The organism is Nodosilinea nodulosa PCC 7104 (genome assembly GCF_000309385.1).
GTDB classification, from domain to species: domain Bacteria; phylum Cyanobacteriota; class Cyanobacteriia; order Phormidesmidales; family Phormidesmidaceae; genus Nodosilinea; species Nodosilinea nodulosa.
On sequence record NZ_JH976537.1, the window covers coordinates 5435071 to 5492155 of the forward strand.

General features: G+C 57.7%; 51 protein-coding genes (2 of these 51 running past the window's edge). 30 read left to right on the forward strand and 21 right to left on the reverse strand.

The genetic code is table 11. The annotated features are described in order from the left end of the window. From LEPTO7104_RS0125160 to LEPTO7104_RS0125195, 7 genes are all read left to right on the forward strand, one after another. A protein-coding gene (locus tag LEPTO7104_RS0125160; RefSeq protein ID WP_017301356.1) for a Crp/Fnr family transcriptional regulator crosses the window boundary here: on the forward strand, positions 1–448 show its 3' portion. 290 nt of this gene lie to the left of the window's left edge; 448 of the gene's 738 nt are visible here — the last part of the coding sequence; the start codon falls outside the window, past its left edge; its stop codon occupies positions 446–448. Positions 449–977: 529 nt separating this feature from the next. After that, the gene (locus tag LEPTO7104_RS0125170) at positions 978–1433 is read left to right on the forward strand and encodes a response regulator (RefSeq protein WP_017301357.1); all 456 of its coding nucleotides are present in this window, start codon (positions 978–980) and stop codon (positions 1431–1433) included. Positions 1434–1596: 163 nt separating this feature from the next. Continuing rightward, positions 1597–3195 (forward strand): sensor histidine kinase, encoded by a 1599-nt coding sequence (locus tag LEPTO7104_RS0125175; RefSeq protein ID WP_017301358.1) that lies wholly within the window; start codon positions 1597–1599, stop codon positions 3193–3195. A 101-nt stretch (positions 3196–3296) separates the two neighbouring features. Continuing rightward, on the forward strand, positions 3297–5288 hold the full coding sequence (locus LEPTO7104_RS0125180) for a response regulator (protein ID WP_017301359.1): 1992 nt from the start codon (positions 3297–3299) through the stop codon (positions 5286–5288). 353 nt (positions 5289–5641) lie between these two features. Then, positions 5642–5878, forward strand: coding sequence for a hypothetical protein (locus LEPTO7104_RS0125185; RefSeq protein WP_017301360.1), 237 nt, complete (start codon positions 5642–5644; stop codon positions 5876–5878). A gap of 164 nt (positions 5879–6042) precedes the next feature. After that, positions 6043–6939: a YihY/virulence factor BrkB family protein gene (locus tag LEPTO7104_RS0125190; RefSeq protein ID WP_017301361.1), complete on the forward strand. Its 897-nt coding sequence runs from the start codon at positions 6043–6045 to the stop codon at positions 6937–6939. A gap of 226 nt (positions 6940–7165) precedes the next feature. After that, the gene (locus tag LEPTO7104_RS0125195) at positions 7166–7351 is read left to right on the forward strand and encodes a DUF2188 domain-containing protein (RefSeq protein ID WP_017301362.1); all 186 of its coding nucleotides are present in this window, start codon (positions 7166–7168) and stop codon (positions 7349–7351) included. 114 nt (positions 7352–7465) lie between these two features. Here the strand turns inward: LEPTO7104_RS0125195 and LEPTO7104_RS0125200 are convergent, their stop codons facing one another. Continuing rightward, the gene (locus tag LEPTO7104_RS0125200) at positions 7466–8242 is read right to left on the reverse strand and encodes a phycobilisome rod-core linker polypeptide (RefSeq protein ID WP_017301363.1); all 777 of its coding nucleotides are present in this window, start codon (positions 8240–8242) and stop codon (positions 7466–7468) included. 85 nt (positions 8243–8327) lie between these two features. After that, a complete protein-coding gene (locus tag LEPTO7104_RS0125205) occupies positions 8328–9077 on the reverse strand; it encodes a bacteriorhodopsin (RefSeq protein WP_017301364.1) in 750 nt (249 codons plus the stop codon). A 426-nt stretch (positions 9078–9503) separates the two neighbouring features. Between LEPTO7104_RS0125205 and rppA the strand changes: the two genes are divergently transcribed. The 3 genes from rppA to LEPTO7104_RS37365 all read left to right on the forward strand — a co-directional run bounded on the left by rppA (position 9504) and on the right by LEPTO7104_RS37365 (position 12618). Beyond that, entirely contained in the window at positions 9504–10232 is a 729-nt protein-coding gene (gene rppA / locus LEPTO7104_RS0125210) for a two-component system response regulator RppA (protein WP_017301365.1), read from the forward strand. Between the two features lie 250 nt (positions 10233–10482). Next, a complete protein-coding gene (gene rppB, locus LEPTO7104_RS0125215; protein ID WP_017301366.1) occupies positions 10483–11868 on the forward strand; it encodes a two-component system sensor histidine kinase RppB in 1386 nt (461 codons plus the stop codon). Between the two features lie 255 nt (positions 11869–12123). Then, the gene (locus LEPTO7104_RS37365; protein WP_017301367.1) at positions 12124–12618 is read left to right on the forward strand and encodes a DUF2231 domain-containing protein; all 495 of its coding nucleotides are present in this window, start codon (positions 12124–12126) and stop codon (positions 12616–12618) included. 220 nt (positions 12619–12838) lie between these two features. On the opposite strand, the gene LEPTO7104_RS0125225 is transcribed toward LEPTO7104_RS37365, so the two are convergent. Further along, on the reverse strand, positions 12839–13162 hold the full coding sequence (locus LEPTO7104_RS0125225; protein WP_017301368.1) for a hypothetical protein: 324 nt from the start codon (positions 13160–13162) through the stop codon (positions 12839–12841). A 10-nt stretch (positions 13163–13172) separates the two neighbouring features. Beyond that, positions 13173–14747: a GMC oxidoreductase gene (locus LEPTO7104_RS0125230; RefSeq protein WP_017301369.1), complete on the reverse strand. Its 1575-nt coding sequence runs from the start codon at positions 14745–14747 to the stop codon at positions 13173–13175. Positions 14748–15328: 581 nt separating this feature from the next. On the opposite strand from LEPTO7104_RS0125230, the gene LEPTO7104_RS0125235 reads away from it, so the two are divergent. After that, positions 15329–15826 (forward strand): cupin domain-containing protein, encoded by a 498-nt coding sequence (locus tag LEPTO7104_RS0125235; RefSeq protein WP_017301370.1) that lies wholly within the window; start codon positions 15329–15331, stop codon positions 15824–15826. Here the strand turns inward: LEPTO7104_RS0125235 and LEPTO7104_RS0125240 are convergent. Then, positions 15823–16704, reverse strand: coding sequence for a DMT family transporter (locus tag LEPTO7104_RS0125240; protein WP_017301371.1), 882 nt, complete (start codon positions 16702–16704; stop codon positions 15823–15825). The two genes, LEPTO7104_RS0125235 and LEPTO7104_RS0125240, sit on opposite strands and share 4 nt — an antisense overlap. A gap of 205 nt (positions 16705–16909) precedes the next feature. Here LEPTO7104_RS0125240 and LEPTO7104_RS0125245 point away from each other — a divergent pair, with 205 nt between their 5' ends. Beyond that, positions 16910–17809, forward strand: a complete 900-nt coding sequence (locus tag LEPTO7104_RS0125245; protein WP_017301372.1) for a LysR family transcriptional regulator — start codon at positions 16910–16912, stop codon at positions 17807–17809. Positions 17810–18030: 221 nt separating this feature from the next. After that, positions 18031–18579, forward strand: a complete 549-nt coding sequence (locus tag LEPTO7104_RS0125250) for a DUF2996 domain-containing protein (RefSeq protein WP_017301373.1) — start codon at positions 18031–18033, stop codon at positions 18577–18579. 212 nt (positions 18580–18791) lie between these two features. Here LEPTO7104_RS0125250 and LEPTO7104_RS0125255 read toward each other — a convergent pair whose 3' ends face one another. Beyond that, entirely contained in the window at positions 18792–19685 is an 894-nt protein-coding gene (locus LEPTO7104_RS0125255) for an alpha/beta fold hydrolase (protein WP_017301374.1), read from the reverse strand. A gap of 312 nt (positions 19686–19997) precedes the next feature. On the opposite strand from LEPTO7104_RS0125255, the gene LEPTO7104_RS0125260 reads away from it, so the two are divergent. The 3 genes from LEPTO7104_RS0125260 (at position 19998) to LEPTO7104_RS0125270 (ending at position 22050) form a co-directional block, all read left to right on the forward strand. Then, positions 19998–20342 carry a DUF433 domain-containing protein gene (locus LEPTO7104_RS0125260; protein ID WP_040695650.1) on the forward strand — a complete coding sequence of 115 codons (345 nt, stop codon included), beginning with the start codon at positions 19998–20000 and terminating at the stop codon, positions 20340–20342. Then, positions 20339–20548 (forward strand): DUF5615 family PIN-like protein, encoded by a 210-nt coding sequence (locus tag LEPTO7104_RS43765; RefSeq protein ID WP_225887043.1) that lies wholly within the window; start codon positions 20339–20341, stop codon positions 20546–20548. The genes LEPTO7104_RS0125260 and LEPTO7104_RS43765 overlap by 4 nt, the downstream gene beginning before the upstream one ends. Before the next feature lie 245 nt (positions 20549–20793). Further along, positions 20794–22050, forward strand: a complete 1257-nt coding sequence (locus LEPTO7104_RS0125270) for a DUF790 family protein (RefSeq protein WP_051158537.1) — start codon at positions 20794–20796, stop codon at positions 22048–22050. 90 nt (positions 22051–22140) lie between these two features. On the opposite strand, the gene LEPTO7104_RS0125275 is transcribed toward LEPTO7104_RS0125270, so the two are convergent. From LEPTO7104_RS0125275 to LEPTO7104_RS0125290, 3 genes are all read right to left on the reverse strand, one after another. Continuing rightward, positions 22141–23217, reverse strand: a complete 1077-nt coding sequence (locus LEPTO7104_RS0125275) for an anthranilate phosphoribosyltransferase family protein (protein ID WP_017301378.1) — start codon at positions 23215–23217, stop codon at positions 22141–22143. 88 nt (positions 23218–23305) lie between these two features. Continuing rightward, complete coding sequence (locus LEPTO7104_RS0125280) at positions 23306–24238, reverse strand: LysR family transcriptional regulator (protein ID WP_017301379.1); 933 nt, start codon at positions 24236–24238, stop codon at positions 23306–23308. Positions 24239–24451: 213 nt separating this feature from the next. Further along, positions 24452–25621, reverse strand: coding sequence for a HEAT repeat domain-containing protein (locus LEPTO7104_RS0125290; protein WP_155523772.1), 1170 nt, complete (start codon positions 25619–25621; stop codon positions 24452–24454). Between the two features lie 339 nt (positions 25622–25960). Between LEPTO7104_RS0125290 and LEPTO7104_RS0125295 the strand changes: the two genes are divergently transcribed. The 3 genes from LEPTO7104_RS0125295 (at position 25961) to LEPTO7104_RS0125305 (ending at position 30529) form a co-directional block, all read left to right on the forward strand. After that, positions 25961–27559, forward strand: a complete 1599-nt coding sequence (locus tag LEPTO7104_RS0125295) for a ferredoxin--nitrite reductase (RefSeq protein ID WP_017301382.1) — start codon at positions 25961–25963, stop codon at positions 27557–27559. Positions 27560–27812: 253 nt separating this feature from the next. Then, positions 27813–30062 carry a molybdopterin oxidoreductase family protein gene (locus tag LEPTO7104_RS35285; RefSeq protein WP_017301383.1) on the forward strand — a complete coding sequence of 750 codons (2250 nt, stop codon included), beginning with the start codon at positions 27813–27815 and terminating at the stop codon, positions 30060–30062. 17 nt (positions 30063–30079) lie between these two features. Next, positions 30080–30529 (forward strand): phosphate-starvation-inducible PsiE family protein, encoded by a 450-nt coding sequence (locus LEPTO7104_RS0125305; protein WP_017301384.1) that lies wholly within the window; start codon positions 30080–30082, stop codon positions 30527–30529. A gap of 120 nt (positions 30530–30649) precedes the next feature. Here the strand turns inward: LEPTO7104_RS0125305 and LEPTO7104_RS0125310 are convergent, their stop codons facing one another. From LEPTO7104_RS0125310 to LEPTO7104_RS0125345, 8 genes are all read right to left on the reverse strand, one after another. Next, a complete protein-coding gene (locus tag LEPTO7104_RS0125310; protein WP_017301385.1) occupies positions 30650–31771 on the reverse strand; it encodes a glycosyltransferase family 4 protein in 1122 nt (373 codons plus the stop codon). Positions 31772–31920: 149 nt separating this feature from the next. Further along, the gene (locus tag LEPTO7104_RS0125315; RefSeq protein WP_017301386.1) at positions 31921–32886 is read right to left on the reverse strand and encodes a GDP-mannose 4,6-dehydratase; all 966 of its coding nucleotides are present in this window, start codon (positions 32884–32886) and stop codon (positions 31921–31923) included. A 365-nt stretch (positions 32887–33251) separates the two neighbouring features. Next, positions 33252–33977: a nucleotidyltransferase family protein gene (locus LEPTO7104_RS0125320; RefSeq protein WP_017301387.1), complete on the reverse strand. Its 726-nt coding sequence runs from the start codon at positions 33975–33977 to the stop codon at positions 33252–33254. Further along, positions 33970–34908 (reverse strand): NAD-dependent epimerase/dehydratase family protein, encoded by a 939-nt coding sequence (locus LEPTO7104_RS0125325; RefSeq protein ID WP_017301388.1) that lies wholly within the window; start codon positions 34906–34908, stop codon positions 33970–33972. Before LEPTO7104_RS0125325 ends, LEPTO7104_RS0125320 begins: the two co-directional genes overlap by 8 nt. Further along, positions 34905–35552 (reverse strand): D-sedoheptulose-7-phosphate isomerase, encoded by a 648-nt coding sequence (locus LEPTO7104_RS0125330; protein ID WP_017301389.1) that lies wholly within the window; start codon positions 35550–35552, stop codon positions 34905–34907. The genes LEPTO7104_RS0125325 and LEPTO7104_RS0125330 overlap by 4 nt, the downstream gene beginning before the upstream one ends. Continuing rightward, positions 35549–36115: a D-glycero-beta-D-manno-heptose 1,7-bisphosphate 7-phosphatase gene (gmhB, locus tag LEPTO7104_RS0125335; protein ID WP_017301390.1), complete on the reverse strand. Its 567-nt coding sequence runs from the start codon at positions 36113–36115 to the stop codon at positions 35549–35551. Before gmhB ends, LEPTO7104_RS0125330 begins: the two co-directional genes overlap by 4 nt. A 4-nt stretch (positions 36116–36119) precedes the next feature. Further along, on the reverse strand, positions 36120–36890 hold the full coding sequence (locus tag LEPTO7104_RS0125340; RefSeq protein WP_017301391.1) for an ABC transporter ATP-binding protein: 771 nt from the start codon (positions 36888–36890) through the stop codon (positions 36120–36122). Positions 36891–36910: 20 nt separating this feature from the next. Next, positions 36911–37720 carry an ABC transporter permease gene (locus LEPTO7104_RS0125345; RefSeq protein WP_017301392.1) on the reverse strand — a complete coding sequence of 270 codons (810 nt, stop codon included), beginning with the start codon at positions 37718–37720 and terminating at the stop codon, positions 36911–36913. A 531-nt stretch (positions 37721–38251) separates the two neighbouring features. Here LEPTO7104_RS0125345 and LEPTO7104_RS35290 point away from each other — a divergent pair. From LEPTO7104_RS35290 to LEPTO7104_RS0125395, 10 genes are all read left to right on the forward strand, one after another. Next, positions 38252–38728, forward strand: a complete 477-nt coding sequence (locus LEPTO7104_RS35290) for an NUDIX domain-containing protein (protein WP_017301393.1) — start codon at positions 38252–38254, stop codon at positions 38726–38728. A gap of 23 nt (positions 38729–38751) precedes the next feature. Continuing rightward, positions 38752–39813 (forward strand): GHMP family kinase ATP-binding protein, encoded by a 1062-nt coding sequence (locus LEPTO7104_RS0125355; RefSeq protein WP_026073076.1) that lies wholly within the window; start codon positions 38752–38754, stop codon positions 39811–39813. Between the two features lie 16 nt (positions 39814–39829). Beyond that, a complete protein-coding gene (locus LEPTO7104_RS0125360; protein WP_017301395.1) occupies positions 39830–40783 on the forward strand; it encodes a GDP-L-fucose synthase family protein in 954 nt (317 codons plus the stop codon). Continuing rightward, positions 40776–42812, forward strand: a complete 2037-nt coding sequence (locus LEPTO7104_RS39480) for an alpha-ketoacid dehydrogenase subunit alpha/beta (protein ID WP_017301396.1) — start codon at positions 40776–40778, stop codon at positions 42810–42812. Before LEPTO7104_RS0125360 ends, LEPTO7104_RS39480 begins: the two co-directional genes overlap by 8 nt. A 63-nt stretch (positions 42813–42875) precedes the next feature. After that, a complete protein-coding gene (locus LEPTO7104_RS0125370; RefSeq protein WP_017301397.1) occupies positions 42876–44075 on the forward strand; it encodes a DegT/DnrJ/EryC1/StrS family aminotransferase in 1200 nt (399 codons plus the stop codon). 51 nt (positions 44076–44126) lie between these two features. After that, complete coding sequence (locus LEPTO7104_RS0125375) at positions 44127–45638, forward strand: B12-binding domain-containing radical SAM protein (protein ID WP_017301398.1); 1512 nt, start codon at positions 44127–44129, stop codon at positions 45636–45638. A 270-nt stretch (positions 45639–45908) separates the two neighbouring features. Beyond that, positions 45909–47258 carry a putative sugar O-methyltransferase gene (locus LEPTO7104_RS0125380; protein ID WP_017301399.1) on the forward strand — a complete coding sequence of 450 codons (1350 nt, stop codon included), beginning with the start codon at positions 45909–45911 and terminating at the stop codon, positions 47256–47258. Between the two features lie 202 nt (positions 47259–47460). Next, positions 47461–48531, forward strand: coding sequence for a class I SAM-dependent methyltransferase (locus tag LEPTO7104_RS35300; RefSeq protein ID WP_017301400.1), 1071 nt, complete (start codon positions 47461–47463; stop codon positions 48529–48531). Positions 48532–48665: 134 nt separating this feature from the next. After that, complete coding sequence (locus tag LEPTO7104_RS0125390) at positions 48666–51254, forward strand: glycosyltransferase (protein ID WP_155523773.1); 2589 nt, start codon at positions 48666–48668, stop codon at positions 51252–51254. Positions 51255–51312: 58 nt separating this feature from the next. Continuing rightward, on the forward strand, positions 51313–52215 hold the full coding sequence (locus LEPTO7104_RS0125395) for a glycosyltransferase family 2 protein (protein ID WP_196358150.1): 903 nt from the start codon (positions 51313–51315) through the stop codon (positions 52213–52215). Here the strand turns inward: LEPTO7104_RS0125395 and rfbB are convergent. The 4 genes from rfbB to LEPTO7104_RS0125415 form a co-directional block, all read right to left on the reverse strand. Next, positions 52212–53270 carry a dTDP-glucose 4,6-dehydratase gene (rfbB, locus tag LEPTO7104_RS0125400; RefSeq protein ID WP_017301403.1) on the reverse strand — a complete coding sequence of 353 codons (1059 nt, stop codon included), beginning with the start codon at positions 53268–53270 and terminating at the stop codon, positions 52212–52214. The genes LEPTO7104_RS0125395 and rfbB overlap by 4 nt on opposite strands. Positions 53271–53279: 9 nt before the next feature. After that, positions 53280–54119: a metal ABC transporter permease gene (locus LEPTO7104_RS0125405; RefSeq protein ID WP_017301404.1), complete on the reverse strand. Its 840-nt coding sequence runs from the start codon at positions 54117–54119 to the stop codon at positions 53280–53282. Between the two features lie 164 nt (positions 54120–54283). Beyond that, positions 54284–55429: an AI-2E family transporter gene (locus tag LEPTO7104_RS35305; RefSeq protein WP_017301405.1), complete on the reverse strand. Its 1146-nt coding sequence runs from the start codon at positions 55427–55429 to the stop codon at positions 54284–54286. A gap of 78 nt (positions 55430–55507) precedes the next feature. Continuing rightward, positions 55508–56470, reverse strand: coding sequence for an aldo/keto reductase (locus LEPTO7104_RS0125415; RefSeq protein ID WP_017301406.1), 963 nt, complete (start codon positions 56468–56470; stop codon positions 55508–55510). 195 nt (positions 56471–56665) lie between these two features. On the opposite strand from LEPTO7104_RS0125415, the gene LEPTO7104_RS0125420 reads away from it, so the two are divergent. Continuing rightward, positions 56666–57085, forward strand: partial view of a DEAD/DEAH box helicase gene (locus LEPTO7104_RS0125420; protein ID WP_017301407.1) — the 5' end (the start) only. Its footprint extends 1155 nt past the window's final position; the window shows 420 of its 1575 coding nt (coding positions 1–420); its start codon is at positions 56666–56668; the stop codon falls past the right edge of the window.

The window sequence follows — 57085 nt, forward strand, 5'->3', positions numbered from 1 at the left end:
CGGGCAGTCTAGCTCCAGCCGGGCGATCGTGCAAATTGCCGGTAGCGCCATTGCCCTCGACACCCTGGTGCTGCAAGCGGAATTCAATCGCGGTGAGGCGCTGCAATCGCTGCTGCTGCGCTACACCCAGGCCCTGATTGCCCAAATTAGCCAAACCGCCGCCTGCAATCGGTTTCACCCCATTGAAGAACGCCTGGCCCGCTGGCTGTTGCAGTCTCAAGATGCCATTCAGGAGTCTACCCTGGAGCTAACCCAGGATTTTTTGTCCAGCATGTTGGGCACTCGCCGGGCCAGCATTTCTTTGGCAGCGGGTAAATTGCAGCAGGCAGGGCTAATTCACTACAACCGGGGATGCATTCAGGTCTTAGATCGCACCGCTTTAGAAGCTGTGGCCTGCGAATGCTATAGCGTTGTCCAAACCGAGTACGCGCGACTTTTGAAGGGTTGAGGTGCGGTGTTGTGGGCTGTGGGGGAGTGGGGGCAGGGGAGATGGGGGAGATGGGGGAGCCTTAGGGTGGGTGAAGGGCCAGAGAAACCCAACGAGACCATCACTGGTGTTGGGTTTCGCTTCGCTCAACGCCAACCTACATTGGGCCGACATCAGAACTTTTGGCAGTCAATCAGGGCGAAAGCTATACGGCTGGACGAAAATTAAGCCATCATGCCAAATCCCCTGGCTTGCTAGGCCCCCTGTCCCCTCGCGATCGCCAATAGTGAATAAAGTTATGCCGCAGCCCCCTGGTCGAGCTATGTTCGCTACCGTATTGAAAGACTTTATTGGCTATGGCAATTTTAAGGTAATTAAAATCAGCTTTAAAATAAATCAGCTTTAAACCAGTGTAAATTCGGATCGCTCACTATCTTTTATAACCAGGGTTTGTTCCCGGCTCTCAGGTTTTACACCCCGTGCCTACGACGGGTATAACCTGATTTTTTCAAAAGTAAAACCTTAGCTCACAGAGGCGTCCTGGTGCGTGATGAGTGTTAAAAATTACAGTATTTTGCTGGTTGAGGACGACTCTAACGATATTTTGCTGATCCAGCGGGCTTTTCGGCGGGTCAATTCCGGCATGCCCATTCACATCGTTCAGGACGGCGATGCGGCTATCGACTACCTGACGGGGGCTGGAGAATACGCAAACCGCGATCGCTATCCCCTGCCCGCCCTGATTTTGCTGGATCTCAAGCTGCCGCGCCGCTCCGGCACTGAGGTGCTGGAATGGGTCAGGCAGCAGGAAGCCATCAAGCGCATTCCCATCGTTATTTTGACCTCGTCGCGAGAGCGCCTGGATGTCGATCTCTCCTACGACCTGGGGGTCAATTCTTACCTGGTTAAGCCCGTCAGTTTTGACGTTTTGTCTGAAATGATGACGGCGCTATATACCTACTGGTTCAGGTTAAACGAGTACCCGTCTGCCTTAATGCCAAGTTAAGTTTGGACTTTAACCCGGAGTAAATTGGCGGCCTGCGGTGACTTTAACCGCGCCCCATCTCCGCTGCTGTGGGTGCTAGCCTGCACAGGGGGTGGCCTGCGCCGCTGGGTTTTTATCTGTACGGTATCGTTTAAATGAACCACCACCTATAGCCCTGAGTGTTATGGCGCTAGCCCAGCCGCTACGGCGAGTTTTGTTGATAGACGATAACCCCGACGATCGCCTGCTGGCAGCCCGAGAACTCAGGCGGGCGTTTTCGGGCCTGCAAATTCGGGAGGCGGCAACCTGGGATCAGTTTAAGCAGGCCCTGGCCGAGGGCGAGACCGAAAGTGGGTTTGATCTGGTGATTACCGACTACGATCTGCGCTGGTCTACGGGGCTAGACGTGCTGAGGGCTGTTAAGCATCGGTTTTCGGACTGGCCAGTGATTATGTTTACCGACTCCGGCTCCCAGGAAGTGGCCGTGGAGGCCATGAAGGCCGGGCTAGATGACTACGTGCTGAAGTCGCCTAAGCACCTGGTTCGCCTCAGCCAGGCGGTGCGGACGGTGTGGGAAAATGCCCAGGTGCGCCGCCGCGCCTCGGACCTGGAGCTGCGCCTCAAATTTTTGCTCAATGAGCTGAACATGGGCGTGTTTCGCACCACGGAGGAGGGCCACCTGCTGGAGGCCAGTGACGGCCTGCGGCAGCTGCTAAAACTGGCCAACATCGACGATGTGCAGGACTTTTTTCGGCACCATTTGCCCTCTAAGGCCCTCGACTGGGCGGGGCAGCCCCAGCAAAATCGGGAAATTGAGCTGACCGACGCCAGCGGTGGCTCCCTGTGGCTAAAGGTCCATGCCACCCGGGTGGAGGTGCAGGGGCAACCCGTGATTGAGGGCCTGGTGAGCGACATAACCGACCAAAAGGCGGCGGCGATCGAGCTGCGATCGCTCAACCAAAGCCTGGAGCAGCGGGTCGCCCAGCGCACGGCACGGCTGGAGCGGCTGAACAAAGAGCTAGAGCTGTTTGCCTTTTCGGTCTCCCACGACCTGCGATCGCCCATTCGGCAGATCGATGGCTTTGCGAGCCTGCTCCGGCAGCAGCTCCAGGCGCTGGGGTCCGCCCCCATCAAAGGGCACGACGAGGGGCACGACGAGGGGCACGACACCATCGGCCACTACCTGGAGCGGATCTTGACCCTAACCGCTCGGGCCGGGCAGATGCTCGACGATCTGCTTCAGTTTTCCCGTACGGGGCAGGCCGAAATGGTCTACGTCCCCGTCACCATGACTCGCCTGGTGCAGGAGGTGCTGCGGCAGCTCGAACCCGCCCTGGGGGAGCAGACCATCGCCTGGCAGATCGAGCCGCTGCCCTCGGTGTGGGGCGATCGCAGCCTGCTGCGCAACGTCTGGCAAAATCTGATCGAAAACGCCGTCAAATACACCCGCGATCGCGATCGGGCCACCATTCACATCGGCAGCACCCCCGGCGACGGCGAAACCATTTTCTATATCCGCGACAACGGCATCGGCTTTGCCATGGCCGAGGCCAAAAACCTGTTTGGCCTGTTTCAGCGCTTGCCCAATGCGGCGGGCTTTGAGGGCACCGGCATTGGCCTGGCCAACGTGCAGCGAATCGTCCACCGCCACCAGGGCCAGCTCTGGGCCGAGGGGCAGCCCGACGTCGGTGCCACCTTCTACTTTTCCATCCCTGACGGTGGGCCACCCGACGGTGGGCCAGAGGCAGCGGCCTTTTCTGCCGAGTCGGCATCTATGCCCTAGGGCAGTGAAAAAAATTTGGGGTCTGAGCCTAGGATAATTGTAAAAATTTTCTTTAGCATTTCAGCGCTGCAAAGCCATTTAACCAGCCCCTTAAAATTAAAATGTCATTATCCAAGCCCACCCCTGCGCAGGCCAGCTCCCCGGCGGCTGAACTGCGAATTTTAATCCTAGAAGACGACCCGATCGATTTAGAACTAATTGAAACCACCCTCAAGCGGGGCGGCATTGACGGTGCCCTGGTTAAAGTAAGCGATCGGCAGGGGTTTGTAGAGCAGCTAAACACCAGCGTTCCAGACCTGATTTTGGCCGATTTTGTTTTGCCCAGCTTTGACGGGGCGTTGGCTCTAGAGCTGGCTCAGTCGGTGTGCCCCCAGGTGCCGTTCATTCTGGTGTCGGGGGTGATGGGGGAGGAGCAGGCGATCGAGGCCCTCAAGCAGGGGGCAACGGACTACGTTTTAAAGCAGCGGCTGGGCCGACTGGTGCCCTCCGTCAGGCGGGCGCTGCGGGAGAGTCGTGAGCGCCGCGAGCGCGAAACCGTAGCCAAAGCCCTGCGCGAAACCGATGATTTGCTGGGGGCGATTGTCGATGCTTCCCCGGTGGGCATTATCACCCTGACCCGCCAGCAGCGCGTTATGACCTGGAACTCGGCGGCGGAGACCCTGTACGGCTATCCAGCGGAGGCCGTGGTCGATCGCCCCTTGGACCTCACGGCGGCGGCGCAGCGGGAGACGTTTGACCGCTGCTTTACCCAGGCGCTGCAAAATAAAACGCTCCTCAACCAGGAATTTCAGCACCTCAAGCAGGACGGCACGCCGATTGAGGTGAGCCTGTCTCTGGCGCCCCTCCACGACGCCGACAACGCCGTGTATGGCGTTGTCATGACGGTATTTGACATCACCGTGCGCAAGCAGATCGAAACCCAGCGGCTGAATCTGCTCAAGCAAGAAAGCTCTGCCCGAGCGGCGGCGGAGTCGGCCAACCGCATCAAAGACGAATTTTTGGCCGTGCTCTCCCACGAGCTGCGCACCCCGCTCAACGCCATTGTGGGCTGGATTAGCCTGATTCAGCGGGGCAACCTCAAGCCCGAGGTGTTTCAGCGCGCGATCGACACGATCGCGCGCAACGCCGCCGCCCAGACCCAGCTGATCGAGGACCTGCTCGATCTGTCGCGGATTGTGCGCGGCCAGGTCACCCTGGCGATTCAGCCGGTGAATCCGGTAACGCTGGTGCAGGCCACCGCCGAGACGCTGCGCCCGGCGGCGGCGGCCAAATCTCTGGTGGTCGCGCTTGAGGCTGATGAGCGGGTTGCGCCGATTTTGGCCGACCCCAACCGACTCCAGCAAATTTGCTGGAATCTGCTGTCCAATGCGATCAAATTTACCCCGGCGGCGGGGCAGGTGGTCGTGCGGGTGGGGGCCAGCCAAAATCAGCTCCAGATCCAGGTGGCCGACTCCGGCATCGGCATTGACCCGGACTTTCTTCCCTACGTATTTGACCATTTTCGCCAGGCCGACGGCTCCTCCGTGCGCACCCAGGGGGGCCTGGGGCTGGGGCTGGCCATCACCCGCCGCCTGGTAGAACTCCACGGGGGCACCGTCCAGGTGCACAGTGCCGGGCTGGGCCAGGGTTCTACTTTCACCGTTTTGATTCCCATGCGGCTGGCCCCCAAGGCGCCCCCGGCGACGCCCCCGGCCCCCGACGACGGCCTCAGTCTGCGGGGCGTCAAGGCGATCGTGGTGGACGACGAAGCGGATGCCCGCGACCTGCTGACCGTGATTTTGGAGCAGCGGGGGGCCGAGGTCGAAAGCGCCAGCACCGTCTACGAAGCCTTTCAGCTGCTAGAGCACTTTCACCCCGATGTAATTATCAGCGACATTGGCATGCCCAATGAAGACGGCTACAGCTTTTTAGAAACCGTGCGATCGCTGCCCAATACCCCCCTCAGCCAGGTGCCCGCGATCGCCCTGACCGCCTACGCCCGCGAGGAAGACCGCCACCACGCCCGCCGCGTCGGCTTCGAAAACCACATCTCAAAACCCTTCGACCCAGCCGATGTCGTCCACGCGGTTTACCAACTGACCAATGCGCCGTAGCTCTGCGGTGTTCTGATGCGAGCCTGGGCCGCGATCGCGATCGCCCTTAGAGAGCGTTCCAACGCTCGAGCGTCTCTGGCTGCCCCAGTACTCCAAGGCTGCAATATGCCGACTATTCCAGCTCGCTTGGCTCCCTAGCTCCCTCGCGATTGACAATAGTCATCCCACCTGTGCCGCAGTCTACTAGCTTGAGTGACGCTGGCCACGGGCGGGCTATGGCTAGATTGCCGAAATTCAAACTGTATCCACTGGTTTTGGCGTTTTATGTCCTCTGTTTATGCCCTCTGGCAGAGCCCTGGACCAGGGGCGAGTGTGTAGCCTGATGTGAAGTTTCTCTTAGGACAAAAAATCCCATGAAGTTGACCCATCTCTTGGCGCTGCCTCTTCTGCTGGGCGTGTCGTTTATTAGTTTTGCCTGCGGAGCAGACAACGACACCGAAACTGAGCAGGTAAACCCGGCCCAGCCTGGGCAAATGGAAGGCGACCAAATGGAGCAGCCCGGTCAAATGAACGACAACCAGACCGAAGAGCCTGGTCAAATGAACGACAACCAGATGGAGCAACCCGGACAGACCGGCACCGACAACTAGGGCGCGGCTCACTCCTTTTGATTGGATTGATTTAGATCGCCAAACTTCTGGGAACGTTTGAACGTTCAAACGTTCCCAGGATAATGGTTCCACCGAAATAGCTACAGCCGTAGGACCAGGTGTGGCCCCGCTGTACCGAACGACGCTTACCCCAAGAATGCACCATGAGCCCTAGGCAAATATGGCGGCTGCTAACGGCGGCTTTTCAACAGTGGAATCGGGATAAGGCCTCGCGGCTGGCCGCTGCGCTGGCCTACTACACGCTTTTTTCCCTGGCGCCGCTGCTGATTCTGGTAATTGCGATCGCCAGTCTCTTTTTCGATAGCGCCACCGTGCGCGAGCAGCTGATGGGGCAGGTGGAATCTTTAGTTGGCGGCACCAGCGCCGACTTTGTGCGCACGGTGCTCGACAATGCCAATCGCCCCGGCGGCGACTCCGGCTGGGTGGCCTCCATTATCAGCCTGATTCTGCTGGTGGTGGGGGCTACGGGGGTGCTAACCCAGCTCCAGCTCTCGCTCAACACGATCTGGAATGTGGAAGTGCGCCCCGATGTCGGCATTATGGACCTGGTGCGCAAGCGGCTGCTATCGCTGGGCATGATTTTGGTGATTGGTTTTTTGCTGCTAGTCTCCCTGGTGGTGAGCTCGGTAATTGCGGGCCTGTCTAACTATCTGCACACCCTGGCGCCGGGGCTAGATTCCCTGGTTCAGCTACTCAATTTTGTGGTCTCCTTTGGCATTACCACCGTACTGTTTGCGCTGATCTTTAAGTACCTACCCGATGTCCTAATCACCTGGGGCGATGTCTGGTTTGGGGCCGCAACCACCGCAATTTTGTTTTCCCTGGGCAAATTTTTGATAGGCCTCTATTTGGGCCACAGCAGCTTTGGCTCCTCCTACGGGGCCGCCGGTTCGGTGATTATTTTGCTGGTGTGGATTTTTTACTCGGCCCAGATTTTGTTTTTTGGCGCCGAGGTGACTCAGATCTACGGTCGCCGGTTTGGGTCGCAGATTCAGCCCAACAAGTATGCCGTCAGCCAGGATGCTGACCCTCTGCCGTAGGAGGCTGCGGTATGGGTTTATTGACTGTTGCGATCGCTGGGGGCAGGGGGGCAGGGGGGCCAGGGAGCCAGACTAACTCTGTAGGTTGGGTTGGAGCGCCAGCGGAACCCAACAAAGGCTTGCTGCGGTTGGGTTTCACTTCGTTGTACTCAACCTACACGAACCCTAATTTTTAAGTCCGACGCTGCACTAAATACCGATCGCGTTCTCTACCCCCCCAAGACCCATGCCCTGGAGCTACAGCGACTACCCCGCCTCGATGAAAAACCTCACCACCGAGGTGCGCCACAAGGCTATCGATATTGCCAACGCCCTGCTGGAGGAGGGCTACGAGGAGGGGCGGGCGATCGCGATCGCCACCGCCCAGGCCGAGAAATGGGCCGAAAACCGCGACAAACCCGCCAAGCAGTGACCCCCGCGCTAATGGATAGCGCGGGGGCTTTGTCGGCTCTGCTTTTGGGAAAATGCCGACTTTAATGCCAGTCGGCAATCGTTGGAAAGCTCCGCCCTGGGGGAAGCTCTGCCCCTAGCCCAGCAGCTTGCGCAGGTAGTAGTCCACATCAAAGGGGCCACCTTTAACGGTAGATACCCGGCCGTTGCCGTTGCCCTTGTGGTGGTCTAGCTGGGCCACCATCTCTTTAAATCGGCGCGGGTCGCCCTCGGAGGGCGCGCTGTGGTGGTCCTGAGCGTGGTACCGCTTGGCCATGATAAACCGCCAGTCGGGCTTGCCCGTCCAGCCCAGCTTGCGCTCGTAGTACTCTCGCCCATAGCGGGGGGTGGCCAGGGCGGCGGGGCGGGGGTCCTGGCGGCGGCGCTGGTAGGGCACAATGTCGTCGCCAAAGTTGCGCAAATACTCTTCGCTGTCGAGCAGCGCATCGACAAAGCCGTGAAAGCCGAGGGTTGAGGTTTTCACAGACCAGGCAATCTCTTCATCCTGGTTGAACGGTTGGCGGCCCAGCAGGCGCACAAAGCAGACATGCACCAGCCGGTAGCAGTTGTTGGTAGACACCACTAGCTCGTAGAAGCGGGGCGACTTGGCCAGCCCCCGAATAAAGTCTCGCACCGATATGGCGCGATCGCGCAGCAGCGACTCCAGGCTTTTGTCGCGGTTGAACTGAAGAATTTCGTTCTCGCTAAACACCTGCCGATAGGCCGACCAGATAATCGCGTCGATCTCGTCGGCATCGCTGTTGCTCAGCAGTCGATGCACATCCCTGGCGCTCTCGTTGAGGTGGTTGACGCCAAAGTCTCGGACCCGATTGTTTTGGGTCGTGGGCCGGTAGGCAAACAGAGGTAAAGCCATAGTTTTTCTCGCTTAGGGAACAAAGGGGCAAATGCCAGCGGCACATGCCCTGGAAAAGTTGATGCCACGGACGCAACAATTTGGCCTAGCGGTAGTTGCCAACGCCGCTGCCGCTGTTGGGCACCGAGCTGAGCTGCCCCATGCGCTGAAGGGTTTCGCGATCGCGCAGCAGCAAAAATCCGTAGAATACCTTGGCCGTAATATCGAGCAGCATAATCAGCAGCGATTCCACCCCAGTGCCGTAGAGCCCCACGCCCTTTTGGCCTAGAATCCACACGATGGGGTAGGCCCAAAAGTAAATCGAAAAGACGGTAAACACCAGGTTGAACAGATTTTTGACATCGTAGTGCTGGCGCATCGCCGAGGTGCGCACGGCCCCCAGCAAAATCACAAAAATGGCCACCTCAAACATACAGCTGACGATGTACCAGACATAGCGTTCTGGGGCAAAGGAGAACGCCGCAATTGCGCCGGTAATAATCATCAAAACGTCGGACATAATGATGCCTGCAATCATGGTGCCCCGCACCTTCGACAGGCGGCAAATACTAAATAAAATTAGTGGGGTTGTAACGATCCAGTCGCAGTAGCGAGCCCAGTAGATGTGGCGCACTCCCTCCGCCGCCAGGTCGGTATTTTGCAGCGTAATTTCTCCCTGCCCCATGGCCATGGCCAGGTAGGCGCAGGCCGCTACCGTCGTCACCGTAAAGTGAACAATGTAAAACTCCTCCCAGCTCTGGCGTTTGGCATTCCAGGCGCCCAGGCCAAAGACAATAGAGCCGAACGCCAAAATGCCGCAGCCGACCCAAAACGAAACTTGTGAAAGTAAATTCATGCCCTTAAATTCTCCCGGCTTAGGTTATTTCGGGTTTCAATCTAAGCCACAAATCTAAACGGCTCATCTAACCTGAGCCAGGTCGTTGAGTCTTTCTGGCGACTAAAAAATATTTCACTCTTATTTTATTTTGCGCCAGCTTATTGACCAGGAAAAATTATTTTCTTGATCTAGTTTTTCTATATTAATTTATATTAATCTATGAAATTTAATCTATGAAATTTACTGCGGCTTGAAAAGTCTCTCTCAGGGTATAGCCAATTTTTCATGATGATTTTATTTCCTTGATTAAGAGTCATTTAAGAATGATTTGGCTTGGCTTTTTGCTGCGATCATTTTGTCTGCGCCCCGCCTCCACCCGCCGCAAGCAAAAGAGTAAATTCGGTATATTGTGCTAAAGAACCTACAGCGACCCCACAATATTCCATGCGACTGCTGCTAGTTGAAGATGAGCCCGATTTAGGGGCAGCTCTAAAACAGGTTTTGCGCCATGAGGCCTACGTGGTGGACTGGTTTTTAGACGCCAGTCAGGCCTGGAACTATCTGCAAGCCGAAGGGGCTACCTACACCCTGGCCGTGATTGACTGGATGCTGCCCGGCATGTCGGGGCTGGAGCTGTGTCGGCGGTTTCGCAGCCTTGAGGGCAACACCCAGGCTCCATCGCCCTACCAGTCGGTGCCGATTTTGATGCTGACCGCCCGCTCCGACCTGTTCGACAAAGTGATTGGCCTCGATGCCGGGGCCGATGACTATTTGACCAAGCCCTTTGGCATGCCGGAACTGCTGGCGCGGCTGCGGGCTCTACGGCGGCGATCGCCGCAGTTTCAGCCGCGCCAGCTGCGGGTGGGTGGGCTCACCCTCAACTACGGCACCCACAGCGCTTCGGTCGCAGGCTCCAATGGTGCCTCCCAAACCGTTGCCCTCACTATCAAAGAATTTCAGCTGCTGGAATATTTCATGCGGCACCCCAGCCAGATCGTGACCCGCGATCAGCTTTTGGGCCAGGTGTGGGATATGGGCTCAGACCGGGGCAGTAACGTAGTGGCGGCGCAAATGCGGCTGCTGCGGCGCAAACTCAGCGAAATCGAACAGGCCCATCTGGTTGAGACCGTCTACGGGGTGGGATACCGCTTTAACAGTGTCGCCTCCGCCTAGTAGACTGCGGCGTAAGTATGGGGACTATTGCCAGTCGCGAGGGAGCGGGGGAGCGAGGGAGCCAAGCGAGCTGGAATAGTCGGCATATTTCCGTCTTCGAGTATTAGTGCCGTCTCCGCCCGGTGCCGCAGCCGATCGCGCCAGGCCCCGCCGTCATCCCCAGGCTCTAACCCCAGGGGGGATGACCGCAAACCGCAGCCGACTAGGCTAGGGGCAGCGACGTTTACACTGGCCCAGCCACATTCGGCCCATGATCAAGTACAGCCCTCTGTTCCACCGCACCCGGCTCAAGCTGGCGGGCACCTATGCCGGGGTGATGGGCTGCCTGCTGGGGCTGTGCGGGCTGGGGCTGTACCAGGTGGTGGTGCACGATTATCGCGAAAGCATCGATCAGGGGCTGGAGTCCGTTGCCGGAGCGATTCGAGATGCCATTGAGCCCCACCTGGACCACACCGAGGCCTGGCAGCAGGTGTCCAGGCAGTTTTCCCTCACCCTGTGCACCCCAGAGCAGACCTGCGCCGTTGCCGCCAGCGACCTAGACCCGCTGGTTAAGGCGGCCAGCCCCGTCAACTACTATCTGCGGCTGCTCAACCTCCGCAACCGGCCGATCGCCCTGGGGGGCAGCAACCTGGAGCGCATTCCCCAGACTTCGGGGACGGTATATTTGCAAACCCTGACGAATTCCTCTGGCCTGCGTTTTCGGCAGATTTCCCTGCCGCTGAGCCACAACGGCTACCGCTGGGGCTACGTGCAGGTGGGGCGATCGCTAGTCGATTTTGACCACCATCTGCACAGTTTGCGGTGGTCGTTGCTGCTGGGCCTGCCCCTGGTGGTAGCCCTGATTGCCGGCTCTAGCTGGTGGCTGTCGGGGCTGGCCATGCGGCCCATGTACGCCTCCTATCGCCAGATGCAGCAGTTTACCTCCGACGCCGCCCACGAGTTTCGCACGCCGCTGACGGCAATGCGATCGACCATTGAGGCAGTGCAGCAAACCCATCTGCGCCAGGCCTGCTGCCCAAACCATCCCCTGGGAGAGGTGGCCAAGGTGCTGGAGGTGCTCCAGCGCCAGAGTATGCGGCTATCGCAACTGGTCAACGATCTGCTGCTACTGGCTAGCATTGAGCACAGAGAACCCATCGACTATTCCCAGCCCTGCGAGCTAGATGACATTATCCGCGACCTGATTGAAGAGCTGGCGTTTTTAGCGGTGCAGGCTCGGGTGAGTTTGACCCTGGCCCCGCCAGAGGGGAGCGAGGCCGGTTTAGCCGAGGGGGTGACGGTTCCCCTGAGGGTTTTGGGCCACGAAGATCAGCTCTATCGCCTGTTTTCTAATTTAATTATCAACGGCATTCAGGCAACTGCGCCGGGGGGGTACGTCACCGTGGCCCTCAGCCGCGTCGACCAGAGGGCGGTGGTTCAGATCAGCGATACCGGGGCTGGCATTGACCCCACGGATTTGCCCCACCTGTTTGATCGGTTTTATCGGGTTCACCAAGACCGATCGCGGGATACGGGCGGATCTGGCCTGGGCCTGGCGATCGCCCGCGCGATCGTGCAGGCCCACCAGGGCAGCATTCAGGTGCGCAGCACCCCCGGCCAGGGCAGCCAGTTTATCGTGCGCTTGCCCATCGACTGAATTAGCTAAATTGAAAAAAGTAGCGCCCCAGGACCCAAAATGATATTCCTCATTTTTCTGAATCAAAAACGCCGCTCAAAAGGGGCTAAAGCAGATTTTCAGGGCAAAACCATCCACTGGCCACGATGAAATTTCCGTGAATTCTTGGCTCTGCCTATCAGCTATGGGCACCGTATTCCCCTGGCTAGAGGCGTATTTTTTGAGTTCTCTATACAGTGCGGTTAGCGTTATCTTGCCCCCAAAGAATTTAAAGTTATGGAAAACATTCATCCGCTATTTGTACATTTTCCCATCGCGCTGCTGCTGACCGGCTTGCTGCTGGATGGCCTTGGCTTTGTGCTGAAGAAATCGGCGCTGTCTACGGCTGGCTGGTGGTGCTTTGGCCTGGGCGTTCTGTCGGCGGTGGTTACCGTGTTTACCGGCATGCAGGCGGAATCCACCGTCAGCCTCGGCCCAGAGGCCTCAGAGGTGCTGGAGAAACACGAGCATTTTCAGCTCTACTCCACCGTCGCTTTGGTGGGGCTGCTCATCTGGCGCTGCATCCGGTGGCGGCTGGTGCCCCCCCTGGCCAGCGTTTATTTTGTGGTCACCATTCTGGCCGTGGGAGCTATTGCCTGGGGTTCCCACTACGGCGGCATGCTGGTGTATGAGTATGGTGTCGGTACCGCTGTGCATCCCGAGCAGCCCCAGGGCGACACCCCAGAGCAGAGCGCTCTGCCGCCCGCCGCTGCCCCAGCGATCGCAGGATAGTACTCGAAGGCTGAAATGTATGGCTGTGGCCTGTTTGGTTAAAACATGTCTTCTATGAACGTTTGAGCGTTTGAGCGTTTGAGCATTCATAGGGTTTTTGGATGTCTTAACCAACGTGGCTATGGCTATATTCAGCGTTTTGGCGCGCCTGGCTCCCTAGCCCCCCTGCCCCCTAGCCCGCAGAAATAGTCCCTAAACTTCAAACTTCCCTTCCGCCAATCTAGACGGCGGAACTCTCCGGCGGCTGCGGCTTAGAGAGGGCCTGCAATTCCTCCCAGGAGTAGTGTCTGGGCAGCTCGACGGGTTTGGGGTCAGCGCCCAGGCCCAGGCTGGGCTGGGTTTCTTGCAGCAGTTCGGTGGTCAGGCTGGCGGCCTTGCTGCCGGCGATCGCTCCGGCGACGCCGCCTACCACCGCACCCAGATTGCCCTTTACCGATTTGCCCAGGGCGGCTCCGGCGATCGCGCCGCCCACCACTCCAACCTCCCTGGCGATCGGCTGGGAGGGAGCGGGCTGCTGGTTTGGGGTCTGGTTGGGGTCGGTCATGGGAGTCTCCTTAGGTCAGCTGTTTGGCCAGGTGGTCGCCCACCCGCAGGGCATTGGCCATGATGGTCAGGGTCGGGTTCACCCCCGAGTTGGAGGGAAAAAAGCTGCCATCGACGACGTAGAGGTTGTCGACATCGTGGGTGCGGCAGTGCAGGTCGAGCACCGAAGTCTGGGGGTCGCGGCCAAACCGGCAGGTGCCGCACTGGTGCCCCACCGACTGCAGCGGCATGCGGCTGCGGGGGTAGAGGCTAAAGGGCAGCACGTGCTCGGCCCGGCGATCTATGGCCTTGAGCACCGAGGTCCAGCGGTGGATGAGGCGATCGGCGGCTTCGGTGTTGTTGGGGGTGTAGTCGAGGTGAAGGGCACCATCGCTCACTCGCACGCGGTTGTTGGGGTCGGGCAGGTCTTCGGTTTGCAGCCACCAGCCCACCGCTCGCTCGGCCAACAGGTGCCGCTCCTGGTGGGGCAGCAGCTTTACCACGGGGGCCATCAGCGGCGGCGCTTCCGCCGGAATCATATCGGCCAAAATATTGCCGGTGTTTTGCACCATGCCCATGGGGTAGGGGTAGTCGGGCTCGCCCCAGTAGAAATCGTTGACAGCGATGGTCTTTTGAAAGCTGGCGTGGTTCACCTCCGGGTGCATGGCCACCAGGGCGGTGGCGAGGTGCTTCATCACGTTGCGCCCCACCTGGTCGGAGCTGTTGGCCAGCCCGTTGGGATGCTGGTCACTGGCCGATCGCAGCAGCAGCGCCGCCGAGTTGATCGCCCCGCAGGCCACCACCACAATGTCCGCCGCAAAGTGGCGAATCTCGCCCCGCACGTCGGTTTCGACCTCGGTGACCTGCCGACCAGACCCATCGGTGTGCAGCTTTAGCACTTTGGCCCCGGTCAGCAGCGAGACGTTGCTGTAGGCGGCCTGCATGGGGCGAATCGCGTTTACCTCGGCGTCGGCCTTGGCCCCCACCAGACAGGGGTAGCCGTCGAAGGTGTCGCAGCGAATGCAGGGGCTTTGGGTGCGATCGCGCTCATTTAGCTTCATCCCCAGGGGCAAATGAAACGGGTAGTAGCCCAGCTCGCGAATGCCGTCGGCAATGGTCTGCATATCCGGCTCGTGGCTGACCGGCGGGTAGGCGTAGTCGGCGCTGGCGGGTGGCTCGGTCGGATCGTCGCCCCGCCGTCCGTGGACCTCGTAGAGCCGCTCGGCCCAGTCGTAGTAGGGTTCAAAATCGCCGTAGCCCAAATCCCAGGCGGAGGAAACGCCGTGGTGGTGAATCACCTGGGTAAAGTCGCGCTCCCGCAGCCGCAGCAGCGCCGCCCCGTAAATTTTGGTGTTGCCGCCCACCCAGTAGCCGGTCTGGGGCTGAAAGGGTTCGCCGTGGCGATCGAACCAGCGCTCGTCGGTGTGGTAGCGCTCCTTCTGGTAAACCTCCAGGGCGCTCCAGTTCTCCTTTTCGCGGGGTAAAAACTCGCCCCGCTCCAGCACCAGCACGTTTTTGCCGGTCGAGGCCAGCCGAAAGGCCAGGGTGCCGCCCCCCGCCCCAGTTCCAATAATGATGACGTCGTAGCGATCGCTGGCTGCTGTCATAGCGCAAATAAACTGAGAGAGCCTGGGAAAACCGAAACTGGCTTGCCCCATTTAGCTTAAAAAGTTATCCCCCATGGGGCGTCCCTCTTTTGGCGTAGCTTGGCGGACCTATCGATCGCTTGCTTTGTCCCATTGGCAAACTGAGGACAATGCTGGGGATTTTGGGGGCTGGGTGAAACGAAGTGAAGCCCAATATTTATACGCTTTCATGCGTTTTGTTGGGTTCCGCTATTGCTTTATCCAAGCCACAGATTTAAGTGGTTTTAGGGGATGTCTGAAAAGTCCTATTTTTTACAGCCAAAGTGGAGATCCCCTAAATTCCCCACCCTGCGGGAAGCAGCAAGCATCTATAAAACAAATGGGAAATGGGGGACTTTCACCCCCCTTTTTAAGGGGGGCAGGGGGGATCATCAGGGGGCTAAAGCTACAGCAGATCACGCTTCAAACGCCCTCTAATCTGCGCCTCTGGCCTCAGCCTCTGACCTGCGACAGATGCCTGGGCCAGCTCAAAACTTAAGCTGAAACCAAGGCGATCGCCTGGGCGCTGAGGCCTGCCAAATCCCAATATCCTTAACTCAACTATGAACGCCCCCTCTCAAACTCAATCGTCGGCTTCTCAAACCACCGACCAGTCACCCACCCCGCCCACCATCGACTACTGGCACGTCTGGACCGACGGCGATGGCGTCAGCCACCAGTCGCGCTGCCAGATGACCGATTTCAAACTCAAGAGCATTGCCCCCCAGGCCGACCCCCAGTGGATGGGGCAAATGCAGCAGGAGGGCGGCACCGCCACGTTTATGGTGCTGCCCGTAGGCTGGGTGGGCACCTGGCACGAAAACCCCAAGCCCCAGTGGATTGTGCCGCTGTCGGGGCGCTGGTTTGTAGAAACCATGGACGGTCAGCGGGTCGAAATGGGGCCGGGAGAGATCTCCTTTGGCGAAGATCAGAACACCCAGGCCGATGCCCAGGGCCGCCAGGGCCACCTCTCCGGCACCGTAGGCGATGAACCCGCCCGGCTAATGGTCATCCAGTTCGATCAAACCCCCACGATCGCCCAATCTTGCCGATTCAGCTAACCTCCCCCACCTCCCCCATCCCCCCATCGCCCCCATCCCCGCCCCTGACTCACCACCGTTGCCGTCAAAATACAGCCAGCCCCGATCGCCCCGCTGAGCTTCAAACCCTCCCCCAGCAGCAGGATTGAGAAGACCGTGGCAAAGACTGGCTCCAGGGTATAGAGCAGCGCCGCCTCGTGGGCTGGCACCCAGCGCTGGCCCAGGGCCTGCCCCCACAGCGGACCAATGGTGACCACCAGCCCCAAATACATCAGTCCAGGGATGCGATCGCCGATGCCGATGCCCTGGTGCAGCATCTCGGGCATGGCCCACAGCGCCCCCAGCCCCATCACCACCCACACCTGCACGGCGGCCAGCGACAGGGAATTGTGGCGGGGGGCGATCGCCTCCAGCAGCAGGATGTACACCGCGATGCCCACCGCTGAGGCCAGGGTCAGCCCGTCGCCCCGGCTGAGGCCGCCGCCATCCCACGACATCGCCGCCATGCCCAGCACCGCCAGGCCCGCCGTCGCCAAAACTCGGCTCGACAGCCGTTTGCCCAGCAGTACCCCCAGCAGCGGCACCACGATCACGTTGAGGCCGACAATAAACGCCGATCGGCTGGCCGAAATGGTGGACAGCCCCGTCAGCGCAAGCGCCGTTTCCAGAAACAGAATCGTCCCCAGCAGGGCACCGTCCCGCAGCAGCGAGCGGCTGACGCGGCGCAGCCAGGGCAGCAGGGCGATCGCCGCAATGCTGTAGCGAACGGCAATCAACACCGCCGGGTGAACGCTGCCGAGGGTGTCTTTGAGCACGGGAAACGAGGTGCCCCACAGGACGGTCACCAGCAGCAGCAGGGCGATTCCCTTGTGGTGGGGCGTTGAAACTAGAGCGGTCATGGCAGCAACCCATGGGTAGATGGCCCACTCTAGACGACGGGGCGCTGCATTGACCAATCAGAGATCTAAAGGCTTCCATCAGTAAATTTGATGGCAATTTGATGGAACGAGCGCCGCCGCTGCCGCCCAGGTTTGCGACAATTCAAGCACCGGGAGCCGATCGACCAATGGCGCGTTCCCCTACCCAATCGAGGTCCACTGGCCCATGGGACAGAGCTTCCCAACCTATCCCAAGCTGTCGTACCTGCAAGCCCTGATTGTGATCGCCGACTGCGGCAGCTTCAGCGAGGCGGCCCTGCGGCTCCAGCTGTCTCAGTCGGCGGTGAGCTATGCGATCGCCGCCCTGGAAAATGAGCTGGGCGTGGTGCTGCTGACCCGGGGCCGCCAGGGGGCGCACCTGACCCCCGTGGGCGAGCAGGTTGTCGATCGCGCCCGCCGCATCACCTACCTGCTGGACGATGTGGTCAAGCAGGCCAACCTGGCCAAGGGGCTAGAGGGGGGCTACGTGCGCATCGCCTCCTTTCGCAGCGCGGCGTCGCACCTGCTGCCGGAGGTCATTGCCGAGTTTTGCCGCCGGTACCCCGCGATCGCCGTGCGCATTGCCGAGTACGACGACTGCCCCGAGGCCGAAGAAGACCTGCGCCGGGGCCGGGTCGATCTGGCGATCACCTACCTGCCCCCCGGTGACGATATGGAAAGCTGGGACCTGGTGCAGGATGACTTTGTGGCGCTGTTTCCCCCCGATTTTCAGCCGCCGGGCGATCGCATCTCCTGGGCCGAGCTGACCACCTATCCCCTGGTGATGGCCCCGGAGGGCGACCTGTGCGACGGGCTGGTCTACGAGCACTGCGCCCGGTACGGCATTGCGCTGATGCCGAAATACCACGTGCGATCGGATGCCACCATTGTCAGCATGGTGGCCAAGGGCCTGGGAGCCACAATCAGCCCCCGGCTGGCGGCGCAGCCTACGCCGGAGGGCGTGCATGTGTTTGCCCTACCCGTGCCGCTGGTGCGCACCATTCGCGCGGCCATTTTGAAGGAGTCGCTGCTGACCCCCGCCGGGTTTGCCTTTTTGGATTTGCTCAAAGAAATGTGTCTTGGGTGAGGGTAGTTATTACATTGCTCAAGGCTCAACAGCGCGATGTTTGGGCAGACGCCACCGTCGCTACGCCTCACCTCTTCCGAACAGGCTGAACCCCCTTTCGGGGCCGAACCCCCCAGACGATTACCGTTTTAGAAGCCTTTCCTCTAGTATGAGATAGAACAAATGGGCCAGTGGCTCAACCGCCAGGTTTAATCCTTTTGTTGTTTTAGGTTTTTCGGTTTATGGCTGACGAAAAGATGGCTGACGACAAAACGCCTTCGGCAGAGGGTGCCCCCGCTCCAGAAGCAAAATCAGAGACCGCAGCCTCCGCTGAAGCTGCCAAACCATCCCCTGCGGCGAATGCCTCCCCTAAGGCGGGGGCAGCGCCCAAGGCGGCCAAGAAAGAAAAGCCGCCGGCTCTGGAAGATAAGCCTTTTACAGAATTCATTGAGCAGAACTTTATACCATCGCTGGAGACTGCCCTCAAGGAAAAGGGCATTGACGACATTCAGCTCACCCTGGCCCAGCAGCCCTTAGACGTATTTGGGATCAGCGACGAGGAATCCTACTGGCACGTCAAGGGCAAGTGGAAGGGAGGCGATCGCCAGTTCAATATTGCCTTTACCAAAGACGACATCACCAGCCCCAAGCTCTTCTACTTTGCTGACAAAGGTGCCGAACCCAGCACCATTGAGCAGTTCATGGGCGACGAGCGCAAAATTAACCTAGACCTGCTGGTTCTCTTTACCCTACGGCGGCTCAACGGCCAAAAGTGGCTGGCGCGCAACTGAGTTATGCAGGCACATCGCTAGGGGCCGGGGCCGGTGATTAGGTCCTGATTGACTGACAAAAGTTCTGATGTAGGTTGGTGTTGAGCGAAGCGTTCGCGTAGCGTTTCCAGAGGAAAAAACCCAGCTCCAGTAACGGTTTTGTTGGGTTACGCTAACGCTAACCCAACCTACGGCAGTATAAGGGTTTCAAGGGTTTTGTCAGTCAACCAGGATTAGGTCTCGCTGTGGGCGGCTAAAAACTGTCTTAGCAGGCCAACCACTACCGCCGGGTGCTCGACGTGGGGAAGCACGCCAGCGTCGGGGATTTCGATGACCTGCTGCACGGCCTGGGGGTTGAGGCTGGCCAGCCGCTTGACCATGGCGGGGGCCGAGAACCGCGACCCGGCCCCCAGTACAAACGTTGTCGGCGTTTGAAGCTGCCCTAGGTAGCGAGACAGGTCAAAGCTGATGGCCCCATTGAGGGAGGCCAGGGCGGCGTATTCGGCGTTGCGCTGCTGGGTACAGGTCAGGTAGGCCTGCACCATATTTGGCGTGATGCGGCGAGAGTCGGCGAAGAGAAACGTCGAGAGGAACGATCGCACCGCCAGCTCGTTAGCCGCCCCCACCTTGTACAGCAATCGGTCGATCCCGGGGGTGCTGGCCAGCAGGGCGGGCAGGCTGGCCCTATAGTCTCGCCCAAAGTCGCTGTTGCCGGAAGGCGACACCAGAAATAGCGCCTTGAACAGGTCAGGGCGCTGGCCCGCCAGGCGAATGACGACCCCGGCGGTGAGGGACGTGGCCGCCACCAGGACCGGGGGTTCGGCGATCGCCTCCAGCAGTTGGGTAATCGTGGAAAAATAATCCTCCACGCAGTAGGCGCGGGCCGGGTGGGTCGACTGGCCCCAGCCGATCAGGTCGGGGGCAATCACCCGATGGGTGACCCCAAAGGCGGCGTAGACCTGCGACCACTCATAGGCAGAGGAGCCGCCCCCCAGACTGTGCAAGAACACCAGGGGAGGACGATCCTCGCTGCTGTCCGATCCGTTGCTGGGAGTATAGTAGGCCATTACCCCCAGGTTGGTGGGCAGCGCTTTTTGAATGAACCCAGGCGGCTGGAAGTTGAGCATAGGGCTGTAATTCACTACGGTTCAATCCTAGGCCGAATCATTCCCGAAAGGCCTAAGGAACCTAGAAAGAAGAACCTTAGGTGGTTTATGACGGTGATCTAGCCCAGTGCGGGTTGATGTCAGCCAAACTCTGCGACCTCAAGCAGTTGTGAGCAGCTGTTTGGCCATCAGTAAACTGGGGGCTGTGGAGCTTCCCTCAGCCGGAAAGCGTGGTGCGGCGTTTGTTTCCGACCTTTGTGAAAGTATATGAGGCGATCGCCAGCATTAAACTGGACATAGACCGAAGCCGTCCAAAGCCAAGCCATACTTACCATGTCTCATCCGGAGCCACCAGCCGTGCCCTCCCTCACCGACTATTTTGCCTTTCTCGCCGAGAACGACATCCGCATCAAAGGCACTCGGATTGGCATCGAGCACATTCTCTACGAATATATCCACAACGCCAAAACCGCCGAAGCGATCGCCAATCAATTCCCGACCGTCAGCCTAGAGCAGGTCTACGCCACTATTCTCTACTACCTGCAAAACAAGACCGCGATCGGTCAATATCTCTCCGATTGGCTCGACTACACCCTCACCGCCGAAGCCGAACAGGACAATCACCCCGACCCTGGCATCCAGCGACTCAAAGCTCTCAAGACATCCAGCGCCGCATGAGGGAAGTTCGGTATCTCTTAGACGAAAACCTGTCGCCAGAGTGGCGTAATCAAATACTGCATCACCAACCCGACTTAATGGTATGGATGATTGGTGACCCTTTTGCACCCTCTCAAGGGACGCTAGACCGTGAAATTTTGGCCTGGTGCGAAGAACATCAGTTTTTGCTGGTGACGAACAACCGTCGTTCCATGCCAGTTCACTGAGCAGAGCACCTGGCATGCAATCGAAGTATGCCTGGAATTCTGGCCTTACGAAAAAATGCATCGATGGGGCAATCGATCGCAGACCTGCTTCTCATCGCTAAGGTGGGGGTCAGAGATGACTTCAAAGACCGTATCCGATATATTCCCCTGTAGCCATCTTCAATCCCGCTATCACCGTGCTCAGCGGTGCCCAGGCCGTTCCGATTGACCAATCAGGGGTAAAAGCCGCTAAATGGCGGTAGGCCATGCCGTCCACGCGATATTTTCAACTCCAGGAGGTGAGATCAACGTTACCCAGCGAGCTTTTAATCTATCGATTTCAGGGAGAGGGGTTGCAGCCCAAGCGGCTGGGGCTGGACGGGGCGAATCGGGCGATCGCCGCCGACCTCATCCAGCTCTTTCAGCAGCAGGTGGGCCACACCCAGGGCGACCTCAATCGCCGCCTCCAGGACCTCGAAGGGGAAGACACCAACTACCGCATTAAGCGGGGGCTGGCCCACCTTTTGCGCAACAGCTTTGCCACCTTTGCCGCCGTCAGCCCCCTGGAGCCGATTGAGCTACGGCAGCGGGTATTTGCCCTGGCCGCCCGGCAGGTCCCCTCGCCTGCTGCCGCTGAAGCACACCTGACTATGCTGGGAAAACAGCTCTCCGAGGAGCTAGATCGGGAGGTATCGGTAGCCGACCTGCGCCAGGGGCTCTACGCCGATCGCCAGGACAACCACATCCTCACTGAGTTTGAAGCGCCCACCCCGGAGGCGCTGATTCACCGCTACAACCTGTCGCAGACCCAGGGGGTGTTCTACAAAGCCAGCGACCTGGTGATGCACCTCTACCGCAACGACCCTGGCGAGTACAAGCTCATGTTTCGCTACCTGAAGCTGTTTCGGCTGATGACCTACATCGAAGGCGATGCCGACCAGGGGTTTACCATTACCATTGACGGCCCCGCCAGCCTGTTTAAGCCGAGCACCCGTTATGGAGTGGATATTGCCAAGCTGATTCCCGCCATTTTGCACGTCAGCCGGTGGCGGCTGACGGCAACGCTGCAAATGAAGGACAGCTATACCCAGCAGGTAAAGCCTCGACAGTTTACCCTCGATAGCAACTGCGGCTTGGTGACCCACTACCCCCCCGGCAAACCCTACGACAGCATGGTCGAAGAGTCCTTCGTCAGCCGCTGGCCAGCCAAAACCCCCTGGCGGCTGGAGCGGGAGGTGGACCTGGTGCCCCTGCCCGGCAGCGTGATGATTCCCGACTTTCGCGTAGTGCACCCCGACGGGCGCGAATACTTGCTGGAGATTGTCGGATACTGGCGGCCCGAGTACCTGCGCAAAAAGTTTGCCCAGGTGCGCAAGTCGGGGTGCGACAACTTAATTTTGGCGGTGTCGGAGCGGCTCAATTTGGAAAATGCGGGGGTAGATATGGCCAAGGTTCCGGCCCAGGTGGTGTGGTTTAAAACAAAGCTCCAGCCCAAGACAGTGCTAGACGTACTGGGCGACTGACGCCCGCCTCAGCGGCTGTGGGGAAGACAGATGGACGGGCCTGGCCTCCTGGGCGTCCGTTGCCCGACTCGCCAGGGGCACCGGCAGAGCCTAGCTGTGGCTGTAGGTGAGGGCCGGGCTGAGTTCGGCGGCTTGCTGGCGCAGGTCTTCTAGCTTGGCCAGGGCTTTGCCCGTGGCTAGCAGATCTTTAGCCTGGGCCAGTCCTGCCTCTAGGGTGGCGGCAGCCCCTCCCTGCCACAGGTAAAAGCCAGCGTTCCACAGGGCGGCCAGATGCAGATCTGAGCTGCGGCCGGCTAGAACCTCCAGCAGCCGATTGCCGAGGCAGGCCTCGTCGCCCAATTCGCCGTCGTCGCCGTCGAAACCATAGTCGCGGGGGTGCAGCAGCAGGCGCTCGAACCGGCCCTGGTGGTTGACGCCCACGATCGCCGTGCGGCTGCGGGCCAGATCGCAGCTGCCCTCCAGTCCCTTAACGGTGATCCAGTCGGTCTGCCCCCGCAGGCTAAAGGTGCCCTTGGCCAATTCTTCGGTGGGGGGATGCACAAACCCCATGACCAGCGTGTGCGGGCCAGCGTAGGGCGACCACATGAGTTCTGCGGTGGCCAGGGGGGGCCGTTTGCCAATCTGATCGCGGTAGGGCACCAGCCCGTGGGCGGCGGGAAAGTGCTGGGTCAGGTAGACAAAACCAATGCCGGTCCGGCTGAGCAGGGTGTGGGCCTGGGCCAGGGTGTGGGCTCTGAGGTCAACCCCCAGCTGTTCCCACAGCTCGACCAGCGGGATCCCCTCCTTCGTGGGCATGCGATCGCCGCCGTGGAGCAATACGGGAATGCCTGCGGCCGCCAGCACCAGAGCGGTAATGGGGGTGACCGGAGCCGTGCGCGATCGCCCGTCGTAGGGGCAGCTGAGCACCAGGGCGGGGCTCTCCCCACCTCCGGCAAGGGCGGGAAGCGTTGGCCCCAGGGCGGCGTAGGCGTCTAAAATACCCGCTAATTCTGCGGCGGTGGGGCGCTTGATGCGGTGGGCAATCATAAAAGCGCCGATCTGAGCCGGGGTCGCCGTCTGGGTCAGCATCATGCGGGTGGCGGCCTCGGCTTCGGCCCGAGTCAGCGGCCTGGAGGTGTGGCTACCGCTGCCGACCTGCCTGAGCAAATCCCGAAACTCGTTACTCATAGTTGGCCTTACCCTCAGGGGGCGTTGGTTTGCAAATCATAACCCAGTCGGGGCGATTGGCCTGATGCTTCGGGCCTGACTAGGTGGACTAACCATAGGATACGGCGGTGGGCCTGGGACGCTGCCGCTGGGGACTGGCTAGACTCTGCACCAGCTCATGGAAGCGCTGAATGGGGGGAATGACCAGGCGATCGCGGGTGGTGACCAGCACCACCGATCGGGTCAGCACCGGGGCTTCGGTGGGGCGCACCGCCAGGGTGGGGTCGTCGCGGCAGTCGGCCAGCGCCGACTGGGGCAGCAGGGCGACAAAATTGCCCTGGCGAACCACGCCCCGAAAGGCATCCAGCGTGTTGAGCTCCATGGCTGGACTAAACACTTCCCCCCGGTCCTGGAACTGCTGTTGCACCAGCCGCTGCATTCCGTAGCCGTCTTTAAAAATAATCTGCGGGAATCGAGACAGGGCCTCCCAGGCGATCGCGGGCTGGTGGGCCAGGGCGTGGCTGCCCGCCATCAGCACTTCGATGGGCTCCTCAAACAGCGGCGTCACCACCATCTCGGGCTGGGTGGTGAGCCGGGGGTTGTCCATCACGATGGCCAGATCGACCAGGCCGTCGCGCAGCACCTTGAGGGAGCGATCGCTGCCCAGGGCGGTCACCCGCAGCTGCACCTGGGGATACTCACTGCAAAACTGCTGCAGCACGGGCGGCAGCACCGTAGCACACACCGACTGAATCGCCGCCACGCACAGCTCCGGCTGTTTGCCCGCCATCAGATCGGCAATATCCTTGGAGACCTGAGCCCAGTCCTGGTGGATGCGTCGGGCCTTGGGAAGCAGCCGCTCCCCGGCCACCGTCAGCTTGGCCTGGGCATTGCGGTGAAACAGGGGTGCATCTAGTTCGGCCTCCAGGGCCTGCACCTGGCGGCTGACGGTGGACTGCGTGACCTGGCACTGCTGGGCCGCCGCCTGAAAACTGCCGGTGTCTGCCACCGATAAAAACGCCTGGAGCTGCTCTATGCGCATTAGTTACGAGTATCTACACCACGACTACCCAGGAGCCGCCCGGCGGGAGACAGCCAGCGGCCCTCTTCTTTGATTAGCAGATCGCGTCTCGCCACTTGGTATCCAAAATAGCGTTCCCAGGCTCGGACCACCGCAATTCTGCCGCCCCAAGCCTGGCTGGGCCGAATCTCCCCAACCCCGCTGGATTCAACTTTTCTTCCCAGGCAGCCCCGATCATAAGGCGCGGCAGGCATCGGCTCGCAGCTGGCGGAGGGCGGCTTCGGCGTGGAGCCGCACGCTGGGTTCGGCATCGTTGAGCAGCGATCGCAGCGCTGGCTCCTGGGCCAGATCGCCCATCTGCCCCAGGGCCAGCACCAGATGGCACCGCAGGGGGGCATGGGCCGGGGTGGCGGGCAGGGCCTCCAGCCAGGTAGACAGCGCCAGGGCCGTTTGCAATTTTAGCGCTGGGGCAACGGCGGCCAGCCCCTGCACGGCGGCGGCACGGGCCTGCTCCCCCAGGCTGTCCCAGGTCTGGGTGAGGCCCGCCAGGGCGGCGGGGGTCTGCTGCCAGGCCAGGGCCTGGGCGGCACAGATTTGCACGGCTTCGGGCAGGCTGGGAGCCTGCAGCCGCTGGATCAGCGGGGCGGCGGCGGCGGCGATCGCCAGTCGTCCCAGGGCGTAGGCCGCCTGCTGCGCGACCCCCAAATCCTGGTCCCACAGCCTGGGGGTGAGCGCCTGGATCAGCGCGGCGGCGGAAAGCTGCGACCGCAGGCCCAGCAGCCCCCGAATCGCCGCCAGACGCACCGGGGCAGCGACATCCTCTAAACTCCGCTGCACCGCAGGCCAAATGCTCGGGTGGGCAAAGGCGCTGAGGGCGCTGAGGGCGGTGGCGCGCACGGGCGATCGCCCGTCTTCCAAGGCCTCCAGCAGCAGGGGAACGGTATCGGGGTGGTGAATGCGGGCCAGGGCCTGCACCGCCATCGGTCGCAGCCGGGGGTCGGCCAGCTGCTGGCCCAGGGCCGCGATCGCCGGGGGGCCAATCTGGGTCAGGGCGGTGGCCACCGCCTGGCGCAGCTCTTCGTCGGTGGTCGCGGCAAAGGTGTCAATCAGGGCCGGAATCACCTGGGCGTCGTTGAGTTCCCCCAGCAGGCGGGCCGCAAACCAGCGGGCTTCCCAGTCCTGGTCATCGTCCTTTAGCATCGCCAGCAGATCGGCCAGGGCGGCTTCCCCCAGGTCAGCCACCTGGCGCAGCTGCTCCCAGCGATCGTGAAAGTCTCCGGCACCCAACCGGGCTACTGCGGCCCTAACGGCGGCGGTTCTCGCCCCGGCATCCGGTTCCGCCGGGTAGCCTGTCCCCTGGACCGAAACCGCTCGCTGATCGAAAGAGGCATTAGAGGGGGACACAGGGCGCTCCAGAAGGATTTTAGGCTGAGTGGACCGGCCCCAGAGCCGGTCTTCTCCACAATCTTCTCCACAATAGGGGCTGAGCCCAGTTTTCCCAAGCGCTGGCTATGCGGTCTGTGCAGAGGCCCCTTGCGGAGGCTGCATGGGGTGCCCCAAAACGTATGAGTCGATACAAACATCTTCCTAGGGCGAGTTTAGTCTAGCCACACCTGCCGACACGCGTGCTCCCTGCGAAACCCCTGGGCAATCTCCGGCAGCTTGATCGGGTTATGGGCCTAGAGAGTTTGCCGCCGCTGGCAGGGGAGAGGTCAGTGTAAGTCTTGCAATACGGTGTAGCCTGTGACAACTTCTATAGACACGGCCAACCCAACGGCCACCGCAAAACTCAACAAGTTTGAACAGTTTAAGGCCGACAAAGACGGGCTGCTGGTTAAGCACGAGCTAGAGCGGTTTGCCAGAATGGGATGGGAGGCCATCGACGACACCGATCTCACCCATCGGCTGAAATGGCTGGGGATTTTCTTTCGTCCGGTCACCCCCGGCAAGTTTATGCTGCGCCTGCGCCTGCCCAACGGCTTACTCACGGGCTACAAGGCCCGCACCCTGGCGGAGATTATTCAGCGCTACGGCGAAGACGGCAGTGCCGATGTCACCACCCGGCAAAATATTCAGCTGCGGGGCATTCTGCTCGAAGATATTCCCGATATTTTTCGCCGCATGCAGGCGGCGGGCCTCACCTCGGTGCAGTCGGGCATGGACAACGTGCGCAACATCACCGGGTCGCCGATCGCTGGCCTAGACGCCGATGAGCTGATCGACACCCAGGGCCTGGTGCGCAAGGTTCAGGACATGATCACCAACAACGGCGAAGGCAACCCCGCCTTCACCAACCTGCCCCGCAAGTTCAACATCGCCATCGAGGGCGGACGTGACAACTCCATCCACGCCGAAATCAACGACATTGCCTTTGTGCCCGCCTACCGCGAGGGGGTGCTGGGGTTTAACGTGCTGGTGGGGGGCTTTTTCTCGGCCCGGCGCTGCGAGGCGGCGGTGCCGCTCGACGCCTGGGTGCCGCCCGACGACAGCGTTGTCGAGCTGTGCCGGGCCATTTTGGAGGTCTACCGCGACCACGGCCCTCGGGTGAATCGCCAGAAGGCCCGGCTCATGTGGCTGATCGACGACTGGGGGATGGATCGCTTTCGGGCGGCGGTAGAAGCCGCCTACGGCCAGCCCCTGCTGTCCGCTGCCGCCAGCGATGAAATGGACTGGGACAAGCGGGACCACATCGGCTGGTATCCCCAAAAGCAGGTGGGGCTCAACTACGTGGGGCTGCACATTCCGGTGGGGCGATTGCAGGCCACCGACCTGTTTGACCTGGCGCGGCTGGCGGAGGTCTACGGCAACGGCGAACTGCGCCTCACCGTAGAGCAGAACGTGATCATCCCCAACGTGCCCGACTCGCGGCTGGAGGTTTTGCTGCAAGAACCGCTGCTGGAGCGCTTTTCGATCGCCCCTTCGGCCCTGACGCGATCGCTGGTCTCCTGCACCGGGGCGCAGTTCTGCAATTTTGCCCTGGTGGAAACCAAGCAGCGGGCACTGGCGCTGGCCCGAGCGCTGGACGGCGAGCTGACCCTGGCCCAGCCGGTGCGCATTCACTGGACGGGCTGCCCCAACTCCTGCGGCCAGCCCCAGGTGGCCGACATTGGCCTGATGGGCACCAAGGTGCGCAAGGACGGCAAAACCGTGGAGGGGGTGGATATTTTTATGGGCGGCAAGGTGGGTAAAGAGGCTCACCTGGGGGAAAAGGTGCAGCAGGGCATCCCCTGCGACGAGCTGCACGGGGTGCTGCGATCGCTGCTGATCGACCACTTTGGGGCCATACCCCGGTCCCTGGAGGAGGCCGCTGAGCCTGGCACCGCAATGGTGAGCGCAGAGTAAAAAAAAATGTCCTGCGGCCCAAAAGCCCCCAGGACACACAGTTTGCATTTGAAGCCAAATTAGCACAGTCCATGTTTCCGTGGCGAGGGCAAATCTCAGGCTTTCAAAACCTTTATCTTCTGGAGTTTCCTTGGCCCTGGCGCCCTGCTCAGGTTGACCCTGGTGGCCGCGACGGCCCGGCGCTGGAAGGGGTTGAGCCCTGGCGGTGCCCTCGGAGCCTCTGGCCAAGCAATCGTGACGATAGGATTTCTCTATGACTGACCCCGCCAAAACCTTGTGTCCCTACTGCGGCGTGGGTTGCGGCCTAGAAGTCTTACCCCCGGCCCAGCCCAACAAGCCCACCCACCGCGATGCGGCCGGCAACCCCCTGTGGCAGACCCGAGGCGATCGCGCCCACCCGTCCAGCCAGGGCATGGTGTGCGTCAAGGGGGCCACCGTTGCCGAATCCCTCGATCGCGATCGGCTCAAGCACCCGATGCTGCGGCAGTCGCTGGATGCCCCCTTCGAGCGGGTGAGCTGGGATGTGGCCTTCGATGCGATCGCGGCCCAGATCCAAACCGTGCGCCAGAGCCTCGGGGCCGACGGCCTCTGCGTCTACGGCTCGGGCCAGTTTCAAACCGAAGACTACTACGTGGCCCAAAAGCTGGTGAAGGGCTGCCTGGGCACCAACAACTTTGACGCCAACTCGCGGCTGTGCATGTCGTCGGCGGTGGCGGGCTACATCCAGAGCTTTGGCAGCGACGGCCCCCCCTGCTGCTACGCCGACCTGGAGGCCACCGACTGCGCCGTTCTGATCGGCACCAACACCGCTGAGTGCCACCCGATTGTGTTTAACCGCCTGCGCAAGCACCACAAGCGCAACAGCCACGTCCAGATGATTGTCGTTGACCCCCGCCGCACGGACACGGCTAAGGCCGCCGACCTGCACCTGGCCATTCGCCCCGGCAGCGATATTACGCTGCTCAACGGCATTGGCCATCTGCTGCTGCGCTGGGGCGCCCTGGAGCCTGAGTTCATTGATGGCTGCACCCAGGGCTTTGCGGCCTATACCGAGGTGCTGCGCCACTACGAACCGGCGATCGTGGCGGAGCGCTGCGGCATTGCCGTGGCCGATCTGGAGACCGCCGCTCGCACCTGGGCCAGGGCCAAGGCGGTGCTCTCGATGTGGTCGATGGGGCTGAACCAGTCGTCGGAGGGGACGGCTAAGGTGCGATCGCTGATCAACCTGCACCTGATGACGGGCAACATTGGCCGTCCGGGGGCGGGGCCGTTTTCGCTCACCGGGCAGCCCAACGCCATGGGCGGTCGCGAGGCCGGCGGGCTTTCCCACATTCTACCGGGCTACCGGATGGTCAAAAACCCCGACCATCGCCGCCAGGTGGAACAGTTCTGGGGCCTGCCCGCCGGGCAGATTTCTGCGACTCCCGGCCTTTCGGTGGGCGAAATGATGCTGGCCCTGGAGCAGCAGCGGGTGGGGCTGCTGTGGATAGCCGCTACCAATCCGGCGGTCAGCCTACCCGACCTCAACCGCACCAAAGCGGCCCTGCGCCAGTCGCCCTTTACCGTCTACCAGGACGCCTACTACCCCACCGAGACCGCCGCGTTTGCCCATCTGCTGCTGCCCGCCGCCCAGTGGGGCGAAAAAAGCGGCACCATGACCAATTCCGAGCGGGTGGTCACCCTCTGCCCGGCCTTTCGCCCGCCCCCCGCCGAAGCCCGCCCAGACTGGGAAATTTTTGCTGAGGTAGGCCGCCGCCTGGGCTTTGCCGACCAGTTTGCCTTCGCCTCCAGCGCCGAGGTGTACCGCGAGTTTGCCCAAATTACCCGGGGCCAGCCCTGCGACATCACCGGCCTCAGCCACGCCCGCCTGGCCGCCCTCGGCCCCATCCAGTGGCCCTGCCCCGACCCCGAAACCGAGGCCACCGCCGCCACCCGCTACGACAAGCGCCTCTACGCCAGGGGCCTGTTTGCCACCGCCGATCGCCGCGCCCGCTTTGCACCGCTGCACTCCAACGGTTTGGCGGAACCCCCCGATGACCGCTACCCCTTTGTGCTCACCACCGGCAGGCTCTACGGCCACTGGCACACCCAAACCCGCACCGGGCGAATTGAGAAAATTCAGAAAATGCACCCGGCCCCGTTTTTAGAAATGAACCCCCGCGATGCCCAGCAGCTCAAAATTCAGGGGGGCGAGTGGGTTGAGGTGCGATCGCAGCGGGGCACCGCCCGCCTGCCGGTGCTGGTCACCCAGAATATTGGCCGGGGCACCCTGTTTATGCCCATGCACTGGGGCAGCCTGTGGGCCGACGCGGCCGAGTGCAATGCCCTTACCCACCCGATCGCCTGCCCGATCTCGGGCCAGCCCGAGCTAAAGGCCTGCGCCGTGCAGGTGGTGCCGGTGGGGCAGCCGGGTTCCGGGGCGATCGCGGCGCCAGAAACCCGGCCCGAGACTTTACCCGAGGCGGCAGAATCGTCTATTCTCTCAGCAGCACCCACCTCCTGAGTAGAGTATCAACATCAATGGCAAAACGGGCCAGGCAGCTGCTCAATCAGCTCAAGGACGACAATTTTTTAAATCGCCTAAGTCAGTTTGAAGGCTCTCTTTCCAAGGTGCTTTCCCTTGGCATGATTGTGGTCATTTTGGCCATGATCTTTGATTTAGCCGTTGTTTTAGCCACGACGGTTTTTACCACCCCCCCCGGAGATTTTTTAGGCCAGCCGGTGCTCGATCTGTTCGGCTTTTTCCTCAGCGTGCTGATTGCCCTGGAAATTTTAGAAAACATTACTGCCTACATCCAAAACCACGTGGTGCAGGTTGAGCTGGTGATTGCCACCGCCCTCACGGCGGTAGGGCGAAAAATCATTATTCTCGATCTAGAGAAAATAACTGGTACGACCCTAATTGGTTTAGCCATCGCCATTTTTGCCCTGGCGATCAGCTACTGGATTGTGCGCACCAGCCATCGATAGGGTCACCTAGTCCTCTGAGGCGGAAGTTTAGGGACTATTCCTGAAAGCCAGGGAGCAGGGGGGCTAGGGAGCCAAGGGGCTGTAAGGGTGGCTTAATTTGTGCCAAGCAGGACCAGGGGGCTACAGATAGCGCTGAAGAATGTCGCCGGTCTGGCGGCCGGTTTTCTCCCAGCTAAACCGCTTGGCCTGCTCCAGTCCCGCCCGGTGAAGTGTTTTCCAGAGGGTCCGATCGCTGGCCACAGCGGTCATCGCCTCGGCCAGCGCGCCTACGCTGTAGGGGTCGATGAGGAGGGCCGCATCGCCCGCCACCTCCGGCAGCGAGGACAGGTTGGCGGTAATCACCGGGGTGCCGCAGGCCATCGCCTCCAGCACCGGCAGGCCAAAGCCCTCCCACAGGCTGGGAAACACCAGGGCGGTGGCCTGGTTGATCAGCCGGGGCAGGTCGTCGTAGGGGACGTAGGCCAGAAATTGAACGCGATTCGCGCCGCGTTCGGGTTCCGACTCGGAAAGAGTATCCGTTCCGGAATCGCCCAAACCCATGGCCTCCACCTGAGCCTGTAGCGAGGGCGTATAGCGGGGGTCGGGAACCCCGGCAATTAAAAGGTTGAACTCAGGTAGGGCTGCCTGGGCAAAGGCCGCAATCAAGCGCTCTAAATTTTTGTAGGTGTAGTGGCTGCCTACGTAGAGAAAGTAGGGCTGACGCGGCAGGTCCAAAAATCGGTAGTGACGGTCATCGTAGGCCAGCGGAATCACCGTTGTCTGTCCCGGCGGCGGCCCAAAAAAGCGGTGAATGTCCCGCAGGGTGGACTCAGAATCGCAAATGATGTGCCGGGCCTGGCGAATCACCTGGGGCAGGTAGTAGCGAAAATATAGGGTTAGCGGCGACCCCCGCTGGGGAAAGTGGAGCGGAATCAGATCGTGCACCGTCACCACCGTCTGGCAGGGCGACCACAGCGGCGTCTCCGGGATGGGAGAAAACAGCAGGCTCGCCTTCAGCCGCCGGTAGTGCTTCGGGACCTGAGTCTGCATCCACCAGAGCCGTTTGGCGTGGCCCACCTTGCCCGCGTCGGTGGTAGCCCCCCGGGGCGAGGGCAGGCGGCGATACCCGGCTAGATCGCGATCGCTGAGCAGGCAGCTATTCTCCCTGGGCAGGTGCTGAATCAGGTTGAGGGCGTATACCCCCAGCCCCGTGGGCCTGGTGGGGACAAACGACAGATTTATGAGTAGAGACGCTTCAGTCATCGGCCCCGGTCATTTAAGGATTGTCGCTACGGCGATCGGCTAGTGAGCAGCTATAGCCACAGTCAATCGGGTTAAGACAGTCAGAAGCCTGGGAAACGTTTGGGCGCTCAAGCGTTCTTAGGAAAACTGGCCCACCGGACTGACTACAGCTACAGTTCACTGAGCACCTTGAAGTCGTAGTCAACCATAGACTCGACTAACTGCTGAAACGAGTACTTGGGCCGCCAGTTCAAATCGGCCCTGATTTTGTCAATGGCACCCACCAGCTGCACCTCTTCGTCAGGCCGATAAAATTCTGGATCGACGCTGACATACTTTTGATAGTCCAGGCCCAGATAGCTAAAGCTACAGTCGACCAGCTCCCGCACCGAGTGCGTTTCGCCGCTGGCAATGATGTAGTCGTCGGGGGCGTCCTGCTGCAGCATCAGCCACATGGCGGCTACCACATCTTCGGCGTGGCACCAGTCTCGCCGGGCCTCAAGGTTGCCCAGCCGCAGCTCCGTCGCCAGCCCCAGCTTGATCTGCACCGCCCCACGGGTAATCTTGCGAAAGACAAACTCGGCCCCCCGACGCGGAGACTCGTGGGTGTAGGTAATGCCGCAGCAGGCGTAGAGGTCGTACTTTTGGCGGTAGTTAATCGTCATCCAGTGGGCGTAGGCTTTGGCCACGCCGTAGGGGTTGCGGGGCCGGAAGGCGGTGCGCTCGGTTTGGGGCGACTCATCGGGCTGCCCGAACACCTCACTGCTGGAGGCCTGGTAAAAGCGGGTGCTGGGCTTGCAGCGGCGAATCGCTTCCAGCAGGCGAGAGACGCCCAGGGCGGTATATTCGGCGGTCAGCGAGGGCTGGGTCCAGGACAGGGGCACGTAGCTCTGCGCCGCCAGGTTGTAAATTTCGTCGGGCTGGGTCTGCTCGATGGCGTCGATCAGCGAGAACTGATCGAGCAAATCCCCAGGAATGACCTCAATGCGATCGGAAAAATGGCTAATTCGCTCAAAGCTGCTGGAGCTGGAGCGTCTGACCATGCCATAGACCTGATATCCCTGGGTCAGCAACAGCTCGGCCAGGTATGAGCCGTCCTGGCCCGTCAGGCCCGTGATGAGTGCTTTTTTTGCCATTGCGATTGCTCTAGAGTGATCGGCTGGCGAACCAGGAGTTTCTCACAAATCCATTCAAGAAGGCTGTAAAACTACCAGGCAATCTTTTGGGCTGGTGAGGTAAGAGACAGACTCTTTTTCAGGGAGTCGATGCAAACCATGAAGGCCGGGGCTTGGTGCCTGATCGTTCGCATCGTGGTGAGAAATTCGGGTTGATCACAGCGATGCTCTCAGAATGGGTGAAAAACTTACTGTTGCTTTGATCTGCTGATACAGCTTGCATACCTGAACATTGTGCCCAAAACAAGATCACATAGAGCAGACACCTGCTGGTGTAGAGCACGTAGAGCCAGGATGAAAAGACCCGATGATATCGATCTCTGGGGTTAGGGTGCTGCGGGCTCAAAAAAATCTGCGGCCTGGCGGTAGGTTTCGGGGGTGCCAATATCGATAAACTTGCCCTTAGCCCGATACCCATACAGCCCCTGATCGATCCACTGGGGGAAAATGTCTTTTTCCAGAGAGATGGGCCGATCGGCCGGAATATTGGCTAGATGCGACTGGCTGACTAGGTACAACCCGGCGTTGATCCAGCCGGGGCCGGTGGTATTGCCCTTTTCTTCGAAGGCGACAATGCGATCGCCCCCGTCGACCTGCACTCGGCCAAACCGCTGGGTGTCGGGCACCTGGGTCAGCAGCAGCGTGGCCTGAGTCTGCTTTTGCCGGTGAAAATCCCAAAATGCCGCCAGATCGGCCCCGCAGTAGGAGTCGCCGTTGAGCGCCAGAATGGTGCTCGAGCGCAGCTGGGGCAGGGCTAGCCGCAGCGCCCCGCCGGTACCCAGGGGGGTGGTTTCCTGGGAGTAGGTGAGGGTGAGATCCTGCCAGCGATCGCCCAGCAGGCTCCGCACCTGGTCGGCCCGGTAGCCGGTGCACAGCACCACATGACGCAGCCCCGCCTCAGCCACCTGGTCAAGCAGGTAGCCGAGAAACGGGCGGCCATTGATCTCGGCCAGCACCTTGGGGCGATCGCTGACCACAGAGCGCAGCCGCGTGCCCAGCCCGCCCACCAAAATGACGGCGGTACAGGCGCTCAGATCGCTACCATCAGACATTCTTGTACCTGCCGCGGCCCAGCATGCGGTAGCCCTTCAGCAGCTCTTGAATGCCGTGATCGAGGTCGCGTTTGGCCTCAAACCCGGCCTCGCGCAGCCGCTGGTTTGACACAATGTAGTTGCGCTTGTCGGGGTCGCTGCCAATGGGAGCGGCGTGGATATAGAAGTTGGGCACGTACTCTTTCACCTTCAGCGCCAGCTCTTCTTTGGAGAGGTTGGCGGCATCAAGCCCGGCGTTGAAGGGCCGCCCGGCCATGGTGTCGACGTTTTCGATGGCGTGGATAAAGGCATCGGCCACATCGCGCACGTGGATGTAGTTGCGCTTGAAGTCTTTTTCAAACAGCACCAAGAAACCGTCGGTGATGGCAGCGTAGGTGAAGTGGTTGACCAGCAGGTCGAGGCGCATGCGGGGCGACATGCCAAACACAGTGGCCAAACGTAGGGTGACCACGTTGGGGCTGTCGAGTAGCTCCAGTTCGGCCTGTACCTTAGTTTGGCCGTAGAGGGAAATTGGCTCCAAGGGAGTTTCTTCGGTACAGAAAGTCTCGCCGGTTTGGGTGCCGTAGCCGCTGTTGGTGTTGGGGTAGACCACGATCTGCTGGGGGCTGCGCAGCCGGTTAATTAGCTGAATCGCCTCCAGGTTGATCGATTTGGCCCCCCAGGGGTCGCGATCGCAGGCGGTGGCCCCCACAATTGCGGCCAGGGGAATGATCGCATCGGCCTTTTCTACTAAGCCCTGAATCAGCTCAGGGTTGCGGGCATCGCCAAAGATAAACTCAAAGTTGGGGTTGGCGCAGAGGTGAAAGAGGGAATTTTGCCCGTACATCAAGTTATCTAGGGCGGTCACCCGATACCCTGCATCCAGCAGGTGCTCACACAAAACCGAGCCCAAATAGCCGGCTGCGCCAGTTACCAGTACGTGCATACTCATTTTTGTTTCTCGCTAAATAGATAAACTTCAACCAGTTCACAGAGCATATGCTCGATGGCCAGGTGGGCCTCCTGAATCCGCTGGGTATTGTGGTCAGGCACCCGAATGGCCACATCAGCCAGATCGCCCAACCGGCCCCCGACCCCGGTCAGCACAACTGTGCCAATCTCCAAAGCCTTAGCCGCCTGCACAGCCCGCACAACATTACCAGAATTGCCGCTGGTGCTGATACCCAGCAGCGCATCCCCAGGTCGGCCCAGGGCCTGCACCTGGCGCTCAAAGATTTGCTCGAAGCTGCTGTCGTTAGCGATCGCCGTCAAGATCGAGCTGTCGGCAGTTAGGGCGATAGCGGGCAGGCCCGGGCGCTGAAAATCCTTGTTCAGCCAGTTCACCAGTTCGCCTGCGATGTGCTGGCAGTCGGCAGCACTGCCACCGTTGCCGCACAGCAGCACCTTGCCCCCCTGGCGCAGCGCCTCGGCCATCAGCCGCGCCGCCGCCACCACCGAGGCCGAACATTCCTGGGCGACCCGCTGCTTGAGTTCAGCGCTGGCCAGCAAATGATCTTTTACCGTTTGCTCCAGTACCGTTTGCTCCAGGGCCGCAGACGAGGCCAGCGAATCAAATTTCAATACATCAACTGTCATTGGGATAGGCCTCTAACGGTCAAAAAGTAATGCTGAAGGGTGTCTGCGGCAGCCCTAAGATCTTGTACCACGTAATCGGGCTGGGTCGCTCCCTGGGCCGCGACTTCTGCGCCGTAGCCCGTGCGCACCAAAACCGTCGTGGCCCCAACGGCCTGGCCCAGTTCGATATCGCAGGGCTTGTCCCCAATCACAATACAGTGGCACAGCTCAAAGTCTAGATCCAGCGCTGCCTGCTGGAGCATACCGGGGGCCGGTTTGCGGCAGTGGCAGCCGTCGTCGGGGTGGTGGGGGCAGTGGTAGATCCCAGCTAGGTCAATTCCCTCGGCGGCCAGCAGCGATCGCAGCCGCTGATGAATTTGCCCCAGACGCGCCTCGTCGAAATAGCCCCGGCCGATGCCCGACTGGTTGGTTACCACCACCAGTTGACATCCCATCGCTAAAAACTGCTTCAGTCCCTCGATCGCACCGGGCAGCAGCTCGACCTGGGCCACCTCAGACAGGTAGTGCCGCTCGTAAATCAGCGTGCCGTCGCGATCGAGGACGACGTATCGGGGCTTGGCCATAGTGTTACTGTCCTGGGGTAGAAAGACCCATATCGGCGCCGCCGTGGACAGCGGCGAGATACGCCTGAACCGTGGCTGCCGCCGAGCCGCTGTAGCGAATGCGGCCGCGATCGAGCCAGATCGCCTGGTGACAGGAGTCCCGGATAAACTCCAGATCGTGGGAGACCACCAGCACCGTCGCGTTGGCCTGCCAAAAGGCCTCAAGGCGCTGCTTGCACTTGTTCTTAAAGCGCTCGTCGCCTACCGACAGCACCTCGTCAAGGATCAAAATATCGGGGTGCACATCGGTGGCGATCGCAAACCCCAACCGGGCCGTCATCCCCGAAGACAGAGACTTTTGGGGCGCTAAGCCGTAATCTCCCAGCTCGGCAAAATCCAAAATATCCTGCACCCGCGACTGCATGTAGGGCTTGGAGTAGCCCAGCAACACCCCGTAGAGAATGATGTTGTCGATCACCGACAGCTCGGAGTCAAAGCCCGCCCCCAGCTCGATCAGCGGGGCTACCCGGCCCCACACCCGCACCGTGCCCGTGGTGGGCTCTAGCACGCCGCAGATAAGTTTCAGCAGCGTCGATTTGCCCGACCCATTCGACCCAATGATGCCCAGTTTATCTCCGGTTGTAATAGTGAGATTGAGGTTCTCAATCACCTGCTTTTTAGAGGGCTGCTTGTACTTGCCCTCTAAAAACGACAGCACGGTGCGCTTCAGGTCGTAGGAAAACTCTTCCTGGGTGCGCCGCCACAGACAAACCTGGTCAAGACGAATAGCTTCCATAGGTGATGACAGTGCGCCTTCTACAGCAGGTCCATGAACTGGGGTTTCCACCAGCGAAAGCAGAACCAGCCTACACTCAGTAAGATAATTCCTGAAAGCCAGGCCGCCGCCACCAGCCCCAGATCGGGAAAATCTCCGGACAGAACAATCTGCCGTAAGCTCTCGATGATTCGGGTGAGCGGGTTGAAGGCCAAAAAGGGCTTGACGTTATCGGGCACGATCTCCGATGGGTAAAAGACCGGGCTGCTAATCCATAGGGCAAAGGTGATCAGTTCGTAAAAGTAGGGCAGATCGCGGAAAAAGACAAATAGACCGCTAACTAAAAACCCTACCCCCATGCAGATTAAGACCAGGGCAACGAAGGGCAAAATCACCGCCACTACATTAACCGGCGATCGCGACGTAATGCCCGCCATCACCATCAACAGCGCCAGCGGCCCGGCGCAAAATTGAAACACATTGGCCGTGATGATCGAAACAGGGAAAATGCTCATCGGCAGCTGCATCTTGTTTAGCAGCGCCCCATTGCCCACCACGCTCATCAGCGCTTGGGAGGTCGAAGCCGAAAAGAAGTTAATTACCACTAGCCCCGTGAAGGCCGCCAGCACATAGTTCACCAGGGAGTCGTCGTAATAGGAGGCAAAAGCCGCCCCAAAAATGGCCGTGTACACCCCGGTCATAATCAGCGGGCTCAGCAGCGACCAATAGATGCCCAGCACCGACCCGCGATAGCGAACGCTCAGGTTGCGATTGACCAGCACCTGAATGAGCTCTCTATAGCGCTGAAACGCCTTCCAGGATGTCTTTGGCAGAACAAGTTTTTTCTTCACACCACCTAGCAGCTTTCTAACCCCCCTAAGACGCGGCTTGATAACTGTAAGTTCCCTGGGATGTGCCTGTCAATTTGTCCAGGGTCGAGCCTTTAGCCGCTGACTGTAGCGCCTAGCTGCGATCGCGCAGCCAGCCACCCCCATCCCCATCGAGATGCCACCGCCGCTGCTTTCCAGCCCACCCTAGGGTCGGCAGGCAGCGATCCCCCGGCTGCTATAATCATGCGAATCGAATAATCCTTACCCTACAAAGGCTCTACCAGTCGTCCAAAAATAATAGAAATTCAAGCGTCATCCCAGAGGCCAATACCAATCGTCCATACCGCTGAAGCGGCACCTCCCAACGATAAAAACCAGCGACAAAAATCAGCCCTTAGAGCAATCCAAGCGAAAGACGAGAGCAGGGCCAAAGCTAGAATCCTTTAAGGGCAAGGCTCTCAGGCACTGTATTATTCTCACAAAATATTGGTATACCCTTGAGTCGGTGGCATTGTCATAGCGAAATTGGCCAGTTAGGTTAGGTCGCAACGGATGAACTCAATCTCTACCCCAGGCTATGGGCTCCGCTGCTCAGCAGACATCACCCAGGTGCGGGCCGGTGTCGGTGTTTTTGTCGGCTATGAGCCCCACAGAGTTTTGCTAGAGCGGCGCAGTGATTGCGGTCTCTGGGGGCTACCCGGAGGGCGCATCGAGGCAGGCGAGTCGATCGAAGAGTCGGCCATCCGCGAGGTTAAAGAAGAAACCGGTTTAGAGATCCAAGTGGTGAAGCTGCTGGGGGTTTACTCTAGCCCCACCGAGCGCATTGTCACCTACCCCGACAACGTGGTGCAGCTAATCGACGTGATAATGTACGGAACCATTCTGTCGGGGACGCTGTCTTGCAGTAGCGAAAGTGAGGCTTTACAATTCTTCGAATCAAACACCCTGCCCCCCGAGTCAGAAATTGTTTTGCCAGCGCGAGCCCCCATTCGGGACTATTTTCAGGGTTTGGTAGGTGCTATTCGGTAATTTCGGTAATGTGAGGAGGGCGCGTGATCATCAGCAGAACCCCGTTTCGGATTTCATTTTTCGGCGGCGGCACCGACTACCCAGCGTGGTCTTCAAGGTACGGCGGTGCCGTGCTGGCCACCACTATCGACAAGTACTGCTATCTCACCTGTCGCTACCTTCCCCCCTTTTTTGAGCATCGTATTCGCATCGTTTACTCCAAAATTGAGAACTGCCACACCGTCGACGATATCCAGCACCCATCGGTTAGGGCCATTCTGCATCAGCTACAGATCGATCGCGGCATAGAAATTCACCACGACGGCGATCTGCCCGCCCGCAGCGGCATGGGCTCTAGCTCTTCTTTTACGGTGGGTTTGCTCAACGCCCTCTATGCCCTGCGGGGTGAGATTCGCAGTAAACAACAGCTGGCCGCTGAGAGCATCCGCATTGAACAGGCGGTGCTCGAAGAGACAGTTGGATCCCAAGATCAGGTCTGTGCTGCCTACGGCGGATTTAACCACATTTCGTTCTTGCCCAACGGTGAGTTTTCGGTGCGGCCCGTGACTCTAGCCCCCAAGCGCATCGAAGAACTGAACTCCCATCTGATGCTGTTTTACACCGGGCTAATCCGCACGGCCTCTGATGTAGCCAGTAGCTATGTCAACGATCTCGACTCCAAGCGTCGCCATCTGCGGATTATGAAAGATCTGGTGGAAGAGGGCATCAACGTGCTCAACTGCGGCGATGATCTCCATACCTTTGGCGAACTGCTGCACGAAGCCTGGCAGCTAAAGCGGAGCCTGGGCAATCGGGTGTCTAACTCCAAGATCGATGAGCTATACGATCAGGCTCGCGCCGCCGGGGCCGTGGGTGGCAAGCTCACGGGGGCTGGCGGCGGCGGGTTTCTGCTGCTGTTTGTCCCGCCCGAGAAGCAGGCAGCTCTAAAAGAAACTCTGCACAATCTGATCCATGTGCCCTTCAAGTTTGAGTTTTCGGGCAGCCAGATTATTTTCTTTGACTCGCAGCAGCAGGATTACCTTGAGCAGGATCAGATTCGGGCCCGCCAGGTGATCGATGCGTTTCAAGAACTCTCTCATACCTAAGGGGCTAGGCTCAGGAATGGTCAATCAACATGCCAAGATCTATGTGGCCGGCGGGCAAACGCTGATTGGCAACGCTCTCCTCCGGCAGCTAGAACATCAGGGCTACACCCAGGTATTTGGCGGCTCTGCCGATGCGCCCGATCTGACCGATGCCGCTGCTGTAGACGCTTTTTTTGAACAGGTAGAGCCGGACTATGTCTTTCTCGCAGCGGGTGAATCGGGCGGTATCTTGGCCAATCAGCGCTATCCGGCCCAGCTCATGCTCGACAACCTGCTGGTGGAATGCAATGTGATTCCGGCGGCCCATCGCCATGGAGTCACCAAACTCCTCTACCTGGCCAGTTCGTGCAGCTACCCGAAGCTTTGCCCCCAGCCGATGGAGGTTAAGTCGCTGATGACGGGTCCCCTGGAGCCGACCAACGAGGCCTACGCCATTGCCAAGATTGCGGGTCTCAAACTTTGCCAGGCCTACCAACAGCAGTATGGCGTAGACTTCATAACAGCGATTCCGGCGAACGCCTTTGGTATCGGCGATGACTTCGGTCTCGAAAGCTCCCACGTGATTCCGGCCCTGATTCACAAGATGCATAGAGCCAAAATCGAGGGCCAGGATTTTGTCGAGGTATGGGGAACCGGGTCGCCACGCCGCGAGTTTGTGTTTGCGGATGATCTGGCCGATGCCTGCCTGTTTTTGATGGCCCACTACGACGACAGAGTGCCGATTAACATTGGCGGCGGCACCGATTTGTCGATTGGGGATCTAGCCCAACGGGTCAAGCAGGTAGTAGGCTATCGGGGAGAATTGCGCTTTGACTCGTCAAAGCCCGACGGCATGCCCCTAAAGGCCCTGGATTCTAGCCCCTTACAGGCTTTGGGCTGGCGACCCTCTACTCCTCTAGATACGGCCCTTGAGGCCACCTACAGTTGGTTTTTAAAGCAGGAATCGCGGAAATCTCCCACCTATGTATAGCCCAGCAGACTACGAACAGTTCTATCGCTCCTTGTACCGTATTCGTCGGGTCGAAGAGGAGATTGCCAAGGTTTATCCGACCGACAAAATTAAGAGCCCGGTGCACCTGTCGATTGGCCAAGAGGCGGTTTCAGTCGGGGTTTGTGAGGCGCTACAGCCTGAAGATACGGTGTTTGGCACCTACCGCAGCCACGCGGCCTACCTGGCCAAGGGGGGCAGCCTGCGGCAGATGGTGGCTGAACTCTACGGTAAGGCGACGGGCTGTACCAGAGGCAAGGGCGGCTCAATGCACCTGATTTACCCCGAGGCCGGGGTAATGGGCACCTCAGCGGTGGTGGGCACCACCATTGCCAACGCCGTGGGCTATGCCTACGCGCTCAAGCAGCGGCAGCAGTCTTCGGTGGTGGCCAGCTTTTTTGGCGATGGGGCCGTGGATGAGGGGGTGTTTTACGAGAGTCTGAACTTTGCGGCGCTGAAACAACTGCCGCTGATCTTTATCTGCGAAAACAATTTCTACGCGATTCACACCCACCAGCGGCTGCGGCAGCCGGTGATCGACATCTGCGATCGCGCCCGCGCCTTTGGCATTCCCACCGAGCGAATCGAAAACAACGATCTGTTTGCTATCTACGAGCGAGTTAGTGCGGCTGCCGAAGGCTTGCGCCGGGGGGAACCGGGCCCCTATTTCTTTGAGTGTATGACCTATCGCTGGAAGGAGCACGTTGGCCCCAATGACGATTTCCACCTGGGCTATCGCGACCCCGAAGAGGCCCAGACCTGGAAGGACAACGACCAGGTGCGCCAGGTCGCGCAGCTAGTGGATGAGGCCAAACGCAGTGCGATCGAAGCTGAGATTGAAGCCGAAATTGCTGAGGCCTTTGAGTTTGCCGAGTCAAGCCCGTTCCCTGACCCCGCCGAGCTGTTTACCGATGTCTTTAAGCCGCTGGCAGCGACGGCCCTGAGCGACGAGCCCGCCGGTACTGAGCCAGCGTCGCGCACCTGCTCCTACGTTGAGGCGCTGCGCGAAGCCGCCGATCAGGCTATGGCCGCAGACGATTCGGTGATTGTGTTTGGCCTGGATGTTGACGACCCCAAGGCGATTCAGGGCACGACCCAGGGGTTGGTCAAAACCTATGGACCCGAGCGAGTCTTTGGCACCCCCCTATCCGAGGACGCCATGACTGGGGCGGCCATCGGTATGGCCCTGGCGGGTCTGCGCCCCGTCCACATCCACATTCGCATGGACTTTTTGATGCTGGCGATGAACCAGCTGATCAATGTGGCCGCTAAGAGCCGCTACATGTACGGCGGGCAGGTGAATATTCCGCTGGTGGTGCGATCGATGATCGGCAAAAGCTGGGGCCAGGGGGCTCAACACTCCCAGGGCCTCTACGGCTTTTTTATGAACATTCCGGGCATCAAAGTCGTCGCCCCAACGACGCCCTACGACGCCAAGGGCTGCCTGCTAGCGGCCATCCAGGATGAAAATCCGGTGATGTTTGTTGAGCACCGGCTGCTGCACTTCCAGAAGGGTCCGGTGCCCGAGCCTGCCTACGCTGTTCTGCCGGGCAAGGCTCGCGTTACCGCGACTGGTAGCGACGTCACGGTCGTTGGTATTTCCTATATGCAAATCGAGTGTCTGCGCGCCCAGCGCTACCTCGAAGAGGTTGGCCTGGAAGCCGAGGTAATCGACCCGATCTGGCTCAGCCCGCTGGATATTGACACCATTGTGGCGTCGGTGGAGAAAACGGGCCGTCTGTGCGTGGTTGATAACGGCTGGGCTACCTGCGGGGCCGGGGCCGAAATCGTTAGCCAGGTGGTTGAGCGCTTGCAGGGGGTGCGCGAGATTCAGGTGAAGCGGCTTGGGTTTGAGCCCGTTACCTGCCCCACGGCCCCAAACCTAGAGGATCTCTATTATCCCAACGGCCGCACCATTGCTTCGACACTGCACGAGATGGTCAAGGGGCGGGCCTGGCTTCCCGAAGAGCGCGATGATCTCAAGGATATCGAGTTCAAAGGGCCATTTTAAATCTCAATTTTGGTTGTTACAGAGCAGACAAGCGATTACGAATTAAGGAAAGGACAGTCACCCATGGGCGTACAAACTTCGCTAGAGGCCGTCGAGCTAAACTGGCCGTTGATGAGTAACAACATCACTCGGCAGGATTTAGACAGGCTGATCGAGTTCCTCAAGCAGGATGATCCTATTCTCACCCAGTCGACCCAGGTGCGGGCCTTTGAGCAGGAGTGGTCAGACTGGTTGGGTGTCAAGTACAGCGTCTTTGTCAATTCGGGATCGTCGGCCAATCTACTGACGATGGCCACCCTGCGCGAGACCTATGGGTTAGGGGAAGTAATTGTGCCGACGCTGACCTGGGTGTCGGATCTGGCCTCGGTGCTGCAGTGCGGGTTTACGCCGGTGTTTGTGGATATTGACCCCCACACCCTGGGCATGGACGATGAGCAGGTGATCGCCAAGCTTAGCGATCGCACCCGAGCCGTATTTCTCACCCATATTCTGGGGTACAACGCCCTGAGCCAGCGTCTGCTCGACGAACTGGCCGCCCGCAACATTCCGCTCATTGAGGATGTCTGCGAATCCCATGGGGCCACCTTTAAGGGCCAAAAGCTGGGCACCTTTGGCCTCATGTCCAATTTTTCCTTCTACTATGCTCACCACATGAGCACCATTGAAGGCGGCATGATCTGCACCAATGACCCCGACCTCTACCAGACCCTGCGGATGTTTCGCTCCCACGGCATGGTGCGCGAGGCGACGTCCGATGCCACCAAGCAGAAGTACTACCAAAATCACCCCGATCTCAACCCCGACTTTATCTTTGCCTTTCCGGCCTACAACGTGCGCAGCACCGAGCTAAATGCGGTGATTGGGCGATCGCAGCTACCGAGGCTCGACGCCAACAACACCCTGCGCACTGAGAATCTGAAGCTGTTTTTACAGCACCTCGACCCCGAAAAATATCAAACTGACTTTGCCGTTGAGGGCAGTTCTAACTACGCCTTTACGCTGGTCCTTAAAAATCCCGATAGCGAACTGCGCGATCGGGTGATGCAGGCCATGCGTCAGGCCAAAGTGGAGTTTCGCCGTGGCACCTCGGGTGGGGGCAACCAGCTGCGTCAGCCCTTTATGAAAACCGTAGTGGGAGATGATGAGTATAAACACTATCCAGCCGTTGATCACGTGCATTTTTACGGATTTTATATCGGCAATTATCCAGGGCTTGAAAAACAAAAAATCCTCGATCTCTGCGAGCTTTTGAATAGCCTGTAAATTTAATTGAGTCTCTGGACTGATGTTGTCTGTAGTTTTTGGAGAAAACCCATGGGTAGTCAGCTCGATTTAGTCTTAATCAATCCGGCTAACCGCAAGCGCATTTATCAATCTCTGGCGACCGATTTAACGGCGATCGAACCGCCGGTTTGGGCGGGCTTAATGGCTACTTTTGCCCGCAATCAAGGCCTTTCGGTCCAAATTATTGACGCCTGTGCCGATAACCTCAGCCCAGAGGAAACCGCCGATCGCGTCAAAGACATCAACCCGGTGTTGACGGCGGTTGTGGTCTACGGTCACCAGCCATCGGCCTCGACTCAGGTAATGGCTGGGGCCAGCGTGGTAACCACTGCGATCAAGCAGGCTGTCCCCGAGGCCAAGGTCATCATGCTGGGTGGACACGCGGCAGCACTGCCCGAGCGCACCCTGCGGGAAGAAGACGCTGACTTTGTTGCGGCAGGTGAAGGCCTCTATACCCTGACCGAGCTGGTTCAGGCGCTCAAAACCGGGCAGCCCGACTACTCTAAGGTGCGCGGCCTCTGGTACTTCGACAATAAAGAGGCCAAATTCAATCCCTCCGCCCCTCTGGTGCAGGATTTAGAAGCCCAGATGCCCGGCATTGCCTGGGATCTGTTGCCCATGGAGAAGTATCGGGCCCACAACTGGCACTGTTTTGACGGGTTGCAGCGCCAGCCCTACGCCGCCCTCTACACCACCCTGGGCTGTCCGTTTCACTGTAGCTTCTGCTGCATTCAAGCGCCCTTTAAAGATGGCGAAAAGCTGCTGGGCTATAAAACCATCACCAACAGCTATCGGTTCTGGAGCCCCGACGCTGTCATTGCCGAGATTGACATTCTCGTCAACCGCTACGGTGTGCGCAACATTAAGATCGCTGACGAGATGTTTGTACTCAACCCCAAGCATGTGCTGGGCATCTGCGATCGCATCATCGAGCGCGGCTATGACCTCAATATCTGGGCCTACGCCAGGGTTGACACCGTGCGCGACGAAATGCTCGACAAGCTGAAGCGGGCAGGCTTTAACTGGCTGGCCTTTGGCATTGAAGCGGCTAGCGATCGCGTCCGCGATGATGTGCAAAAAGGAGTTGGCCAAACCGATATTTACGGCACCATTCGCAAGGTACAGGCGGCGGGTATCAACATTATCGGCAACTATATCTTTGGCCTGCCGGAAGATGACCTAGACACCATGCAGGAAACCCTCGATTTGGCCCTTGAGCTCAACTGCGAGTTTGCCAACTTCTACTCCACCATGGCCTACCCAGGTTCGCAGCTCTACGAAATGGCCCTTCAGCACGATTGGGCACTGCCTAAATCTTGGGCTGGCTTTTCTCAGCACGCGGTAGATACCATGCCGCTGCGCACCAACCATCTCACCGCCGCTCAGGTGCTGGAATTTCGAGACAAGGCATTCCAAATTTATTTCAACCACCCCAATTACCTGAAGCTCATCCACGAGAAGTTTGGCCCTGAGACAGTCAAGCACATCCAGGAGATGGCTTCCCTGAAGCTAGAGCGGCAGTTGCTGAGTGCGACTGCCTGATGCATCCTATCTAGCGCAGTTATCAACTGTTTTGAAGAGCTGCTCTTTTGGCACTGGCCTCTTGAAAGGAGATGGACTCCTACAACCCTTGTGCAGCATGAGTTGTAGCTAATTAGCCCAAAATCCTGAAAGTACTTTCTAGGCAAGGCTTATCAGCCATCTATCTCCTGTTGGCAGACCAGTGCCGTTCTTTTGCCACCAACGGTTAGAGTTCTCGTTTTTCCAGGAAGCCAACTACTTTTACCAACACCTAGATAAAGCCAAATAGTTATGATAAATAAAGTTCTCCTTTCGGACCTTCGAAACATTTCACAACAGGAGTTTGAGGTCGCAATAGAAATTTGCTCCAAACTAAAGCAAATCGTAGATTTGAGACATAAATGGGTACAAGATCATAACTTGGATCCTGAAATAGTGTACCCATCAGCGAACTGGGGAAGCGAAGGAAAACCAGATGCAGACAACGAGTATCGATTTCGAGACCTTTTTGAGCTAATCGCTAACCAGCCTAAGTATGAACTTATCAATAACTTGCGGCTTTATAGTCAAATGTTCTCTGGATATCAACTTGCTTCTTTCTCGCACGCCTTTGACAAGCCTTTAATCAACTCAATCGAGAGCATTGATGAAGCTTTAAATTCTCAGATGCCGGAGTCAGATTCATGGGTTTTTCGGTACCTCGAGATGACTAAAGACTTACCCAAGGATTTGGCAGTTCAAGTTCCCAGAATGCTAGGAGAGGTGGGCTGGGATTTTGACGGACAGCTGATTAATCATGATATCTGTGTATATCAAGAGCGGGTCAATCTGCTCTACGAATCAGGCGTTATTGACAGATTGCAGGAGACTGTTCGCGAAAATGGTTACGTAAACATTTTGGAGATCGGAAGTGGATATGGAGGGCTAGCCTACCTTATTAAGAATATTATTCCCGAGGCTAACTATTACTGTTGTGACTTGCCTGAATCTCTTTTATTTGCGTGCCTTTACCTTGGCTTGACGTGCCAAAATATTTCGCAAACTATTTATGACGGAAGTAACTCAAGCACCCTTGCTGAGATGGATAGTGGATTTAAGTTTGTATCAAATCACTTATTTGATAGTTTATTGACTGAAGGGATTCGTATTGATTTGGCGATTAATACACTCTCAATGTCTGAAATGTCCGAAAAGCAAATTCGCTACTATTCAGAAAGCCTGGGAAAGTTATTAGGGAATACGGGCGTTTTCTTTGAGCAAAATCAGGATAATCGCGAATCGGGTCTGTTGTACTGCAAAGATTATATAACTGATTACTTCAATATTCGGCATGTCTTGCTCTCAAAAACGATACCAGGACTTACTCAGGGTGTTGCTGATCTATGGTCTAATCATGAATTAGACCCCGATCATTTGCTTAAGAGCCTGAAAGACGCTGAGTCAACTATTGCAGAGCAGCAACTTAGTATTGTAGCTCTGCAACGTGGTATTACCAGTATTCAGGCTGAGCTGGATGCAGCTAATACAAATAACAATATCAATAATATCAATAATATCAATCCGAATAATAATACGGATGATAATGCGAGTAAACTTTGGAAGTTACTACGAGGATTTTGGGTAAAGTTGAAGAAACTTTAAACTACATCCCGGCACAGATTTTAAGGAAGGTGCTGAGCTGATTCAAACTCTGCTAAGGTATCGTTGTAAATATGCCAAAGGTTCTGAAACTTCTGTTCAGTAAGGATGCTAATTAAAAATAGAGCTACTGCTCTTATTCTTTCCTATTATGAAGATAGGCGCTTTTGATGTAGTCCACATAGTGCAGTAATAGGATTAGACAATGTCGTCGATTAATGATTCTCTCCCCGTCGATGAAAATAAAATTTCATTTGGTTCTGAGATGTCGCCTTTTGACCAAATTGCGTTGAGAGAAATTTTAGATGGCTTCGGTCGAAAAGACCTCAAAATTTTAGAAATTGGAAGCTGGGTTGGACTGGGTTCGACTCAGATATTTGCAGAGTATTGCAGCATCTTATACTGCGTAGACAGTTGGAAAGGAAATTTAATACCGCAACATGACAATCTAATTAAAAGGACAGATCCACTGAGTCTCTTTAATAGTAACACTGAGAAATTCAGTAAAAAAGTTGTTCCAATAAAAGCGTCATCTACAATAATTACTGAGATTTTTAGGCCTAACTATTTTGACTTAATATTCATTGATGCGGACCATACCTATAATGGTGTCAAGCAAGATATTCAAAATGCGCTTCCTCTGCTAAAAAAAGATGGCATACTATGTGGTCATGATTGTGAAGGTCGTGTTGATGAAAGCAACAAAGACATAATCATGGGAAATTTAGATATTGATGCGGTAGAAAATGTCTTCCCTAAATTTACTCATACACACTGTGGTGTAGTCGCCGCAGTCTCTGAGATAGATTTGCCCGTTTTTCTTTTTTCAGAAAAGAATGAGCCGTGGACTATCCTTGTTGACTCCCAAGAGAGGATGGGCTTATCAACTATATGGTTCATCATCAACGAGCTGGGAAGTGAAAAAGTCTTTGAAAACAGCTATGCTCCCGTTCTAGTTGAAGAATTAGAGCGGTTTAACATTGTTCTTTATAGGAGAGAATACTATGGCTTGCCTAAATGGCTTGGGCCAATTGAGGTTGACACCTTAACCTCGGATCAACTTGAGGATATCGATTGCATTTTCAAGAGTTATTCGCTTAAAGAAGTTAAAAAATTCATAGCAGCCTATACTGACTTGCTTGAAAAGACAAATCATCTTCAGGCACAAGCAAATGATCTTCAGAAAAAACTTACAGAAAAAGATAAGCTCTCGAAGCTCAGATCGTTTTTAAGATCTATTATCTCTTCAGTACAACTCCAGGGGCGGAAAGGTTGAATTATTTTATAACGCTAATTTTGACAACACAGCACTGAGCTTTTGATTTAAAGTGTTTCTCTGTCACCGATAAGTCAAGATGGACATTGGTAAGCTCGCAAATTCTTTGTAGATGTTTCATTTCATCCACACTTATGACTAAAGTAACTCCAGAGTTTACCCAAATAGATGCTCTTTTTTGCAGAGGAAATTATGCAGGAGTTGCTGTAGAAGGCTCTGATCAAGATTGGCAAACCTACGCTGCTTTTGGCTTGATAGGTAAGACCGATCGGGCCATTCTAGGGTTAAGTTCCTTTACAGAAATTGATGAAGCTCGTTTTTATCTGGCCGTTACCCATTGGATTGGCGGTCATACTGACAAAGCTATCGATTTGCTTAAAACATGCCCCCAAGAGCATGCTCAAAACCTTTTAAAGCTAGTTCAGCAACCCAAAATTCACGTTTTGGCTCAGCTCCCATGGACCAGAACAGGAAGCTGGGATCTGCTGACAGCTGCGGCTGATGACAAAAAGTTCTCCATTGAGAATATTAGCTTTCATGCCGACGACTTAGCCAATCAACCCTACGCAGATATCCACAGCTTCTACAACAGCGATCACCCACCAGATTTCTACATTTGCCAAATGGTGGAATGGCATTTGGTACCGCCCAATCTGCAAGAGCTAAACTGCCCGATTTTTGGTCAAACGGCCGACTATGACCTGCATCTACAGGCTACCTATCCGTGGTTGCAGATCTTTGACGAACTCTTGGTTACCGACCACACTGAGTGGGCCGATGTAGCCCAGTTGGCATCGGTACCTGTGTCCACCTTTCCCAAATCGTTTTGTTTGTCAGACTTATTACCAGAATTATCAGCATCTCCTCGTACCATAGACCTATTTTTGTCAGGTACTGTGGCTCACCCTTATCATCCCGACAAAGCAAAATTGGTATACCAAGTTCTGACTGAAACTGATCTCAATATCAAGCTGGTTAACGGTTTCGAAGGCCTCGACAAATACTACAAAAATCTATCTGAATCTAAGGTTTGTTTTACCTATGTCAGGCATCCGGGGGCGACGCCAACTCGGGGACTAGAAGCATTGGCCATGGGATCTGCCGTAGTCGCCCAGGAGGGAAGCGTTTTAGCCCTCTTTGCTGGAGAAGGCAAGGGCGTTCTGAGTTACGATTTTGAAAAAAATAATCTGGCTAGTGTCCTCCAGAAGGCGGTTGATCAATGGCCTGTGCTTGAGAATCAAGCCATTGAAGGGGCAGCTATAATCCGGCGAGAATTTGCCTCTTCGCTGGTAGCGTCGCAGTATCTCAGATTTTTGACATTTCTGGCCGCTAAGCCTTGCCACAAAAGGCCAGATCAGCGTCAGCCTGTTACTATCGACCGCCTGATCCAAAAGCGTGTTGTTCTACAAAAAGGCTGGCTACCTAGCTACGATTTTGTTGGCAGTAAGCTGCTGCGCAATATCGGGCAAGAAAATCTGCAAAGACTAGAACACCAAATTGACTCAGGTACAGCCAGCAGTCTGATTTATAATGATGCGTTTAGAGAGATTGTTCTAGCCAATTATCATCAGGCCTTGCAAAGTCTGTTTTCGTCGAATGACTGGGTCTTAAAGGCTGTCGACATTGCCGAGGCTGGAATAGCAACGTTCCCGACTTCGCTAGTGCTGCGGTTTAATCTCATTCGAACCTGCCTCCATTTTGGTAATGGACGTCAGGTTGATAGGGCACTCGATCTATTGAAAAAGACCTTAAAGCTTCCACTAACCTACTGGGACATAGATAATTTAGAGGATGTGTTTCCCTACGATTTTTGCCCAGAATTTTTTAACTATAGAAAATATTTTGACACCATAACTGAGTCTGTGAAAAATGGCCACAATACCCAGCTAGAGTTGGCCAAGCTGATACTGGCATCGTTGACTTACTATCTGGCGCGTTATACTGAGCGATCTAATTTATTTAAGCAGGCCATTGAGCTAGATCCTGATTTTCCTTACTTTCAACTGAGTTATGCGAAGTATTTAACCCGAGACCAGGCTTCTGGATTAGAAGTTCAGGAAGCTCAGACAATACTTTTAAATTTGACTAGAGGTTCTACTCTGTTCTTTCAGGCTTCGGGAGCGCTTGAGAAAGCCTTGCAGATAAGACCTGACGATTCCATCGCCAGCGCCCGTGACTATCAAAGCATCTGCCAAGCTAGGCAGATGCTAGCTGTCTTAGAAAACTACCCAGAAGCCCCCCTACAGCTGCCAAGAAATATTTTGCTCAATCCTCTGATCACTTCCAGTCTTAAGCAGGAAGTATTGCAAAAAAAGCTAATCGCCTTCCGATTTGCCCTGATTTCCAAACTTAAGTCTATTGTCAAATTTTGGATTGCCCTTGTAAAGACTGTACTCCGCCCTCTGGTTATGTTTGTGTGGTCTTTGTTTAGGGTTAACGAAGATGATCTAGAAGCCTATGTCATTGAGCCAGATGCAACAACTGCTGATTTGATAAACAGAATTGTGGCCATGCGAAGCAGCAAACTTTGGAAGATACAAACGCTGATCAACTATATTTCTGGTGAAAGGAGTCGCACGGTCACCGTGAAGCAACTTGAAGACAAGTCATTTCAGGAGCTGAAGGTTTGCCTTGAGGCCATGGAGAATAGTCAGGCTTGGCAGCTGAGGAGCCAGTGGTTTAATGTTAAGCGCTCTGTCTTAGGTGTGAACAAAAGAAAGTAAACTGACGGTATACAAGTTTGATCACGGGTTTTAAGAAAGTTATATGGCTGTACCACCGTTGTTGCAATATGCAAGCTATCGTAGCGTCAAAAGACTCGATGAGCAGGGCATTGTCTTTGGCGGTACTCGGTTTAGCCAGGGGCCAATGATGGCGATAGGGGATTCTCCCTTAGTCAGCATTTTGACCATAGTCTTGAATGCTGAAGATACGCTAGAAAGCACTATTAAAAACGTGCTCAGCCAGAGTTATTCCCCAATCGAGCACATTGTAGTGGATGGCGGATCGCGCGATCGTACCCTAGATATCATCAAAGAATATGAAGATCGCATTGACTGCTGGATCAGCAGCACGGACATCAACACCAGCGACGCTATGAACAAGGCCATTGCTCTGGCCAATGGAGCATTAATCGGCATGATATCGGCGGGTGATTGGTACGAGAAGGACGCTATTGCCCAAGTGGTTGAAGCCCACCGCCGCAATCCTGAGGCCATTGTCCACGGCAACTGCCAGTACTGGAGCGAAGATTTAAAGCCCCGCTACATTATGACGGCCCGCGACGACACTACAAAGTTTCTTCACATCAACCACCTGGCGGCTTTCACCCCCAAGACGGTGTATCAGCGGGTAGGTATTTTTGACTTAAATTTTGGTCAGGCCAATGACTACGAGTGGTATTTGCGCAATAAACTCAAGGGGACTAAGTTCCATTATTTAGACCAAGTTATTACCCATATGCGGCTTGGCGGGATGTCTGACCATAACTGGTTGCTTAACTACCACGAGGGCACTCGCGCTCGCGTGCTGCACGGCGAAAAACCGCTGATTAGCTATGCGCGATTGGCTGTCATGGTCGTAAAAACCCTCGTACGTAAAGGGCTAGAGGCCTTTGGCCTAAATAGGCTAGTTAAAATTTATCAGACTAAGCTGGCGGCGGTTCGAAAAGCGCCTTATCTCTAGCTAGGTGGAGACGGTACCGTAGTCTCCCTTGACAACAGAGGCGTCCACCAGCTGGAGTGGCTAAGGTACCAACTCGCTGTTTTGCTGAGGCCTTGGTCCAGCGAGATACTGGGTTGCCAGCCTAAGTTTGCTACCAGCTTGCTGATGTCTGTGGCGTAGCGAAAATCGTGGCCAGGGCGATCGCGCACAAAGGTAATTAGCTCCTGGGCAGGGCGAACTGGCAACTCTGGGGCTAGCTCGTTCATGAGGTCGCATAGTAGGATAACCAGATCAATATTTTTGATTTCAGATTGACCACCAATGTTGTAGGTCGCACCAGGATGGGCACGATGTAATACCGCATCCAGGGCGCGGCAGTGATCTTCGACAAATAGCCAGTCTCGAATGTTTTGGCCGTCGCCGTAAATGGGTAGGGGCTTGCCTAATAGGATATTAAGGCACATTAGCGGGATAAATTTTTCTGGAAATTGGTAGGGGCCATAGTTGTTGGAGGCGTTAGCGATCAGGGTGGGCAGACCGTAGGTGCGATGGTACGCTCTGACCAGATGGTCGCTGCCTGCCTTGGAGGCGGAGTAGGGGCTGCTGGGGGCGTAGGGGCTGGTTTCGGTAAAGGGCGGATCGAGCGGGCCAAGGCTGCCGTAAACTTCGTCGGTGGAGACGTGGAGAAACCGCGCCTGGGTGGGGTGCCCTAGGGTTCGCCAGTGGGCGCAAAAGGCTTCTAGCAGGGTAAAGGTGCCCACAATATTGGTTTGCACAAAGGCTGCTGGCCCTTGAATGGATCGATCGACGTGGGATTCGGCGGCGAAGTGCACCAGCGTGTCGATGGCGTAGGTCTTTAGGATGTGGTCTACCCGGGCGCGATCGCAGATGTCTCCCTGCACAAATTCAATCTTGGGATGCTCTAGCAGCGCGCCCAGGTTTGCCTTACGGCCAGCGTAGGTGAGGGCATCGAGAACGATCAGCCGGCAGTGAGGATAGTGGCGGTGCCAGTAGCGGACAAAATTGGAGCCAATAAACCCCGCCCCGCCCGTGACAAGCAAATTTTCAGGTGCCATGGCCGCCCTTTAGCGATAGCCGCTCACCCACCGCCCCAAAATTCCCTGGCGAGGGCTGAAGAAAAGAGCCAGCAAAAAGCCAGCAAATACGGTCAGGCCGATCGCAGGCCCCGACGGTATATCCAGATAATAGCTGCCGTACATGCCCGCGCCGCCAAACAGGACGCCGAGGGCGGCGCCCAAAATCATCATCCAGTGCAGCTCTTTGACCAGGAGGTAGGCAGTGGCGGCGGGGCCGACCATGAGCGCGAGGGCGAGGATGACTCCGACGGTTTTCATACCGGCGATGATCGCCAGGGTGATGGCGGCCATCAGGCCGAGGTTGATGCGCTGAACGGGTAGCCCCAGGGCCTCGGCCCCCTGGGGGCCGAAGGTAAAGAACAAAAGCTCTTTGTAGAACAGCACCTCGCCCAGCAGCACCAGAGCGGCGATCGCGGCAATCTGCCAAACATCGCTGACATCGATGCTGAGAATGTCGCCAAATAAAAGCTGCTCTAGGGATACACGACTGCGAAACACCGTCAGCAGGGTAATGCCCAGGGAGAGAAAGGCCGAAAACGTGATCGCCATGGCGGTGTCGACTTTGATCCTCGACTGGGCGCGAATCCAGGCGATGACGAAGGTGCTAAACAGGCCGCAGGCAAAGGCCCCGGCTAAAATTGGGAGGTTGAGGAAACTGGCGATCGCCAGCCCCGGCAGCACCCCTTGGGCCACAACATCCCCCAGCATAGCCATGCGCTGCACGATCAGATAGGTGCCGATAACGGGGCAGAGAATGCCGACCAGAACACTGGCCAGCCGCGTCTGGCGCATAAAGTCGTAGCTGAGCGGGTTTAAAAGCCAATCCATCGAAGCTGTTTAGGAACTGAGCGGAAAAATCGCTACCGCACCCATGACCGCCCAGCGGCAGCGGGAATGCCTCCGCAGGGGTTGGGCCGCTAAACACAGGACTCTCATCGGCGGCGGGATGGATTTTGGCCGCTGGTAGGGCCTGTCCAGCCAGCCATCCCCAACTACTCTAATACAATCCCTGGGGTACTTTCTGGGGTACTTTCTGGGGTAGGGGCATCGGTGGTGGCTGGGGTGGCGGGCGGCGGGTCTTTGGGCTGCGTCGTACTTTCACCTCGGGCCTCGGCGATCATGTCGACGACGATTTCTTTGATCACGCTGGCGATCGGAACGGCGATCAAAATGCCCATTACGCCGCCCAGCCTGGCCCCGATAAACACCGACACAATCAGCCAGATCGGGTTGACGCCGATCAGATCGCCCATCACCTTGGGCAAGATAATTTCGTCTAAAATCTGCCCCAGCACCAGGGCAATGATAAACACCTGAATGCCCGTGCCCACGTCGTGGAACATGACGAACAGGCTGACCGAGGTCTGCGCGAAGGCCCCCATAAACGGAAACAGGCTGCCCATGCCAATCAGCATGGCAAACATCAGCGCCAGGGGCACCTGAATGAGGGTGAAGATGAGCGCTAGCACCAGGCCAAAGCCGGTGGCCAGCATTACCTGCACGCTGATAAACCGCTTGAATTTGTAGGGCACTTTGGTTTCGAGGCGATCGCGCCACCAGGGCGACAGCCAGCTCATGATGCCCGCCCAGGCCCGCTCCCCTTTGACCAGCATAAACACCGTCAGCACCAGCACAAAAAAGACCTTAAAGCCGCTGGTGACGCTGCCCGCCAGCAGCCCCAGCAGGGTGGTCCCCAGGGTGCGCATCACTCCAGTCATCTGGCGCGCCACCAGGATCTGAATTTCGTCAAAGCTAAGCCCGAGGGATTCGGCCCAGGGCAGGCTGTCGAGCCACTCAAACAGCCCCGTGGCGGAGTTCATCCACTGGGGCAGCTGGTTGAGAAAATCGCCTAGCTGGCCGACCAGCAGCGGCAGCACAAAAAAGGCCCCGATGAAAATGGCCGCGATCGCCGTCACGACTACCAGCGTCAGGCTAATCGGGCGAGGCGTGCCGCGCCGCTGCAAAAGCTGCATCGGGTAGTCGAGCACCAGGGCCAGCATGATGGCAATCAGCACCATGGTGACCAGGGGCTGCAAAAAGTCGATCAGCAGGGTAAACAGCCAGCCATTCAAGAAAAACAGCGGAAACAGCAGCGCATTTCGCAGCCAGCGGGGCATGGCCAGGGCCTTGGGGTCCATCGGGGCTCAGCAGAGGGGACTGCCCCAGGGTATTACCTGAAGGTAGGCCAGCGATAGGATGTTGAAAAAGTTTTAGGCTTACCCGAAGTTCCACATTACCGGGTCGCTGGGCAGGTGGTCGGTGACGGTGCGGCTGATGGCGTCGATTTCAGCCAGGTCATCGGCAGAGAGAGACACCGCAGCGGCCTGGGCGTTTTCCTTCGCCTGCTCCCCATTGCGCGCACCGACGATCGCCGTGGTCTGGGGCTGGGCCATCAGCCAGGCCAGAGCCAGGTTGCCCAGGGTGGTGTGGTAGCGACGGGCGATCGGACGCAGCTGTTCTAGGGCGGCCTGAGCTTTGCCGTACAGGGGCGGCTGAAACAGCTTGTTTTTGCTGCGAACGTCTTCTTTGGGAAACTCGTGGTCGGGGCCAAACTTGCCGGTGAGCAACCCCTGGGCCAGGGACGAGTAGGCCAAAATGGTTAGCTCATTCTCCACACAGTAGGGCCGCAGCTCCGTTTCGACTCCGCGCCAAAAGAGGGAATAGGGCGGCTGAAGGCTATCGATGCGTCCATACTCCATGGCCTCTTCAATCTGAGCCTTAGAAAAGTTGGACACCCCGATCGCGCGAATTTTGCCCTGGTCTTTGAGCTGGTTCAGCGCTCCCATAGTCTCGGCTATGGGCACAATCTCGCTTTTGAAGGCCCCCGAGGGCCAGTGAATCTGGTATAGATCAATCACGTCGGTCTGCATTCGCCTGAGAGAATTCTCGCAGGCCTCGATCACCTGGTCGTGCTTCAGATGGTTGGGAAACACCTTGGTGGCAAGAATGACCCGATCGCGCCTATTCCCCAGCGCCTTGCCCACCAGTTCCTCAGAATAGCCATTGCCATAGACCTCCGCCGTATCGAAGGTGGTTATCCCGGCATCCAGCGCCGCCTGCATTGCCTGAATGACCGCTTCATCTTCGACGCCAACCCAGCCGCTCTTACCCGCCTGCCAGGTGCCAAAAATCAGCGGGGTAATTTCAATATCGGTCTTGCCAAGTTTGCGAGTATCCATAGGTAGCAGAGCGTCTGTGGTTCATGTACCTGCATAATAACGTCGCCTTGATCAGGGGGATGGAAGATAGTACTTGTTTATTATTGAGTGAGAGAATGGGACGAAACGTTCAAAACTCAAGGCTCGAAGGCCAGCCTCAACCCCTAACTCATCCACGTCCTCACTCTCTTCTCTTCCCACCCTCTTCTCTTCCCCATGCCTCCCCAACTCCGCCCCTACCAGGTTGACCTGATCAACGACCTCTACCGCAAGCTCAACGAGGGGCACAAGCGAGTGGCGATCGTGGCGGGTACCGGGGCGGGCAAAACCGTCATCAGCGGGCAGATCTGCGCCCATGCCGAGCGGGCGGGTAAGCGGCTGATGTTTTTGGTGCACCTGGACGTGCTGGTGGGCCAGACCTACGAAAAGATGGAATCCTTTGGGCTGCACTGCGGCTTCATTAAAGCGGGCTGGGAAGAGAACCGCGACGCCCCGATTCAGATCGCCAGCATTCAAACCATGTCAAAGCGGCAGTGGTGGAAGCAGTGGCCCGCCGACGTGGTGTTCTACGACGAGGGGCACATCACCCTGTTTAGCCAGGTGGGCAAGAAGGTGCTCAAAACGTTTCCCGATGCC

Bases quoted from the DNA above. Each gene is read 5' to 3' on its own strand.
- LEPTO7104_RS0125170 (WP_017301357.1), top strand. From the start codon at position 978: ATGAGTGTTAAAAATTACAGTATTTTGCTGGTTGAGGACGACTCTAAC.
- LEPTO7104_RS0125175 (WP_017301358.1), top strand. From the start codon at position 1,597: ATGGCGCTAGCCCAGCCGCTACGGCGAGTTTTGTTGATAGACGATAAC.
- LEPTO7104_RS0125180 (WP_017301359.1), top strand. From the start codon at position 3,297: ATGTCATTATCCAAGCCCACCCCTGCGCAGGCCAGCTCCCCGGCGGCT.
- LEPTO7104_RS0125185 (WP_017301360.1), top strand. From the start codon at position 5,642: ATGAAGTTGACCCATCTCTTGGCGCTGCCTCTTCTGCTGGGCGTGTCG.
- LEPTO7104_RS0125190 (WP_017301361.1), top strand. From the start codon at position 6,043: ATGAGCCCTAGGCAAATATGGCGGCTGCTAACGGCGGCTTTTCAACAG.
- LEPTO7104_RS0125195 (WP_017301362.1), top strand. From the start codon at position 7,166: ATGCCCTGGAGCTACAGCGACTACCCCGCCTCGATGAAAAACCTCACC.
- LEPTO7104_RS0125200 (WP_017301363.1), bottom strand. From the start codon at position 8,242: ATGGCTTTACCTCTGTTTGCCTACCGGCCCACGACCCAAAACAATCGG.
- LEPTO7104_RS0125205 (WP_017301364.1), bottom strand. From the start codon at position 9,077: ATGAATTTACTTTCACAAGTTTCGTTTTGGGTCGGCTGCGGCATTTTG.
- rppA (WP_017301365.1), top strand. From the start codon at position 9,504: ATGCGACTGCTGCTAGTTGAAGATGAGCCCGATTTAGGGGCAGCTCTA.
- rppB (WP_017301366.1), top strand. From the start codon at position 10,483: ATGATCAAGTACAGCCCTCTGTTCCACCGCACCCGGCTCAAGCTGGCG.
- LEPTO7104_RS37365 (WP_017301367.1), top strand. From the start codon at position 12,124: ATGGAAAACATTCATCCGCTATTTGTACATTTTCCCATCGCGCTGCTG.
- LEPTO7104_RS0125225 (WP_017301368.1), bottom strand. From the start codon at position 13,162: ATGACCGACCCCAACCAGACCCCAAACCAGCAGCCCGCTCCCTCCCAG.
- LEPTO7104_RS0125230 (WP_017301369.1), bottom strand. From the start codon at position 14,747: ATGACAGCAGCCAGCGATCGCTACGACGTCATCATTATTGGAACTGGG.
- LEPTO7104_RS0125235 (WP_017301370.1), top strand. From the start codon at position 15,329: ATGAACGCCCCCTCTCAAACTCAATCGTCGGCTTCTCAAACCACCGAC.
- LEPTO7104_RS0125240 (WP_017301371.1), bottom strand. From the start codon at position 16,704: ATGACCGCTCTAGTTTCAACGCCCCACCACAAGGGAATCGCCCTGCTG.
- LEPTO7104_RS0125245 (WP_017301372.1), top strand. From the start codon at position 16,910: ATGGGACAGAGCTTCCCAACCTATCCCAAGCTGTCGTACCTGCAAGCC.
- LEPTO7104_RS0125250 (WP_017301373.1), top strand. From the start codon at position 18,031: ATGGCTGACGAAAAGATGGCTGACGACAAAACGCCTTCGGCAGAGGGT.
- LEPTO7104_RS0125255 (WP_017301374.1), bottom strand. From the start codon at position 19,685: ATGCTCAACTTCCAGCCGCCTGGGTTCATTCAAAAAGCGCTGCCCACC.
- LEPTO7104_RS0125260 (WP_040695650.1), top strand. From the start codon at position 19,998: ATGTCTCATCCGGAGCCACCAGCCGTGCCCTCCCTCACCGACTATTTT.
- LEPTO7104_RS43765 (WP_225887043.1), top strand. From the start codon at position 20,339: ATGAGGGAAGTTCGGTATCTCTTAGACGAAAACCTGTCGCCAGAGTGG.
- LEPTO7104_RS0125270 (WP_051158537.1), top strand. From the start codon at position 20,794: ATGCCGTCCACGCGATATTTTCAACTCCAGGAGGTGAGATCAACGTTA.
- LEPTO7104_RS0125275 (WP_017301378.1), bottom strand. From the start codon at position 23,217: ATGAGTAACGAGTTTCGGGATTTGCTCAGGCAGGTCGGCAGCGGTAGC.
- LEPTO7104_RS0125280 (WP_017301379.1), bottom strand. From the start codon at position 24,238: ATGCGCATAGAGCAGCTCCAGGCGTTTTTATCGGTGGCAGACACCGGC.
- LEPTO7104_RS35285 (WP_017301383.1), top strand. From the start codon at position 27,813: ATGACTGACCCCGCCAAAACCTTGTGTCCCTACTGCGGCGTGGGTTGC.
- LEPTO7104_RS0125305 (WP_017301384.1), top strand. From the start codon at position 30,080: ATGGCAAAACGGGCCAGGCAGCTGCTCAATCAGCTCAAGGACGACAAT.
- LEPTO7104_RS0125310 (WP_017301385.1), bottom strand. From the start codon at position 31,771: ATGACTGAAGCGTCTCTACTCATAAATCTGTCGTTTGTCCCCACCAGG.
- LEPTO7104_RS0125315 (WP_017301386.1), bottom strand. From the start codon at position 32,886: ATGGCAAAAAAAGCACTCATCACGGGCCTGACGGGCCAGGACGGCTCA.
- LEPTO7104_RS0125320 (WP_017301387.1), bottom strand. From the start codon at position 33,977: ATGTCTGATGGTAGCGATCTGAGCGCCTGTACCGCCGTCATTTTGGTG.
- LEPTO7104_RS0125325 (WP_017301388.1), bottom strand. From the start codon at position 34,908: ATGAGTATGCACGTACTGGTAACTGGCGCAGCCGGCTATTTGGGCTCG.
- LEPTO7104_RS0125330 (WP_017301389.1), bottom strand. From the start codon at position 35,552: ATGACAGTTGATGTATTGAAATTTGATTCGCTGGCCTCGTCTGCGGCC.
- gmhB (WP_017301390.1), bottom strand. From the start codon at position 36,115: ATGGCCAAGCCCCGATACGTCGTCCTCGATCGCGACGGCACGCTGATT.
- LEPTO7104_RS0125340 (WP_017301391.1), bottom strand. From the start codon at position 36,890: ATGGAAGCTATTCGTCTTGACCAGGTTTGTCTGTGGCGGCGCACCCAG.
- LEPTO7104_RS35290 (WP_017301393.1), top strand. From the start codon at position 38,252: ATGAACTCAATCTCTACCCCAGGCTATGGGCTCCGCTGCTCAGCAGAC.
- LEPTO7104_RS0125360 (WP_017301395.1), top strand. From the start codon at position 39,830: ATGGTCAATCAACATGCCAAGATCTATGTGGCCGGCGGGCAAACGCTG.
- LEPTO7104_RS39480 (WP_017301396.1), top strand. From the start codon at position 40,776: ATGTATAGCCCAGCAGACTACGAACAGTTCTATCGCTCCTTGTACCGT.
- LEPTO7104_RS0125370 (WP_017301397.1), top strand. From the start codon at position 42,876: ATGGGCGTACAAACTTCGCTAGAGGCCGTCGAGCTAAACTGGCCGTTG.
- LEPTO7104_RS0125375 (WP_017301398.1), top strand. From the start codon at position 44,127: ATGGGTAGTCAGCTCGATTTAGTCTTAATCAATCCGGCTAACCGCAAG.
- LEPTO7104_RS0125380 (WP_017301399.1), top strand. From the start codon at position 45,909: ATGATAAATAAAGTTCTCCTTTCGGACCTTCGAAACATTTCACAACAG.
- LEPTO7104_RS35300 (WP_017301400.1), top strand. From the start codon at position 47,461: ATGTCGTCGATTAATGATTCTCTCCCCGTCGATGAAAATAAAATTTCA.
- LEPTO7104_RS0125390 (WP_155523773.1), top strand. From the start codon at position 48,666: ATGACTAAAGTAACTCCAGAGTTTACCCAAATAGATGCTCTTTTTTGC.
- rfbB (WP_017301403.1), bottom strand. From the start codon at position 53,270: ATGGCACCTGAAAATTTGCTTGTCACGGGCGGGGCGGGGTTTATTGGC.
- LEPTO7104_RS0125405 (WP_017301404.1), bottom strand. From the start codon at position 54,119: ATGGATTGGCTTTTAAACCCGCTCAGCTACGACTTTATGCGCCAGACG.
- LEPTO7104_RS35305 (WP_017301405.1), bottom strand. From the start codon at position 55,429: ATGGACCCCAAGGCCCTGGCCATGCCCCGCTGGCTGCGAAATGCGCTG.
- LEPTO7104_RS0125415 (WP_017301406.1), bottom strand. From the start codon at position 56,470: ATGGATACTCGCAAACTTGGCAAGACCGATATTGAAATTACCCCGCTG.